Here is a 55,803-nt window from a genome sequence, read left to right as displayed (position 1 = left end):
TCTACAACATGACCGAAAACGATGCCCGCCATCAGGGCCGGTTCGAGGATACGATCGGCATCTATCCCGAGTTCATCGACGGCTATGGCATCCTGATCCTGCCAACTACGGGGCGGTACATGCAAATCCCTTATCGCTCGATGCTGCCCAAGGGCATCAAAGGCCTGCTGGTTGCAGGACGGTCGCATGGCGCGGACCGGGTGGCACATGCCGCAACCCGAAACATGGCTTGTTGCGCGGTCTTAGGTCAGGGCGCGGGCATCGCCGCTGCGGTCTCACTGAAAAGCAATCAGGAGCTGGACCAGCTGAATCTGGCACCGGTTCGCGCTGAATTGCAACGCCAGGGGGTGAGGATTCACTGATGGACAGTATCCCAACGATTGATATCGCGCCTTTGACTGCCCCGGGAACCGCAGCCTATGACGCGACGGTCCGTTACATCCTTGCGGCCTGTCAGGGGATCGGCTTTTTGTCGATCACCGGGACAGGCGTATCCCGGCAGACCGTGGATCAGGTACGCCAGATCACCCGACAGATTTTTGCCGTCGATGACGCGCAAAAATGGGATCAGGCCATCACCCGCGCCAACTATCGCGGCTATATACCCATGGGGTTTTTCACACCCAATGATGGCTCGGGCAAAGCCGACAAATACGAGGGGTACAAACTGCATCACGAGGTCGCAGCAGACGACCCGGTGCGTGAGGATTGCGCGTTATACGGGCCAAACCTCTGGCCCGACGGTGTACCCGGTGCGAAAGAGGTCATTCTGGGTTACTGGCGGCAACTGGATCGCGTCACCGATCTGTTGCTGGGCGCGTTAGAGGCGGGACTGGATCTGAAAGCCGACGCGCTGCGCAGTGCATTCCGGGTCCCGATGACCAACATGACCCTGCTGCATTACCCGCCACAGGCCGAGGATGAGGCAGGCTATGGTATCCATCCGCACAAGGATACCGACGCCTTGACCATCATTGCCCCCGATCCGGTGGGCGGGCTTGAGGTGCAGACCCGCAGCGGTGGCTGGATCTCGCCCGATTGCCCGCCCAGTGGTTTCGTGGTGAATATCGGTGACATGCTGGAGCTGTGGTCGGGCGGGCGGTTGAAATCCACGCCCCATCGGGTTGTGAACCGGTCGGGGCGGGAACGGTACTCTTTTCCCTATTTCGCGGTGCCCCGTCACGACGTCGTCGTCGCGCCTTTGCTGCCGCCCCTGCCCGGCTTTGACCGTCCGGCGGTTCATTGCGGTCACTGGTCGGCCGAGATTTGGCGCACCAACTGGCCCGACGAAACCGCCACCGAAGACACCCCGGAATTGGGGACGTTGCGCGGCTGACCCCTGTAAACGCAAGCGCCATGAACCGCTTGCATCATGGGCTTTGATGCGCCAAGAACACCTGCAAGGGCCTGAACAAGGGGATCGCCATGGCTTTGCCGGTTAAGGATCAGCTGAGATACTGGAGCATCGCCGCTGCGGTTTTCGCGTTGATCCTGTGGGCCCTTGGCGATGTCTTGTTGCCTTTTGTCATCGGTGGGGCCATTGCCTATTTTCTGGATCCGGTCGCTGACCGGCTGGAGCGGCTGGGCCTGTCGCGTATGGCCGCTACGGCGGTCATCACGGTCGTCGGTGTTCTGGGGTTTGTACTGGCAATTCTGATGGTGGTCCCTGCGCTGATCACCCAGTTGTTGGATCTTGTCGATGTACTGCCTGATCTGTTCAAACAGTTGCGCAGTTTCATAGAAAAACAGTTCCCGTCCTTGCTTGACCGGGAATCGAGCACGCACGCGATGCTGGTGTCCTTTGGCGAAACGCTGAAATCCAAGACCGGGGACGTTATGCAGACGGTGCTGTCCTCGCTGGGTTCCGCGATCAACATCGTTGTTCTGTTGGTCATTGTGCCGGTTGTGGCCGTCTACTTGCTGTTGGACTGGGATCGCATGACCGCCCGCATCGGAGAGCTGCTGCCACGTGACCACGCCCCCATCATCAGGCGGCTGGCGGGTGAGATCGACGCGGTTCTGGCCTCGTTCGTGCGCGGCATGGGAACGGTCTGCTTGATCCTTGGCACCTATTACGCGGTTGCACTAATGCTTGCTGGTCTGCAATTCGGTCTGATTGTGGGCTTTATCGCGGGCTTGGTCACGTTCATACCCTATCTGGGCGCCCTTATCGGAGGCTCGCTGGCCATTGGGCTTGCGCTGTTTCAGTTCTGGGGCGACTGGGCTCATATCGGGCTTATCGCGGGTATCTTTGCCATTGGGCAGGTCACCGAGGGCAATTTCCTGACACCCAAGCTGGTCGGCAGCTCTGTCGGGCTGCACCCGGTTTGGCTCCTGCTGGCCCTGTCGGTCTTTGGCGCGCTGTTCGGCTTCGTCGGCATGCTAATCGCTGTCCCGGTCGCCGCAGCATTGGGCGTGCTGGCCCGCTTTGCCACATCGCTATACCTCGACAGCAGATTGTACACTGGTCTTGAAGGTCTGGATCAGGAAACCGAGTAAATGGCCCGACAACTCAGCTTTGATCTGCCCGCCAAAACTGCGCTCGGGCGAGAGGATTTCTTTGTGTCACCGGCAAATGCGCTGGCGGTGGCAATGATCTCGGCCACGTCCTGGCCTGGCAACAAACTGGTGCTGAGCGGACCTGCCGGTGCGGGCAAAACCCATCTGGCCCATGTCTGGGCCGCTGAAACCGGCGGGCGTATCCTTCAGGCCAGCGACCTGCGATATGACGATGTGCCAGACCTGGCGCGTATGCCGATTGCGGTCGAAGACGTGCCTTTGATTGCCGGTGATCTCGAGCAGCAAAAAACGCTGTTCCACCTGCATAATCTAGTACTGGCCGAAGGGCACCCCCTGCTGATGACCGGCCGTCTTGCGCCCAAATTCTGGGCGTTGCCGCTGGCCGATCTGCAAAGCCGGGTCGAAGGCGCGCATCACGTCGCTCTGGACCCGCCCGACGACGCATTGCTGGGCGCGGTTCTTGCCAAGTTGTTTGTTGACAGGCAGCTCAACCCCGGCCCCGATGTCATCGCCTATCTTGTCAAGCATATGGACCGGCGGTTTGAAAGCGCAGCCGACGTAGTATCCCAACTGGACCAATTGGCCCTGGCGGAAAAACGCGACATCACACGCGCTCTGGCCATTCGCGTACTGAACACGGCCCCGGATGAGGTCGAGACCAATGATTGACCCGCTGACGTCAATTTCGCATCCTCAAAAAGAACAATCTGGAAGGCACATGGATCAGACCGTCGAAACCGATATCCCGGACTGGGGAACAATCGGAAAGCCTCTGTTTGACAAACCGGACGCACGGGCGCTGTCGCGCGTCGGGGTTGTCGATGTCGGGTCGAACTCGGTCCGGATGGTTATTTTCGACGGGGCGGCCCGATCACCGGCTTATTTCTACAATGAAAAGGTCATGTGCGAACTGGGGGCGGGCCTGTCCGAAACCGGACGGCTGAACCCGCGTGGCCGCGAACGCGCCCTGGCGGCATTGCGGCGCTTCCAGCACCTGGCAATGGATCTGGACTTGCCCGGTTTGCATGTTGTGGCCACCGCCGCTGTGCGAGAAGCCTCGGATGGGCCCGAGTTCTGCGATCAGGTGCAGGCTGAAACCGGTTTGCAGGTGGCCATCATTGACGGTGACGAAGAAGCCCGCCTGTCGGCACAGGGTGTCCTGTTGGGATGGCCCGGAGCTTATGGGCTGATCTGCGATATCGGCGGGTCGTCGATGGAATTGGCCGAAATCGGCGGTGGTCAGGTCGGCCGCCGAGTGACCTCGCCACTTGGGCCGCTGAAACTGCGCGACATCAAAGGCGGGCGGCGCGCGCGAAAAGCGCATATCAAGGAAACGATGGAGGATCTGCGCAATCAGATGGGCCAGCAGCGAGACCGTTTGTTTCTGGTCGGCGGCAGCTGGCGCGCCTTTGCGCGGCTGGACATGCTGCGGCGGGGCTATCCGCTGAACGTTCTGCATGAATACCGCATGACCACCAAACAGGTGCGCGAGACGATCAAATACATCGAAAAACACGATGGTGAAAAGCTGCGTGCTCAGGCGGGCGTGTCGAGCTCGCGCATGGCGCTTATCCCGTATGCGATGGACGTTCTGGCGCGGCTGATCCGCACGTTCAAACCCAAAGATATCGCCATCTCAAGCTATGGGATTCGCGAGGGGTTGCTATATGAGCAGATGCCGCAGGAAGTGCGCGATCGCGACCCGCTGATCGAAGCCAGCCGGTTCTCGGAAGCCAAGGACGCGCGCCTGCCCGGATTTGGCAGCAATCTCTATGATTTTGTCATCCCGCTGTTCAGATCGGCACCGCCCAGCAGAGTGCGCCTGATCAAGGCGGCCTGCCTGCTGCACGATGTAAGCTGGCGCGCGCATCCCGACTATCGGGCCGAGGTGTGTTTCGACAACGTCACGCGCGCCAATCTGGGTGGTTTGAAGCATTCCGAGCGTGTCTTCATCGGATTGGCACTGCAACACCGCTATCGCAACAAACGGGAAGGCAATCGGTTCTCTCGGCTTTACGAATTGCTGGATGAAAAAAGCCAGAAACAGGCCGAGATTTTGGGCAAGGCCATGCGGTTTGGCGCGATGCTGTGGATGCACAACGATGCCAATATGGGGCAGCTCAAGTTTTTCCCCAAAAAGCGAGAGCTGGAACTGTATCTGCCCGAGGCCGCAGCCCCCCTGTTCAGCGAAGTGGCAGAAGCCCGGTTAAGCGCCTTGGCAGCAGCGCTGAAATCTCAGACTCGCGTGATTGTCAAAGGCTGACTCTTGAGCGGGTCAGATATCTGTAGGTCCTTCGGGCACCTCGATATCCCGCTTTTCAGGCTCAGATGGCTCTTGGGTCGGTTTTCTGCGGATAATGATATCGCCATTGGGCAGGATCTCGGGTGGTTCATAAACGCTCCAGTCCTTGACCTCAGCCGCCAGTTCAGCAAGCGCCGGGCCCATCTGCTGCAAGAATGACTGCATCGCCGGGCCAAACTCTTCTGCCAGACCCAGCAAGTTTTCCAATGCCGGTTCCATTTCCTTGCGCAGACCTTCGAAAAACAGTTCGGCCCCCTGTTCCATCAGGGATTTTTCATTGTCTTCCTGCGCCATTGCAGGCGCGGCAAGGAACACTGAGATCGTACTGATCAGCAAGATGCGTTTCATACCTGACATATAAGGCCCGTGTGGCAGGCTGGAAAGGTCACAGTTCAATATCAAGCGTGACCGGAAAATGATCGGAGGCCGTCAAAAGCGCCTGCCGCAATTCCGGTTCAGCCCAACAGGCGGCATCCTGAAACGGGTGCCAGATACGCCAGGACGGGCGATATGCTTGCAGGTCCGTTGTAATCATTATGTAATCCAGTAATGCGTCCAGAAATTTACCTTCTTCCGGGCGGGCAAAGCGCGCAGTAGCAGGCACCGGTCCGGGCCGAAACCTGTAGGCTGTGACGGCGTTCGGGTCGAACAATCCGGCTTGCAGCAACACCTCGACCGACGAGCGGCCAAAGAGGTGCTCAAACTCATCCAGCCCGGGGCCATCGTTCAGATCGCCCAGCAAAATGACGGGCTGTTTTTGCGCGACATGCCATTCGACCCGCCGTGCAAGCCAGATCGCTTGCGCCAGCTGCTTGCGGCGATTGGCAATCGAGATCCGGATCGCCTCGTCCCGCGATTCGGCACCGTGCGGCGCCTTGGATTTCAGATGTGCCCCGATCAGGCGAATTTTGTGCCCCGCTTGCGTCGTCACCGCCAGTTCCATCGGCGGTTTGGAGAACCGCACGACATCCTCGGTCGCATCAATGTCGAGGTCGATTTTAAACACGCCATCGAACCGGGGGGCCGCAGTATCTGCGATATCTCCCTTGGGGTCATGGCGAACACTCAGCACCGTTCTGTCATAGAGCAATGCCAGTTCCTGATGTGTGTCGTTTGCATAGCCCATCACCGCATCAGACGTGCGCAAGTCGAACGCTTCGGCAAAGGCTTGCAGGGCCCGAACCGTGTTCTGGCGTCTGCCCGTGTTGGGCGCCTCGACGATTACAATCGCATCAGCGTCAATGGCAGTCAGAACCTTGGCAATCGCTTCGATCTGCTGCGCTTTGGTGACGTCGTGCCTGCCGGACCAGCTGTCATCGACGATCAGCCTGTCTTTCTGGTCAAACAGATTGGCGAACCATTCGATATTATAGGTCGCCAGCCGCATCTGATCAGGCCCGCGCGCCGTTGATTTCATCCCAGGCGCGATTGATGTCGATCATCTTTTTCTCGGCCAGCCGGATCGCCTCTTCGGGGACACCCCGGGCCATCATGGCGTCGGGGTGCGTTTCCCGAACCAGCTGCCGCCAGACATTGCGAATGTCGGGCAGCGGCATGTCATGTGGAACGCCCAGAACCGTGTAAGGATCGTTTGGCGCATCCGGAACAAAGCGCGCCCGCAGTGCTTTGAACTGCGCGTCGGTTTGCCCGAAAATCTGGCTGACATCTTCGAGAAACGCGTTTTCGTTCGGATGATAGAAACCATCCGCCATCGCGATGTGAAAAAGACCTTCCATCAGGTCACACAGGGTTGTACTGTCTTCGGAAAACATGCGGGCAATTTTGCGGGCGTAGTCCTGATATCCCGCCACGTCCGTACGGGCCATGTTGAAGACGCGGGCTGCACCTTCCTCATCTTCGCGCGCGATCTGAAACACGTCGCGAAAGGCGGTGACCTCATCACGGGTCACCTGACCGTCTGCCTTGGCCATTTTGGCACCCAGTGCGATGACCGCAATCGTAAAGGCGACGGACCGTTCCGGTGGCGAGCGTAGTTTTTCAAAAACTGCGGTCAGGCTTTCGCCCTGGGCAAGCGCGCTGAGCGCATCGGATATGCGGGTCCAGATCGACATGACCGCACCCTAGCGTCACAATTCGGGACTGTCAGGTGCAACAGGTCATTCAGCACCAAGAATTTTCTGCATCAGCACAAGGTCCAGCCGCTGGCCGAACTTAAATCCGACTTCGGGCATCACCCCGACTTTCGAATAGCCAAGTGCGGCATGAAACGCCTCAGCCCCCGGATTGGCCGAGGATATGCCCGCGACCAGAACATGAACGCCTTGGGCTTGCGCGACTTCCTCCAGCTCTGACATCAACGCACGTCCCAGCCCTTTGCCCCACGCATCCGGTGACAGCTGGATCGTATGTTCGCAGGTTTGCGCATAACCGGGCCCGGTGCGGAAAGGGCCATATGTGGCAAAGCCGATAACGTGGCTGTCGTGCTCGGCAACCAGAAAACCGGGCGAGCGTGCCTTGATATCTTCGGCAATCTGGGCGGCGCTGCGTTCGTCCGTCGTGAAAGTGACCAAAGTGTCCCGGATGATCGCATTGGTGATCCGGGCAATGGCTGGAGCATCTGACGCTGTGGCCGGGCGAATGTTCATTCCAGCACCCGCAGCCCATGAGGTGTCTCAATTTCTGCCTGCAAAGCCGCGGGGCCGGTATCGAACACAACAAGATCCAGCTCACCCAGTCGACGGGCCAGTGTCAGGGCATCGGGGTGATAGACAACCAGACGCCGCAACCGGCACGCGCTGTCCTGCAACATGTTTGCCGGGTGCAGGTCGCCCTGCCATTCGATAAGGGCGGGAAACAGATTGTCGAACGGCAAACGCCCCGTTGGCGGAACCGCCATGCGCCATTGCAACGCGCCGCGGGTCAGGTCGATGGGCTCTCCGGTGCCATCGGGAAAGATCGACAGTGTGGCCTCGATATCCTCGACCCGGCATATCCAGTTCGTCAAACGCGGGCCGCCCTGAAAATTGTCCAGATCGAACCATCGCGGCCTGCCCGGAGGCTGCGCCTGCGGATCGATGGCAATCGCTTCCAGATAGAGCCCGTCTCTGAGCCCCAGCAGCCTGTTATGTGTCCCGAATTTTTCGTGTTTCCCACCGGGTTGCAGTGCAACACCAAGCGCCTGTTCGATATGCGCAGACGCTTCTTCAAGCGTTTCGCCCGCGACGGCCAGATGATCGAGTAACATGTGCACCCTCCTGCGAAAACGACCGGACCCAAAGGGATCCGGCCGCATGTTTTCGCCATTGGCGCAGGATCACAAGAGCTTTCGTTGAAAGACTTGCCTTGTGTCAGGGCCGCGCTTCGCGGATCAGGCGCAGAATGTCCTGAGCGGCCTCGGGAATGTTGGTGCCCGGACCAAAGATGGCCTTAACCCCGTGGTCATACAGGAACTGGTAATCCTGCTGCGGGATCACCCCGCCACAGATCACAATGATATCGTCGGCCCCTGCTTTCTTCAGCTCTTCCACCAGCTGCGGTGCCAGCGTTTTATGCCCCGCCGCCTGCGAGGAAATGCCGACCACGTGAACGTCATTGTCCACCGCGTCCTGCGCGGCCTCGGCGGGCGTCTGGAACAGCGGGCCAACGTCCACATCAAAACCGATATCAGCAAAGGCCGTGGCGATGACCTTGGCACCGCGATCATGCCCGTCCTGCCCCATCTTGACCACCAGCAGACGCGGGCGGCGGCCCTCGGCCTCAGCAAAGTCTTCAATGGATTTCTGGATCGCGGCAAAGCCTTCGTCGCCCTCATAAGCAGCGCCATAGACACCGGCCAGGGTTTTCACCTCGGCGCGGTGGCGGCCGAATTCTTTCTCCATTGCCATGCTGATCTCTCCTACGGATGCACGGGCGCGGGCGGCTTCGACCGCAGCGGCCAGCAGGTTTCCGCCCTCCTGGGCGGTCTTGGTCAGGGCGTCCAGCGCGGCTTGGCACGCGGCTTCATCACGGGTCGCGCGAATGCGTTCCAGCCGCGCCACCTGCGCCTCGCGAACGGCGACGTTGTCGACATCCAGAATGTCGATCGGGTCTTCCTGTTCCTTGCGGTATTTGTTGACGCCGACGATCACTTCGTCGCCCCGGTCAATCATGGCCTGACGGCGGGCTGCGCTTTCCTCGATGCGCAGCTTGGGCATACCCGAGGCAACGGCCTTGGTCATGCCACCCATCTCCTCGACCTCTTGCATCAGGGCCCAGGCTTTTTCGACCAGTTCATTGGTCAGGCTTTCGACATAGTAAGAACCGGCCAGCGGATCGACCACATCAGTCACACCGGTTTCTTCCTGAAGCACAAGCTGCGTGTTTCGCGCGATGCGGGCCGAGAAATCGGTGGGCAGCGCAATTGCCTCGTCCAGAGCATTGGTATGCAGGGACTGGGTGCCCCCAAGAACTGCACTCATCGCTTCATAGGCGGTGCGGATAACATTGTTGTAAGGGTCCTGTTCCTGAAGCGAAACGCCGGAAGTCTGGCAATGGGTGCGCAGCATTTTCGACCGTTCGGACTTTGCCCCGAACTCGGTCATTACCCGGTGCCATAGCGTGCGAGCGGCGCGCAGTTTGGCGATCTCCATGAAGAAATTCATGCCGATGGCAAAGAAGAACGACAAACGGCCCGCGAACTTGTCCACGTCCATCCCGGCCTCAGTCGCGGCACGGACGTATTCACGCCCATCGGCCAGCGTATAGGCCAGCTCCTGTACCAGGTTCGCCCCGGCCTCTTGCATGTGATAGCCCGAGATCGAGATCGAGTTGAACTTGGGCATCTCGTTCGACGTGTATTCGATGATGTCCGAGATGATCTTCATCGACGGTTCAGGCGGGTAGATATAGGTGTTGCGCACCATGAATTCTTTCAGAATGTCGTTCTGAATGGTGCCGGACAGGACAGATCTGTCGTGACCCTGTTCTTCACCCGCAACAATGAAACTGGCCAGGATCGGAACAACCGCGCCGTTCATGGTCATCGAGACCGAGACCTTGTCGAGCGGGATGCCATCGAACAGTATTTTCATATCTTCGACACTGTCGATGGCAACACCTGCCTTACCGACATCGCCCACAACGCGCGGGTGATCACTGTCATAGCCGCGATGTGTCGCCAGATCGAAGGCAACCGAAACGCCCTGCTGGCCTGCTGCCAGATTGCGTCGGTAGAACGCGTTCGATTCCTCGGCGGTCGAAAAGCCCGCATACTGGCGGATCGTCCATGGACGCCCGGCATACATAGTGGCCTTGACACCGCGGGTAAACGGGCCAAACCCCGGCAAAGACCCCATATGCGGCAGATCGGCGGTGTCTTCCTGGGTGTAAAGCGGTTTGACCGCGATACCTTCCAGCGTTTCCTTGGTCAGGTCGCCCAACGGACGTCCGCGCAGCTCTTTCTCGGCAAGCGCTTTCCAGTCCTTTGTGTCGGTCATTTCGATTTCCTCTCGTCAATACGGATGGCGGTCGCTGAAAGCGTCCGCGCCAAGGTCCTGCACTTGGCCTGTTCTTTCAGGCACAAGCGCGAAAATGTGGTCACCCGGCACAAATCGCCGGTCGCAATCGCGGGCACAGGGGCTATATTCGAAAGAACAGGAGGCCACATGACACGCACGCTTGCCTTTGTTTTCTCGGCACTAATCCCTCTGGCCGCCTTGGCGGCAGACGGAACCGCGCCGTCTGATGACAGCTTTGTCCGCCCGGTGGGTGAAAGTGAACTCAGCGAGTTTTTATGGGTAAAACGCCCCATCGTAGTTTTCGCTGACACGCCCGCCGATCCGCGGTTCCAGCAGCAGATCGATATGCTTGTCGCAGAAGAAGCAGCCATGCGCGACCGTGATGTCATCGTGCTGACAGACACGGACCCGTCTGCCCGGTCTCCGATCCGGACCAAGTTGCGCCCGCGTGGATTCCAGATGGTGTTCGTCGACAAGGACGGCGTGGTCAAGTTGCGCAAACCCAGCCCGTGGAGCGTGCGTGAGATTGGAAGGTCTATTGACAAGACCCCCCTGCGCGAACGCGAGATTCGCGAACGGCGCGAAGGGGGCTGAACGCTTTCGCCATGTCCAAAGGCCCCGGTGCGATGCGCCGGGAACTTTGGATTGTATGTCGAAAGCGCCAACATGGTCACTCGAACTCGATGATCACGTCGTCCACAGCAAGGCTGTCACCGGGACCTGCATTGACCTTGGCGACCACGCCCCTCTTTTCAGCGCGCAGGATGTTTTCCATCTTCATCGCCTCAATTGTGCATAGTGCCTGACCTTCTTGCACTTCCTGCCCCACTTCGACGTCAATCTTCACGACAAGGCCGGGCATCGGACAGAGCAGCAATTTCGAGGTATCTGGTGGCAGTTTTTCCGGCATCAGCTTGGCCAGTTCCGCCTGCCGTGGGCGGCGCACATGTACTTTCAAGTCCGCGCCGCGGTTGCGAACGCGGAAACCGCCCGAGACCTTGCCGATTTTCAGAACCAGCGGGCTGCCATCCACGTCCAGAACCGCAAGTTGATCGCCCGGCGTCCAGTCCGACGCGACACGCAGGGACGATCCGTCGTCAAACTTGACCGTTGACCCCTCTTTGTCGGCATTGACCTGCACGGCGAAATCCTGCCCCTGCAATGTCACAACCCAGCGCTTGCCTACTTTGCGTTCGTGATTGTCCATCCGGCCCGACACGCGGGTGCGCCGGATTTCGGCGACGCGGTGCATCGCGGCGCAGGATGCAGCAATCCGGCGCAGATCCACTTCGGGCAACGTTACGCCCTCGAACCCGTCTGGATATTCTTCAGCGATAAAGGCCGTTGTCATGTCACCGCTTACAAACTTCGGATGATCCATCACTGCCGACAGGAACGGCAGGTTGTGACCGATGCCTTCCACTTCGAAACTGTCCAACGCCACGCGCATCGCCTCGATTGCTTTTTCGCGGGTCGGCGCCCAAGTGCAGAGCTTGGCGATCATCGGGTCGTAATACATGCTGATCTCGCCGCCCTCGTAGACGCCGGTATCGTTGCGCACGGCGGTTTCACCATCGGGTGCTTCACCCTGCCATTTGCCGTTGACCAGCAACGGACCAGCCGAAGTTTCCTGCGGCGGGCGATACCGGGTCAGCCGACCGATCGACGGCAGGAAGTTGCGATACGGGTCTTCCGCATACAGACGGTTTTCAATCGCCCAGCCGGTCAGGGTCACGTCATCCTGCGTTATCGATAGCTTTTCACCCGCTGCGACACGGATCATCTGCTCGACCAGATCGACGCCGGTGATCAGTTCCGTAACAGGATGTTCCACTTGCAGGCGCGTATTCATTTCGAGGAAGTAGAAGTTCTTGTTTCCGTCCACGATGAACTCGACCGTACCTGCACTTGCGTAGTTCACGGCCTTGGCCAGAGCGACAGCCTGTTCACCCATCGCCTTGCGGGTTTCAGGATCAAGGAAGGGTGACGGTGCCTCTTCCACCACTTTCTGGTTCCGGCGCTGGATCGAGCATTCACGCTCGCCCAGGTAGATGCCATTTCCGTGACTGTCGCACAGAACCTGAATTTCGATATGGCGCGGTTGGGTTACGAATTTTTCGATGAAGATCCGGTCATCTCCGAACGAGTTTGCGGCTTCGTTCTTGGACGACTGAAAGCCTTCGCGCGCCTCTTCATCGCTCCACGCGATGCGCATACCCTTGCCACCACCACCGGCGCTGGCCTTGATCATGACCGGATAACCGATGTCGTTCGAGATCTTGACCGCCTCGTCCGCGTCCTCGATCAGCCCCATGTAACCCGGAACGGTCGAAACTCCGGCCTCCTGTGCGATCTTCTTCGAAGTAATCTTGTCGCCCATGCTTTCGATTGCACCGACAGGGGGCCCAACAAAGGCAACACCTTCGGCCTCGAGCGCTTCGGCGAACTTCGAGTTCTCCGACAGGAAGCCATAGCCGGGATGAACCGCCTGCGCACCGCTTTGACGGATGGCATCCATGACCTTGTCGATCACAATGTAGGACTGGTTCGCCGGGGGCGGACCGATATGCACGGCTTGGTCGGCCATCGACACATGCAGCGCGTTCTTGTCCGCGTCCGAATAAATGGCAACGGTGCCGATACCCATCTTGCGGGCGGTCTTGATGACCCGGCAGGCGATCTCGCCCCGGTTGGCGATCAGGATCTTATTGAACATGAAACGTCCTTTGGCTTGGTGTTCCGGAAACGCAAAACGCCGCCGCAGGGTACGATCCCCACGACGGCGTGATGCGCAATGATGGCTGAGGCGCCAGGCGCCCCGAAGGATATGCGTTAGTTACAGTTGTTCTGTGTCTTGCAGTACAGCACGTTGCCCGCTGCGCCGACGGCCGCGCCAAACAGCGGGTCGGCATTGAGGACCGCGGCCCCCACAGCCCCGGCACCACCGCCGAGGAGTGCCTGTTCGCCCGTGGTGTCACCGCACGCGGCCAGACCCGCACAGGTCGCCGCAACAAGGATGAGTTTCGAGAATCGCATTGTGTCTGCCCTTTTAGGTTTCTTGGTTCGTTTGGGATCAGATGCGCGAAATGGGGCCTGTTATTCAATATCAATGCAATTGCAGGCAGGTTTTGTGCAGGTTTTCGCTTCTCTTTGGCCGTGGAAGCCAAAAAGAAAAACGCGGACAGGTCTATGTGGGGAACACAAGCCTGCCCGCGCAAGGAAGGGGTACGGAATAGTAGGTGCATGTGCGGCGCAGGCAAAGTAGAGCCGCACGGCCCATTCAGTTTGCACGGCACAATCTGTTGAGCAAACACAGTATTGTTTCCCTGGGACAACTCGGCTGGTTTCTGCCCAAGCCACAACATGGCGCGCAACATCGTGCCGACAGCATTCAAGTGAATTACCAGCACGAAAGCCCCGTTCACCGTCACAGTTTCGTTACAAAATGGGTCGCTTCCGATGCTTTCTGCGGTTGCAGCATCACGAATCGCCGCCACTCCACCGGCGAAGGAATTACGGCGCAACAGCGCGTTAGATGACAGGTTCAAGACGCTGTGATTCAAGAAGTCGAAAAAGGCACATTTTATTGAGAAATCAGATGGTTCTATTCTCTTTCTCGTGATTTCCAAAGATTTCTGCTGCGTGAAACGGTCCTTGGGCACACTCGCACTCAAAGGAACACCCACATGACTATGACTAGAAAAAAGGCACTCCTGCTCGCTGCCTCTGCGCTCAGTGTGACCGGCACGTTTGCTGTTGCCCAGGACGCCCAGACCCAGGCCGAACTCGACGCTTTGCGCGCCCGGGTCGAGGCGCTGGAAGCCGACAAAAGCGGCCCCGCCAACGGAGATTTCCGCATCGGCAACACCGTTTTGGACGTTTACGGATACGTGAAGGCCGATTTCTTCTATGACTTCGACTACGATCAGGGGGATACGGCGTTCGTGAATGTTATCGGTGAACCCTCGGCCGCAACCGACGGCACCTTCGGGGCAACCGTTCGCCAATCTCGGATCGGATTGCGTACCACCACCCCAAGCGGGATCGGTGACATTGGCGGACAGCTTGAGCTTGACCTGTTCGGTTCCGGCGGCACGGCTGAATTGCGCATTCGCCATGCCAACATCACCATCGGCGATCAGTTCCTGATTGGTCAGTACTGGACCAACTTCCAACCATTGGACACCTACCCGACCACTGTCGAATTCAACGGCCCCGTGGGTATCGCATTCGCTCGTGTCCCACAGCTGAGATACACCGGACAGCTTGGCAGCAATGCACAGTTTGCGGTCTCGATCGAAGAGAACGTCAGCGGGTCGAATTCCGATGATCCCGTCCTGACGGCCTCGGCGGAATATAACGACGGTACGTACATTGCCCGTGGTGCCGTTTTGTACGGTAAAGCCAATTCCGGCAATGTCGAAGTGGATCAAACCGGCTTTACGCTTTCCGGCGGCATTCGCCCCTGGCAAGGCGGGTTGTTCCAAGTCAACTACGTCACAGGTGAGGCGCTTGGCCCGTACCTGATCGGTCTCGGCGATGCCATCGTCGGTGGGCAGGCCAACGATGTGGATGGCTACACCGTGGAATTCAGGCAGGACATCGGTGCAAAATGGAATGTCGGCATTGCTTACGGTCGTGAAGACTATGATCTGCCGACCTCGACCGGCACGCTGTCCTTCACCGAACTGGAAACCATCCATGTCAACGCGTTCTACAAGGCGACAGACAGTCTGACGCTCAGCGCCGAATACATCTATGGCGAGAGGAACGACGCGCCCACCGGCAGAACCTTTGATGGCAGCCGCGTTCAGCTTGCGGCCCAGTTGAACTTCTGAGACCACACATACATCCTGCCCGGTTTCGGGCAGGATCTTCCCGAAACCGGCAGGGATTGGATTATGTGCGGCTGCGAGTGTCACAATCAGTCCATCCCGTCGATGATGTCCGGGAAGGATGCGCGCGCAGCGTTTACGTCGATAACGAGCAAGGCATCATAACTGGCCGGATCAAAGGGATCTTCTGCCGCGATGACTTCGCGCCCGAACAGCCAGCTCAAACGCCCCGCATCCAGATTGCCCCGTTCGAACGGCTGGTCACCGAAATGGGCCCAAAGAGCCTCCATGAACGCAATATCAGCGCGCCTGTCCGCAGGTTTACGATCCCGAAACCGCTCGCGCTGCGTTAACGGTGTAACGCCCTTTGGGTTGGCGCGACGGATGGTGAACTGAAAGTCGGTGCCTGAAAGGCGACCGGGAAAACCACGATGCTTCAGCATGAAAGGCCCCCCTGTGTCATACTTGCAGACAAAAGCAATTCGAGCCCGAAAAAGGATGGGGTCATGATGCGCACCTCCAAAGCCGCACAGTTGGTCTGAGATGCTTTGTACTCATGGCGTCTTGCGGTCATGGTCAAAGCCCCTCCCAGATACACCGGGACTGCTCCAGCCGGTAGGCCTCAAAAAACTGGGTCGCATCAGGGGCGGCATCGCCAAACTCTACCGGGCGATCGGACAAAGAGATCACGACCCGCGCCGGATGCAATTCATGCTGAGCGACATATGGAATGGCCAGAATCTGGCACAGGTGCTCCATATCCTTCGACGCCACATCATACCCAATCCGCCCTACTGACGCGCCTATTCTGGGCGCGATAAAGCGAAAGCGCAGCCAAAGCTCGCCAGGGTTGTTGTCCAGCAGGACATCGCTCAGTTGCACTGGCTGGCCCGACGGAACCGGCAACAACGTATCGGAGTCTGCAAAAGCAGGATGGCTGAAGGCGAGAGCAACCAGACAAATGGCGCGACCCCGGACCCACCAGCGGCGAGCTCCTCCTTCCGGGGTCGCGCGCGCAGTACGATTAGTCTGCGCGGTTCTATGTCTGACGGGTCGGATCATTCAACTATTTGCCGGTTTTTGTCAATTCCGCCTCAATTTGAGGGGGTTTCAGCCTCGGAACCGCTGTGACGGTCAAAGATTGAGCGGGGCGGGCCATCCCGCCCCTAGATGGATCACAGCGGGATATTGTCGTGCTTTTTCCACGGGTTCTTCAGCTGTTTGCCGCGCAAGCTGGCAAATGCCCGGGATACACGACGGCGGGTCGAATGCGGCATGATCACCTCATCGATGAAGCCGCGCTCGGCTGCCACGAAGGGATTTGCAAATCGGTCTTCGTAATCCTTGGTATGCGATGCGATCTTGTCGGCATCCCCCAGATCGGCGCGATGAATGATCTCGGTCGCCCCTTTGGCCCCCATGACCGCAATTTCGGCGGTGGGCCAGGCATAGTTGAAATCACCGCGCAAATGCTTGGAGGCCATAACGTCGTAAGCACCGCCATAAGCCTTTCGGGTAATCACCGTCACCTTCGGCACAGTTGCCTCACCATAGGCAAAGAGCAACTTGGCCCCATGCTTGATGACACCGCCATATTCCTGGCTTGTTCCCGGCAGGAAGCCAGGAACGTCGACCAGTGTCAGGATCGGGATTTCGAAGCAGTCACAGAAGCGCACAAAGCGCGCAGCCTTGCGCGACGAGTCGATATCCAGACACCCGGCCAGCACCATCGGCTGGTTTGCGACGACGCCTACGGTCTGACCTTCCAGCCGGATGAACCCGGTAATGATGTTCTTGGCAAAATCTTCCTGAATTTCATAGAAATCGCCCTCGTCCGCCACTTTGGCGATGAGTTCCTTCATGTCGTAGGGCGTGTTCGGATTCTCTGGCACAAGAGTGTCCAGCGAAGCCTCGATCCGGCCGGGTTCGTCAAAGAACGGGCGCACGGGCGGCTTTTCGCGGTTGTTGAGGGGCAGGAAGTCCACCAGGCGCCGCACCTCGGCCAAAGCTTCGACGTCGTTTTCGAACGCGCCATCAGCGACTGAGGATTTCTTGGTATGGGTCGAGGCCCCCCCCAGTTCCTCGGCAGTCACCACTTCGTTGGTTACGGTCTTCACCACATCCGGGCCGGTCACGAACATGTAAGAGGTGTCTTTGACCATGAAGATAAAGTCGGTCATCGCCGGGCTGTACACCGCACCACCCGCGCAGGGCCCCATGATTACGCTGATCTGCGGCACCACACCCGATGCCATGATGTTGCGCTGGAACACTTCGGCATAACCCGCCAGCGAAGCCACACCTTCCTGGATGCGCGCGCCGCCCGAATCGTTGATTCCGATCACCGGGGCACCGTTCTGGACCGCCATGTCCATAATCTTGCAGATCTTCTGAGCATGGGTTTCCGACAGCGATCCGCCAAAGACGGTAAAATCCTGGCTGAACACATAAACCATGCGCCCGTTGATCGTGCCCCAACCGGTGACAACACCGTCACCCGCAGGCTTTTGTTTTTCCATCCCGAAATCGGTGCAGCGGTGGCTGACAAACATGTCAAACTCTTCAAAGCTGCCCTCGTCCAACAGCAGTTCGATCCGTTCACGCGCGGTCAGTTTGCCGCGTGCGTGCTGGGCATCGATCCGTTTCTGCCCACCGCCCAGACGCGCGTTATCGCGGCGGCCTTCCAGTTCGGAAAGAATGTCTTTCATGACGACTATCCCCTTATAAATTTGACGGGACCCTACCTGTTTGGGCCGCTCATCCAAAGCTATTTTCGGCAAATTTGCAAAATTTCAGCAACAGTAATTTGGATAATTGCAAAACTGCGAATTCTCGCAGGCAATTTTGCGAATGGCTGGCATTCCGTAAATCCACGGCTATACATGTGAACCATGCAGTTCAGCTCTGACGCGGTCCACCGCACACCACCCACATTGGCGACGCTTGTTTTACTCTCGGGCCTGTCCGCCCTGAGCATGAACCTGTTTCTGCCCAGCCTGCCAAACATGGCCGAGTATTTCGAAACCGATTACAAGGTCATGCAGCTGTCGATTGCGCTTTATCTGCTGATCAATGCCATTCTGCAAATTCTTATAGGTCCAATTGCGGATCAGGCAGGACGCAGACCAGTTTTACTGTGGGGCCTTGGCCTGTTCCTGATGGCGACCCTTGGGTGCATCTTCGCCCCCAATGCCACGGTTTTTCTGGCGTTCAGGATGTGTCAGGCGGTAGTGGTCGTCGGTATGGTTCTCAGCCGCGCAGCGGTGCGGGATATGTACGATCAGGACCAAGCTGCCTCAATGATCGGTTATGTAACGATGGGCATGGCCGTGGTTCCGATGATTGGCCCTGCCATCGGCGGCTTACTGGAAGTGAGCTTTGGTTGGAAAGCGAATTTCTGGCTGCCCTTTGCCGTAGGTCTGCTGACTATGGCACTGACCTATTCGGACTTTGGGGAAACATCGGCAAAAAGTGGCAAAACGCTTGTCCAGCAATTCAAGGAATACCCCGAACTTCTGACCTCGCCACGGTTCTGGGGATATTCACTGGCTTGTGCCTTCTCATCGGGTTCGTTTTTCGCCTATCTCGGCGGCGCACCTTTCATCGGCACCGAATTGTTCGGGTTGAGCGCGGCACAGGTTGGCATTTATTTTGGCGCACCTGCGGTTGGGTATTTTGTTGGCAATTTCATGAGCGGGCGTTTTTCAGTGCGGTTCGGTGTGAACCGCATGGTGCTATGGGGAAGCCTGCTCAATGCGTTTGGCGTCGCTGTGTCGGCATTGCTGTTTCTGGCCGACCGTGGAACCGCACTCAGTTTCTTTGGGTTCATGACATTTGTGGGCGTCGGCAATGGCATGGTCATCCCCAACGCAACCTCGGGCGCGCTATCAGTGCGCCCTCGACTGGCTGCAACCGCCTCGGGCCTGAGTGGCGCCATTATGTTAGGTGGCGGCGCCGGGCTGAGCGCGCTGGCAGGTGCCCTGCTGACACGTGAAACCGGCGCGATGCCGCTGCTTTGGCTGATGCTGGCAACAGGCGTTCTGGCAATCGTCGCAATTTCAACTGTCGTACGAAGAGAACGGCAATTGGGGCTGTAATCGCTTGCCCCAATGACTTTGCAAAGTTAACCTCGGAAATTGGAAAACTTGCAAAGGCACCCAATGGCCACCCAAAAGCTCTATGCCGGCGCGAAACTGCGCGAAATGCGAACGCGCCTGACCCTGACGCAGCGTGAATTTGCCGCCAAACTGGGCGTTTCACTGCCCTATCTGAACCAGATGGAAAACAACAACCGGCCGATCTCGACCACGGTTGTGCTGGCTCTGGCGCAGGAGTTCGGAATGGATGTTACCGAACTCAGCACCGGCGACAGCGAACGTCTTGTTTCAGACATGCGCGAGGCGCTGGCCGATCCAGTTTTTGCCGACATACAGCCCCCTCTGGCCGATCTGCGCCTGACCGCATCCAACGCCCCCGCCCTGGCGCGCGCGTTTATCGAATTGCACAAAACCTACCGGCAGACACATGAACGCCTTGCCTCGCTGGACGAGGCTTTGGGGCGCGAAGATGCGCGTATTCAGGCCAGCCCTTGGGAAGAAGTGCGCGATTTCTTCCATTATTGCGACAACTACATCGACGCCGTGGACAGGGCAGCGGAACTGTTTGCCAACCGCGCCGACGGCCCCGGCGGTATCCGGCAAGCCGCCCTGAGCAGCCTTTCAGAACGCGGAATTCAGGTGGTTTTTTCAGATATGGGCCCCTTGCGCGCTTATGATGTCGACAGCAAAATTTTGCGCCTGTCCTCCCGTGCAGCGCCGCAGACGCAGGTGTTCCAGCTTCTGTTACAGGTCGCGCTGATCAGTCAGGACCAGTTGCTGGAGGCGACGCTGGATTTCGCCAAGTTCCAAAGTGACGAAGCCCGCGCCATCGCCAAGATCGGTCTTGCCAACTATTTCGCTGGGGCCTCTCTGATGCCTTATACCGCGTTTTTGACTGCTGCTCAGGAAGAGCGTCACGATCTGGAGCTGCTCAGCAACCGGTTCGGGGCGTCGGTCGAGCAGGTTGCACATCGGCTGTCGACACTACAGCGTCCCGGCGCCAAGGGCATCCCGTTCTTCTTCGTCCGGGTTGATCAGGCGGGGACGATCACCAAGCGACACTCGGCCACACGCCTTCAATTTGCACGCTTTGGTGGGGCTTGCCCGCTTTGGAACGTGCATCGGGCCTTTGAAACGCCCGGGCATTTCCTGCGGCAGCTGGCGGAAACACCAGATGGCGTTCGCTATATCTCGCTGGCACGGGATGTTTCAAAATCGGGCGGCTCTTTCGGTGCGCCCGTCAGACGGTACGCCATTGCGTTGGGGTGCGAGGTCCGCCATGCCCCGGCGCTTGTTTATGCTGATAACCTCGACATCAACAATGCCAGCGCTTACGAGCCCATTGGAATTTCCTGCCGCATCTGCGAGCGGCAAACCTGTCACCAGCGTTCGGTTCCGCCGCTGGAACGCCGTCTGAGCATCGACACCCATATTCGCGGCACCCTGCCCTATGAAGTGACCTGATCTTAGTCTGGCGACTAAGCCCTATCAGCGTCACGTCTCTGGGCACGACGGGGGCATAGCCCCCGCCAATGAATTTAAGTCTTGGACAGGATCGCCCAGATCTCATCCTTCAGCGCCGCGCGTTTTTTGCGCAGGTCAACCTCGGCCAGTTCCTCCATGGGTTCGACATTGGTCTCGGCGCGGTGCACTTCGCGGTTGACCTCATGATATTCATCGGCCAGCCGGGCGAAATGCGCATCCGACTGCTTGAGCTGGCTCATCAGTTCAACTTTGTCCGGAAACTCTTCGGCCAGTTCATGCGGGGTGTGAGACATCTCTGTTCGCTCCTTCATATGTCGTTGCAAACCAGTGATAGAAGCGTGACCGGGCTTTCGCTTTGACCGGGATCAACTACCCGCAACAATCCCGCGAATTTCAATAAAGCGCCACGCGCATCCTGCCGTGCAGAGGGCAAGTTGTGCTGAAACGTGGCTCAACCTTATCTGGACAAGAACGCTGAACCTTTTCCTAACATGCCCCCGGCAAGCGCTGAATAGCGTATTCAACCGGGAGCAGTTAAGTATCATTATCGCTGCGCGGTTGCCCAGCCGGGGTGGATCCACGGGCGATCATTGGCCTTGGGTAACGGGTCTTTGCCCAGCAGAGAATCCGATACTTTCTCGCCCACCATGATCGAGGGCGCGTTGAGATTGCCGTTGGTGATCTGCGGGAAAATCGAACTGTCCGCGACGCGCAGCCCGTCCACGCCGATGACGCGACCCTCGGGATCGACCACCGCACCTTTGTCATCCGCACGCCCCATCCGGCAGGTGCCACAGGGGTGATAGGCGCTTTCAGCATGTTCCGCGATAAAGGCGTTCAGCTCTTCATCGGTTTGCACAGCGGCACCCGGCTGAATTTCCTTGCCCGCATAGGGTTTGAAAGCGTTTTGTCCAAAGATTTCGCGGGTCAGCCGGATACAGGTGCGGAAGTCTTCCCAATCCTCTTCATGGCTCATGTAGTTGAACTTGATCACCGGCGCGTCTGCGGCTTGCGCAGATCGCAATGTGACCGCCCCGCGTGACGGGGACCGCATCGGGCCGACATGCGCCTGGAACCCGTGCCCCTCTGCCGCCGCCTGTCCGTCATAGCGAACTGCGATCGGCAGGAAGTGGTACTGAATGTCAGGATACTCCACACCCGGCTTAGACCGGATGAATGCCGCGCTTTCAAACTGGTTCGATGCGCCCAAACCTGTCTTGGTAAACAGCCATTGCGCCCCGATCAGACCCTTGCTGAACAGGTTCCAGTGCTTGTAGAGCGTAATCGGCTGTAGCGAAGCCTGTTGAATATACAGCTCCAGATGATCCTGAAGGTTCGCACCCACCCCCGGACGATCCGCAACGACGTTGATCCCATGTTCCGCCAGATGTGCGCCCGGGCCGATACCAGACAGCATAAGCAGTTTGGGCGAGTTGATCGAGGACGCAGCCAGAACGACCTCGCGCCGGGCCTTGATGATCTCTTTCTTGCCGCCACGGATCAATTCCACACCAGTGGCGCGACCGCTTTCCATAACAACCCGAGACGCAAGACCCCGCACGATATCACAATTGTCGCGTTTGAGCGCGGGCTTCAGATAGGCATTTGCCGCCGACCAGCGCCGCCCTTTCCAGACGGTCTGCTCCATCGGGCCAAAGCCTTCCTGCTTTTCTCCGTTATAGTCGCCGGTGACCTCGTATCCCGCCTGCTGGCCTGCATCGACAAAGGCCTGAAACAGTGGGTTTGCGCGGGGACCGCGCGACACGTGCAATGGGCCGTCAGTGCCGCGCCAGGCCGGATCGCCCCCATGGCCGCCGTCATGCCATGTCTCCATGCGTTTGTAATAGGGCAGCACATCCGCATAGGACCAACCGTCAGCCCCCATCTCGGCCCAGGTGTCGAAATCGCGTGCGTGACCGCGCACATAGACCATGCCGTTGATCGACGACGACCCGCCGATCACCTTGCCGCGCGGGCAGGCCAGACGGCGGTTGTTCAGATGCGGTTCGGGCTCGGACTGATATCCCCAGTCATAGCGCGACATGTTCATCGGATAGCTGAGCGCGGCAGGCATCTGGATAAACGGCCCCATGTCGGTGCCACCGTGCTCGATCACAAGGACCGAGGCCCCACCTTCGCTCAGACGATATGCCATTGCGCAGCCTGCGGACCCTGCGCCAACGATGACAAAATCTGCTTCCATATTCACAACTCCTCGCCCGCCGGGTATGACGCCTCCGGCGGGAGTATTTTTAAAAAGATGAAGAGGTTACTCGCCGCGTGGGAACCGGGCGTTTTCCTCGACGATGTTCAGATCCATATGATTGCGCATGTAGCGTTCGGACGCCTTTTGCAGCGGCTGATAATCCCATGGGTAATATCCGCCTTGCCGCAGTGCCTCGTACACGACCCAGCGTCGCGCCTGACTGGCACGGACATCCGCGTCGAAGCGCTCCAAATCCCAGCGGGTCTCGGACTTTGCGCGCAGGGTTTGCAGCGTGCCCGCATGTTCGGGGCTGTCTGCCAGATTGGTCAGTTCATGCGGGTCTGCCTCGAGATCAAACAATTGATCCGGGTCCAGCGCGCATCGATTGTATTTCCACTTGCCATAGCGCAGCGACACCAGCGGCGCATACGATGCCTCGGCCGCGTATTCCATGGCCACAGGTGCGGTTCGTTCCGCGCCTTGCGCCAGCGGCACCAGGTTTTCACCGTCCGTCCATGGGGCGATCTCGGCCATGTCAACACCTGCCAGAGCCCCGAGTGTGGGTGTGACATCGATGGTGGAAACTGGCGTATCGATCCGCCCGGCAGGCAAGTCCGGGGATGAAATCATCAAAGGAACGCGCGCCGAGCCTTCGTAGAAGTTCATTTTGAACCAAAGGCCACGTTCGCCCAGCATGTCACCGTGATCCGAGACGAACAGGATGATCGCCTCTTGCCGTGTCGTTTCGAGCACTTCGAGGATTTCACCGATCTTGTCGTCCAGATAGGAAATATTGGCGAAATAGGCGCGGCGCGACTTTCGGATATCTTCTTGGGTGATGTCGAAGCTACGCCAGTCGTTGGCATCGAAGATCCGCTTGGCGTGAGGATCCTGGTTGTCATAGCCGATATCAGCGATTTCGGGCAGCAGATGCGCGCAATCCTCGTAAAGGTCCCAGTATTTGCGACGGGCGACATAGGGATCATGCGGATGGGTGAAGCTGACCGTCACGCACCATGGGCGGTCATCCTTGCCGCGCGCAAGGTCATACAGTTTGGCCTTGGCGTTATAGGCGACCTCGTCATCATACTCCATCTGGTTGGAAATCTCGGCAACACCCGCGCCGGTCACCGATCCCATGTTGTGATACCACCAGTCGATCCGCTCGCCCGGTTTGCGGTAATCCGGTGTCCAGCCAAAATCGGCCGGGTAGATATCAGTTGTCAGGCGATCCTCAAACCCGTGCATCTGGTCCGGGCCGACAAAGTGCATTTTGCCTGACAGACAGGTGTAATAGCCGGCCCTGCGCAAATGGTGTGCGTAAGTTGGGATATCGCTGCGGAACTCAGCCGCGTTGTCGTAGACGCCGGTGCGTGAGGGTAATTGACCGGACATGAAGCTGGCCCGCCCCGGCGCGCAAAGCGGCGACGCAGTATAAGCGTTGGCAAAGCGGGTCGACCGTTCGGCCAGTTTCTTCAGGTTCGGAGCATGAAGCCAGTCAGCGGGACCGTCGGGAAAGAGGGTTCCGTTCAGCTGATCCACCATCAGGATCAGAATGTTTGGTTTTGTCATTTTTCAGCCTCGAGCAGAGTATCGAGCACGCGCATAGCGTGGTTCACGGCCAGTTGCGGTTCTTCCGGGGCGCTGAGTGCTGCGCGAATATAGAGCCCGTCAATCAGGGCAATCATATTCTCGGCAGCCTCAACCGGATCCAGCATCCTTGGACGCAGGGCATGAACCAGATTCGATCTGATGCGCGCCTGATAGATCTGCCACAATCGCAGCGCGTCACTGTTGGTCTGCGCCAACACATAAAACGTCATCCAGGCGGCAGTCACGTCAGGTGTGAAACACGAAGGGGCAAAACAGGCGTGGATAATCGCCTCTGCCCGATTGCCCGGTTTGGCCGCTTTCAACTGGGCCCTGGCTTCGTCGCTGAAGTCGGCGAGGATCTGACGCATTGCGGCCAGAAATATCTGATCCTTTCCGCCAAAATAATGGTGTGCCAATGCGCTGGACATGCCCGCGCGTTTGGCAATCTGGCTTACGGTTACATCCAGGGATTTCTTGACACCCAGTTCAGCAATCGTCGCTCGAACAATCGCGTCCTTGCGGATCGGCTCCATTCCAACTTTTGGCATCGCTTTCCCCATACAGGTGTCATGCGACCAAGCTAGGATGTTTTTATTGACTCGTCAATCAATGTAAACACTGAGATGTCTTGTTACAGCTTCGGCGCAATACTGGGAGGCGTCAAGTCCCGCCGGTTCAACATGAACTCGCGCCATGAGATGAAGCTTACAGCGCCCAGTATCAGGGTTCCGCCAGCCACAACCCAAAGGTCGACGCTTTCGTGGAAGATTGCTGCACCCACAAGCGTGGCCCAGATCAACTGCAGGAAAGTGACGGGTTGTGTGACGGCCACAGGCGCGGCCTGCAACGCCAATGTCATGAAGTAATGACCTGCGGTCGCAAAGCTGGCCACCAGAAACAGAACCCCGAGTTCTTGCATACTGGGCCGGGTCCAGACGGCAACCGCAAAGGGGATCAAGGCTATGGTTACCCAGATGGACAGATGCGCCACAACAACCGAAGGTGGAACGTCGCGGACAAGAAGCTTGGCCAGCAAATAGGACCCGCTTAGCATCAGGGCCGTTCCGAGCATGGCAAGGTGACCTTGTGAGACTTCGCGAAACCCGGGGCGCAGGATGACCAGCACGCCCACCAAAGCGACCAGAATCGCGGCGACCCTGCGAAAAGCCAACTTCTCACCCAGAAACAGGGCTGCACCCAAGGTGACATAAACCGGCGTCATGTAGTTCATCGCAGTGACTTCGGCCAAGGGAATTTGTGTCATGGCGAAGAACCAAAGCATGACAGCAATCGCGTGTACTACACCGCGCAAACCGAACAGCGTCAGCAGGCGGGGTGTCAGCCGGGTCGCCATGATCGACCGCAAGGCCGGTAACAGAAACACCAATCCCAGCGCATAACGCAGGAATGCGGCCTGGACCGGATTCATCGTCGTGCCCAGAGATTTGACCAATGCGGTCATCACAACAAAGGACAGCCCGGCGGCAAACATCCAGAACATAGCGGCAAGCGGGCGCGACGAAACGGCAAGCGATGTCATGGCTTAGGTTGAACACCGAAACCCTGCCGGGAACAACCCTTCACATGACAACAAGTTTCAGTGCGATACCCAGCATTACGACACCGATCACTGCATCCAGCACCTGCCAGGCGCGCGGGCGCGCAAACACCGGAGACAGAACACCTGCGCCGTATCCAAGTGAAAAGAAGAAGGCAAAGCTGGACGTGACCGCCCCGATGGCAAATCCGACCCGGTCATCATACTGTGCCGAGATGGAACCGATCAGAACCACTGTATCCAGATAGACATGCGGGTTCAGCCAGGTGAAGGCGAGAACGGTAAGCATTGCGGTTTTAAGGCTGGTTCGCGGGCCGTTGCCCGTTTCCATTACCGCGCCACCCCGCAGGGCAGACCCGAAACTGCGCAGCCCATACCACGTCAGAAAAGCGGCCCCGCCAAATCGCAGTACAGGTTCAAACCAGGGGGCTGAATGCGCCAGAGTCCCGAACCCTGTGACGCCTGCAACAATCAAAACCGCGTCAGACATTGAGCAGGTCAGGCACAGAAGAAACACATGTTCACGCCGCAACCCCTGTCGGAGAATAAAGGCGTTCTGTGCCCCGATGGCGAGGATCAGACTGAAACCCAGCGCGAAACCGGCGATCATGGACGTGGGCATGGGACCTCCTGCTATTGCAAGACGTTGACTAAGATCGTCGGTGCGATCTATCAAATTAAAGATGTTATCCCGAGTTAAGCCTGACTAATGTTGCTGGATCCTCTTCACCTGTCCGCTTTGTCTGCCATTCTGCGTCATGGCAGCTTTGATGCGGCTGCGGCAGAGCTGGCGGTGACGCCCTCGGCGATATCCCAGCGGATCAGGGCGCTTGAGGATCGGATTGGAGCCACCCTGATACATCGGAGCACCCCTTGCACCGGAACGCCCGCCGGGCTGCGCATCGCCCGTTACGCGGAAGATGTCGGACTGCTTGAGGCACAGCTGGTTCGAGAGCTTACGCTGGAGCAGGAATCAAGGTCCGCCCGCGTCCGCATTGCCGTACCGGCAGACAGTCTGGCCACCTGGTTTGTTGATGCGATGGCGCAGGTGCCTGACATGCTGTTCGATCTGGTGATCGACGATCAGGATCACTCCGCAGACTGGCTGCGGCGGGGCGAGGTAAGCGCCGCCGTCACCGTTGGCGGCCAGACAGTGACCGGGTGCGACGCGATCCCATTGGGCGTGTTGCGGTACCTGCCAACGGCCAGCCCGGAATTCATCAACACCTGGTTTCGGGACAAAGTGACCGAGGCAGAACTGGGCAAGGCACCCTGCCTGGTTTTCAACCAAAAGGACGGGCTGCAAAGGGCATGGATTGTTCAGCACACTGGCAAACGCCTTTCCCCCCCGTCTCATTTCCTGCCTTCTTCACACGGATTTGTGGACGCGGCGATTGCCGGGCTTGGGTGGGGCATGAACCCCGCGGCTCTGGTGCGGGAGGTTCTGAAACAAGGGCTGTTGCGCCCCATCGTGCCCGATGCACCGCTGGATGTCGCGCTGAGCTGGCAGGTTGGGCGTGTTCTTGCGCCCGCACTCAAACCTCTGACCCAGGCTGTCAAACGTGCATCAGAACGGATTTTGCTTCCGCCTCAAAGCAGCTAAACAGACACGACATTTTCGGAGGGACCGATGTTCTCACGTGACGCTCTTGGCTATGACCCGATTCCCCTGCCGGACCGATGCGACATCAGCGATGCAGACATGCTGGGCGCGGCGCAGGCATTTTACGAAAAGATGCGTCAGCGTCACACTGTCCGGGACTTCAGCCCCCGCCCCGTTGGCCGTGAGGTAATCGAATCCAGCCTGCGCACCGCGGGCACCGCCCCGTCGGGCGCCAATCACCAACCCTGGCATTTTGCTGCCATCTCGGATCCTGCCCTGAAACACCGCATCCGGGAAGAAGCCGAAGAAGAAGAACGCCAGTTCTACGCAGGTGGCGCCGGGGATGAATGGATCAAGGCACTGGAGCCTATCGGAACCAACGCTGTAAAAGAACATCTGACAATCGCCCCTTGGCTGATCGTGGTATTTGCCCAGCGCTGGGGGCAATTCGAGGATGGAACGCGGTACAAGAACTACTACGTCCCGGAGAGTGTAAACATTGCCACCGGCTTTCTGATTGCCGCGCTGCATCACGCGGGCCTTAGCACTCTGACCCACACCCCGAATCCGATGCGGTTTCTGAACGACGCGCTGGACCGGCCCGCGTCCGAAAAACCAACCATGATCATCGCGGTGGGGCATCCGTCAGAAGGAGCGACTGTGCCTGCTGTGGCAAAACTCAAGAAACCCCTGGAAGAGATTTCATCCTTCTTCTGAGGCCGTCGCAACGGTGGCCGAAAACTCAATTCGTGGGCTGTACTGGCTATTTCTGTTCCGGTTGCATCATGCGGTAGCAGTTTACACAGGACGCCAGACTGGCGACGACGATGAATGCGACGGCCATTGCGACCTCGTGCATATGGGCGACAGCGGCAAGGCCCGCAGACAACAACACCGCGGTTAAACGCGCGAACGCCTTGACCGCCGCCGATCCCCGCACCCGCTGCTCTTTGGGTGCCACATCCAGAAAATAGAGTTTACGCGCACTGCTGATCCCGGTCACCGCAACGGTGACAATGAACAGCGCAATTGCATGCAAGTGAACCTGATGGTCGATGCCCAAATAGTGGAACACCAAAAGGACACAGCCTGTTGCGGCGACCATCAATGTCCCGACCACCATGACAGCACGATGGGATTTCATGTTGATGGTTTGCCACAGAGGGCCCGAAACAAGATACCCCGAAGCGGAAGAAACGATCATCGCGGTCAATCCCTGTGTCGAGCTGTGATGCGCTTCGGCTGCGATGAGCGCGAAGAACGGAACAGACAGCGACACAGCAACCAAGGGCAGACGCATGATCATATACCGCCGGAACCACTGGTATTCGAACATGTCCAGAATACCCTTGATATTCGCCTTAATCGAAATGCCCCTTTCGGACTTCTGCGGCGTCGTCGGTGCACCCTCACGCACGGTTTCCGTCATCGCCAGCATGAACAGACCCGACAGAAGGAAGAATAAAACCGAAACGCCAATCATGACTGAATGGCGCGAAAAGGGTGGATTATCCTTGGTGATCTGATGCACCAGCAACGCAAGGCCAATGGCACATAGCCCCCCGGCACCAAGTTGCAGGTATTGCATGACCATGCGCGAACGCGCCTGAACGTGGTCCCCGAGCAGATCCGTAAGCATCAGGGTCTGCACTTCGCTGACAAGCCCGATCACCAGAAATACAGACAGGAAAACCGCCGCGATCAATGGGACAGCCCCGGTTGCGGCCGCAGCGATTGCCAGAACCAGACAGGCGCCAATGACCGCTTCGGTCAGCGCAATTGCACGTTTCTTCTTGCTTCTTGCCGCAACGGGTTGCGCTAAAAAGAAGTCCGCAATTAAACAACCGACCATCCGCACCGACACCAGCGCCCCCGCCACAAACATCGGCAACTCGAAGGAAACGGCTAAAAACGGCAAAACAACCGACGGGCTGCCGAGCGTCCACGCGACCTGAGACAGGATACTTTGCCCGGCCAGGACGGGCACGTTGCGCTTGGTCTGATCGGAAGTTTCGGATGTCATTCGTACTGTGTCTTCGTGTTTTAGTATTTCCCGCACTTTCAGCCTAAGCGCATCGACTGTTTCAGCCAATAATTCAATAAAACCATCAAAAACCAAAAAACCCGGCCGTTGCGACCGGGTTTCAATGAGCTGGTATGGGTCAGCTTAAAGCTGCGCCATGACCTCATCGGTGGCTTCGAAGTTGGTCGTGACACGCTGCACATCGTCATCGTCTTCCAGCGCATCGACCAGCTTCATCAACTTTTGCATGTCCTCAAGGCCCAGTTCCGTCGTTGTGGTCGGTTTCCAGACCAACTTGGTGGATTCCGATTCTCCAAGCGCGGTTTCCAATGCAGAGGAGACATCGTTCAGATCAGTATCCGCGCACCAGATGATGTGACCGTCTTCCGAGCTTTCGACGTCTTCGGCTCCGGCCTCGATGGCGGCCTCAAAAATCGTGTCGGCATCACCAGCATCTGCCGGGTAAATGACCTCACCCTTGCGGTCAAACATGAACCCAACCGAGCCGGTCTCGCCCAGATTGCCACCGTTCTTCGAGAACGTGGAACGAACGGTCGATGCGGTCCGGTTGCGGTTGTCGGTCATGGTTTCGACAATTACCGCAACACCATTGGGCCCATAGCCCTCATAGCGGATTTCTTCGTAATCGTCGCCTTCACCCGCTTGGGATTTCTTGATCGCGCGGTCGATCACGTCCTTGGGGACCGAGTTCGACTTGGCTTCTTTCACCGCCAGACGCAGGCGCGGGTTCTTGTCGGGATCGGGGTCGCCCATCTTGGCGGCCACGGTGATCTCTTTCGACAGTTTGGAAAACAGTTTGGACCGCGCGGCGTCCTGACGCCCCTTGCGGTGCTGGATGTTGGCCCATTTGGAGTGGCCTGCCATAGTGCGTCCTCGTCATCATGTTTGCGTGTTCGGCGCTCATATAGACGTTTGCGGGGGGCAGGATCAAGAGAGCGGCTTGCGACGACCTCACCGCCTTGTATGGTGACGGCATGACGACAGATCAGATCATACTTTTTGCCCTTTTCATCACTGTCTTCGGAATGCTGCTTTGGGGTCGGTTTCGATACGATCTTGTGGCTTTTGCCGCGCTTATGATCGGCGTCGTTCTGGGTGTTGTGCCGGTGGGTGGCGCCTTTGCGGGCTTTGGCCACCCGGCGACAATTATCGTCGCGCTGGTGCTTGTGGTCTCTGCCGGTTTGGTCAGGTCGGGTGCGGTCTTTCTGATCACCCGCACTCTGGTTGATGCGTCACGGGGGCTGGGCGCGCATATCGCCCTGATGGGCGGGATCAGTGCGATTCTGTCGGCCTTCATGAACAATGTCGCGGCGCTTGCCCTGCTGATGCCCGTGGATATTCAGACCGCGCGCAAAGCGGGTCGGCCCCCGGGTCTGTCCCTGATGCCCCTGAGCTTTGCCACCATTCTGGGGGGCATGGTCACCCTGATCGGCACCCCGCCGAATATCATCATCGCCTCGATCCGGCAGGAAACACTGGGTGAGCCGTTTCACATGTTCGATTTTGCCCCTGTTGGTGGAATAGCAGCGATTGCCGGTCTGGCATTTGTCGCGCTGATCGGATGGCGATTGATCCCCAATCGCGGCGTGCAACAAGAAACATCCGAGGTACTGGCCGAATACATTGCCGAACTGACGATCCCGCCGGGCTCTGCCCATATCGGCAAACGGGTCAGCGAGCTTTATGAAACGGCCGAAAAATCCGACGTGGCTATCATCGGCCTGATCCGGGATGGGAAACGGCGATATGGTCGGTCAACCCATGCCACATTGAACGATGGCGACGCGTTGGTGCTGGAAGCACGCCCCGAAGCACTGGACGAATTCCGTTCTGCGCTGAAACTGGATTTCTCGGACACACGACGGCAAGAGCTGCTGACTGCCGAGGGCGAAGGTCTGGAAGTAATCGAAGTGGTCGTTCCCGAAAGCGCGCGCATAAGCGGCCGTACTGCGCAGGGTATCGGGTTGGCCTGGCGCCAAAGTACCGTCCTGATGGGCATCTCGCGTCAGGGTCGTCAGATCACCGAACAGGTTCGCAAGACCGAGGTTCAACCGGGAGACATCCTGCTGCTGCTTTGCCCTCGTGATCGCAGCGCTGATGTGACCGATTGGCTGGGGTGTCTGCCACTGGCCGAACGCGGATTGAACGTGACGGCAAACGACAAGGCCTGGCTGGCCATCGGTCTGTTTGCCGCTGCCGTCTTTGCGGCCAGTGTTGGGTTGATTTACCTTCCAGTCGCATTGGGGCTTGTCGTCATTGCCTATGTGCTTACCAAAGTCATGCCAATCACGGAGATCTATAACCACATCGAATGGCCCGTTGTCGTGCTGCTGGGTTCGATGATCCCACTGGGCAGCGCTTTGGAAACATCCGGCGGCACCGAGCTGATTGCCAATGCGCTGATCCAGCTGACTAACGGTCTGCCTGCATGGGCGATCCTGACGGTACTGATGGTCGTGACGATGACCTTGTCGGATGTACTGAACAACACCGCCACCGCCATCGTCGCGGCACCGGTGGGCATCCAGATGGCCCAAACGCTCGGGGTGTCGCCCGACCCTTTCCTGATGACCGTTGCCGTTGCGGCTTCGGCTGCGTTCCTGACGCCTATCGGTCACAAGAACAACACGCTGGTTCTGGGCCCCGGCGGCTATCATTTTGGCGACTACTGGCGCATGGGCCTGCCGCTGGAGGCTCTGATCATCGCGGTTTCCGTCCCCGCCATCCTTGTCTTTTGGCCGCTGTGACGGGTAAAGGCTGATCATGAAACGCTTTTTGATCCTGCAACTGCGCCCGGAAACGGATGCCTCCGACGCAGAATATGCTTCGATCCTGAACCGCAGCGGGTTATCGCCCGAACGCACACACCGCATCCGTCTGGATTGCGAAGACCTGCCGGAAGGGCTGAAAGTCGCCGACTATGCGGGGGTTATTGTAGGCGGCGGACCGGGATGCGTCAGTGATGACCCCGCAACCAAATCCCCGCTGGATGCCCGGATCGAGGCTGCGATCATGGGGTTGATGCCGCAGATCATCGAACAGGATCACCCGTTCATGGGCTGCTGCTATGGCCTTGGTATTCTGGCCGTACATCTGGATGGCAACGTCAGTAAAGCCCGGTACAGCGAACCTGTGGGGCCGTCCAGGTGCCAACTGACCCCCGAAGGACAACAAGACCCGCTTACCGCAGAATTGGACGCCACCTTTGATGCTTTTGTTGGTCACAAAGAAGCGGTTCAAACCCTGCCCGAGGGCTGCGTTCACCTTGTTGCGTCCGACCCCTGCCCGTTCCAGATGATCCGCTGGGGCCAGAACGTCTATGCCACTCAGTTCCACCCGGAAGCCGATGCCAAAGACTTTGAACAACGCATCAACATCTACAAGAACCATGGCTACTTCCCGCCCGAAGACGCGCAGAAACTGATCGACCATTGCCATTCGGCAGAGGTTACGCAACCCGGTGAAATCCTGCGCCGTTTCGTCCAGCGATACGAGTGACCCAACGGCGCGGTTGCCTGCGCCTTGCCCCCTCGCATAGGCTGATCTGACGCAACTTTGGGAGGGGTTGTCCTTGGATTTGCTTTTGAATGTCGGCTTGCCGGTGTCGCTTGCCATTATCATGTTGTCTCTGGGCATCGGGCTGGAGGTGGCAGACTTCCGTCGTATCCTGAGCCGGCGACGCGCCTTTGCCATCGGGGCGGTAAGCCAGATTGTTCTCTTGCCAGTCGCAGCCTTTGTGACGGTCACAATCTTTGCATTGCCCCCCGAGATCGCGGTTGGTTTCATGCTGCTCAGTTTTTGCCCGGGCGGCGTAACCAGCAACATCCTCTCCAAGCTCGCCAAAGCCGATGTCGCGCTTTCAGTCAGCCTGACCGCGGTGATCAGCCTTTTGTCGATGGTGACCGTGCCAATACTGGCCGCGTGGTCGATCAGGCACTTCATGGGCGACGAAGCCCCCGAGGTTTCGATCACCGGGCTGGCTGTTGCATTGTTTCTGATAACAACGCTGCCTGTGGCAATCGGGGTCGGAATTCGCTACTTTGCAACGGAGTTTGCAAACCGCGTAGAGCCGGGATTGTCAACGCTCGCGACCGTTTTGTTCGTGCTGATCGTTGCCGCGGCACTGGCCGGGAACTGGCAATTGTTCGTCGACAATCTTGGCATCATGGGCGCAGGCTTGATTTCTTTGAATATCACCCTGCTGTTCATCGGGCTGGGGCTTGCGCGGATATCAAACCTGTCCTGGAATGAGTGCAAGACGATCTCGATCGAAACCGGTATTCAAAACTCCACGCTGGGCATTACACTGGCGGCGCTGATCACGAATACCGAAAGCGGGTTCAGCCCGCTGGCCCTGCCCTCGGCGGTTTATGGCATTACGATGTACGCCGTGGTTCTGCCGTTTCTTGTCTGGTTCCGCAGGCGCTGAAAGGACCGTTATGACAAACAACACTGCTGATGCGATCGTAATCGGTGCTGGTCTGGCCGGATTGGCCGCCGCAGCCGAACTGGGCGACCGAGGCAAAAAGGTAATCATACTCGATCAGGAACCCGAAACCTTTCTGGGCGGTCAGGCGTTCTGGAGCCTTGGTGGACTGTTCATGGTCGACACCCCCGAACAGCGCCGCATGGGTATACGCGACAGCCACGATCTGGCGTTGCGCGACTGGATGGGCAGCGCACAGTTTGACCGTGACGAAGACGCATGGCCCCGCAAATGGGCCGAAGCCTATATCGAGTTTGCGGCTGGCGAGATGCGTCAGTGGCTGCACGAAATGGGCCTGCGCTGGTTTCCGGTCGTTGGCTGGGCCGAACGTGGCGGGTCTTATGCGACGGGGCATGGCAACTCGGTCCCGCGCTTTCACATCACATGGGGCACCGGCCCCGGCGTTCTTGAACATTTTATCCGACGTGTCCGCGACCATGTCAGCGCCGGATTGATCCAGATGAAGTTCCGCCACCAGGTCAGCCATATCATCATGCAGAACGGAACCGCTAAAGGTGTTTCCGGAGAAATTCTGGCCGATGACACCTCGCAGCGCGGTGGCAAAACCAACCGCGATGAGGTTGGCGAGTTCGAAGTTTATGCCCCGTCGATCATCGTCACCTCCGGCGGTATTGGCGGCAATTTTGACATGGTGCGTCAAAATTGGCCCCGGGACCGTTTGGGTGAGCCACCAAAAGATATGGTTGCAGGGGTGCCCTTTCACGTCGATGGCCGCATGATCGCAATCAGCGAAAAAGCGGGCGGCCATGTCATCAACGGTGATCGGATGTGGCACTACACCGAAGGCGTGCGCAACTGGGACCCGATCTGGCCCGCCCACGGCATTCGTATCCTGCCCGGCCCAAGTTCAATGTGGTTTGACGCCAGGGGCAACCGCCTGGCACCGCCGTGCCTGCCGGGGTTCGACACATTGGGGACACTGCGTGAGATTCTGAAAACCGGGTATGAATACAGCTGGTTTGTTCTGACCCAGAAGGTGATCAAAAAGGAATTTGCGCTGTCCGGGTCGGAACAAAACCCCGACTTCACTTCGGGCAGCTGGAAAGAGGTTATCCGCCAACGCATTCTGTCAGGTTCCAGCGCAACTGCTCCGGTTGAGGCGTTCAAGGAAAAGGGTGAGGACTTTGTTGTTGCAAAAACGCTGACTGAACTGGTCAACGGCATGAACCATCTGGGCGACACTCCGATAGACGAGGCTCAAATGCGTGCCCAGATCGAAGCCCGGGATTCTCAGGTCGACAACCCCTTTTCGAAAGATGCGCAGATGATGGCGATCCTTGCCGCGCGCAATTATCGCGGAGATAAACTGATCCGCACAGCCAAACCGCATAAGTTTCTGGATCCGGCCAACGGCCCGCTGATTGCCGTCAAGCTGCATATTCTGACACGCAAATCTCTGGGTGGGTTGCAGACCAATCTGGACAGTCAGATGATTGGATCAGACGGCAATGTCGTACCGGGCCTGTTCGCTGCTGGCGAAGTCGCCGGATTCGGCGGTGGCGGCTATCACGGCTACAACGCGCTGGAAGGCACATTCCTGGGCGGCTGCATCTTTTCCGGTCGCAATGCCGGGCGTTCAAGGGCCGTCGCCTGACGCACTTTCCCTGTTACTTGCGCACCAGTTTGATCACCGGCTGGCCCTGCGCATCTAGCAGAGCCAGAGCGTTGCCCTGCATCGCGAATGTCGTAACGTTTTGCAAGGCTTGCAGGAATTGCCGCTCAACCGCGTCCAGCGGGGGCGGGCACGCCATGAGTGTTGCCGCCATGTTGTCTGGAAACGCAATGCGATTACCGGAAATCTCGGCCTGACCACTGAACCGGTTGCAGCCGCTGCTTCCTGAAAAAACCCCATCCTGACCAAAGACAAGCTCGGGGCGTTTCTCGGATTCGACAGGCGCACCATTCAGGCCCGAGGCGGCCCATTGGGTGTTGTCCAGCGTTGCCGCCCCCTGCCCCTGGACCTGAACCAACAGAAGATCAGCGGCATTTTCTGCCCCATTCGTCAGAACGGGGTAAACGGTATCTGTGGTGAACAGCAGGTTTTGCCCCTGCATCACAGATGCCCGAACGCTATAGCGATGAGCATCCATGATCAGTGCATCGTCATAGGTCAATTTGAACTGTGCGGGCACCCCGCTCAGCGCATACCGTTGCGCGGCAAGCGTGACAGCGGGAGCATCGGCCAGCGAGATATCCTGAAGCTCGACATAAAGGGTTGCGTCCGGTGGCAGTGCAATGCGCTCTCGGTATGTGGCGGTCCCTTCAACTGCACCGGCAATGGCGACACCGCTTAACGCTGCCCAAGTTGCTGCACCCACCCATATTGCGCGACTTAATTGCTGCATAGGTCAATTCCTTTTGCAAACCCTCTTTGCAAAAGATCGTGTGCCCTTGGGTCTTTGCAAGATGTGCTTCGACAAAGTGGCAATTCTGCGCCGAAATCACAAAGGCCAGATCAATGGAATAAGCAGGGATGCCAGCAATCCGACCGTCAGATTTAGCGGAACACCCACCTTCATGAAATCGGTGAACCTGTAGCCGCCAGGGCCGTAGACCATCATGTTGGTCTGGTATCCGATCGGTGTTGCAAAGGACGCCGAAGCCGCCACCATAACGGCAACCACCAACGGGCGCGGGTCCATTCCGACGGCCTGGGCCAGCCCGATAGCTATAGGCGTGACCACAACCGCGACCGCATTGTTGGAGACCAGTTCGGTCAGCACCGAGGTCAGCAGGTAGATCGCCCAGATGATCAGGAAGGGCGGCAGAGCGCTTAGTCCCGGCGCCACGGCCTCGACAATCAGTGAAACCGCGCCAGAGCTGTCCAGTGACGCACCGATGGCGAGCATTGCGAAGATCAGCGCCAACAGGCGACCTTCGACAAAGGAGAACGCCTCGTCCGCGTCGATGCAGCGGGTCAGAAGAACCACGGCTACGGCCACAATCGACAACAGCAGGATCGGCGCGACACCCAGCGCTGCAAGGACGACGATCCCGACCAGCGCGCCAATTGCAATTGGCGCATGGCTGCGACGGAAGGCGCGTGCAGAAGGCTGGCTGACATCCACCATATCCATGTCCGCCGCAAGGCGCTGGATATCTGCCGGGGCGCCCTCCAGCAGTAGTGTATCCCCTACCCGCACCACCAGATCATCCAACTGGCGACCGATATTCTGATTGCGACGGTGAACGGCCAGCACATAGACACCATACCGACGCCGAAGTCGCATCATTCCAAGGGTCCGACCCACCAAACGGCATCCGGGTGTGATCAGCACCTCGACCGTCTTGGTCTCGACAGCAGAAACCTGATCCACACGCTTCAGCTCTTTGTTGCTCTGTAGGCTCAGAAGTTCGGTCATCTCGGTGCGCAGAACTACGCGGTCACCGACCTGCAATTCAACGCCCTTCAGATTGCGCCGCAGCGATTCATCGCCCCGGACCACATCGATCAGACGCACGCCGGGACGTTTGAACAACTGAACGCCGGTCACTTCACGCCCGATCAGGTTGCTGTCGGGCGGAATGACCGCTTCGGTGAAAAACTTCATTCTGGACCGGTCGCTGAGCAGCGAGGCCATGCTGTCCCGCTCGGGCAGTAATCTGGGGGCGATGAAGCGCAGATAGACCATGCCGTAGATCACCAGTGCAATCCCCAGCGGCGTGACCTCGAATATCGAAAAGGCTTTCATCCCCTGCGCGCGGGCCACACCATCCACCAGCAGGTTGGTGGACGTTCCGATCAATGTCAGTGTCCCGCCAAGAATGGCGGCATAGCTGAGCGGAATTAGCAGCTTTGACGCGGGAACGTTCAGGGTGCGGGCGATCTGAACAAAGACCGGGATCATGACCACAACAACGGGCGTGTTAGACACAAAAGCCGAGGCCAGAACGACAAACCCCATCAGCAATCCGATGGCAATGCGCGGGTTGACCTGCGCCTGCCTTTGCGCGGTCGACGTGAAGGCGTCCAAGGCCCCGGTCCGCACCAAGGCCCCCATGATGATGAACATCGCCCCAATCGTCCAGGGCGCGGGATTGGACAAGACCGCCAGCGCGCTTTGATAGGGCAATATCCCTGTGACCAGCATCAGTGAGACACCGCCGATGGCCACGACCTCGGTCGGATAAACCTCGCGCAGGAACATGACGAACATGCTCGCAACAATCAGCAGCGCCAGAATTGCGCTGCCCGTCTCTGTCAGTGAAAGGAAATTCATTCGTGGTATTCTGTCCGAACCCTGGCCCAAGCGCCTGATGACATGCAGTTTCACGCATTGCGCGTGGCAGGGCAAGCCCGACGTTCGTTAATCAGGCCCGGCTTGTTCCAAACGCCCACCAACGCGCACCATGCGAACAGATTTGGCCTGACCGTCGCGATCATCCGTTTCGACGAACACTCCGCTCAGCGTGGCCTCGCCATTGGCAGGGGTAAACCGGGTCTTGGGCATCCCGGTTATGAACCGGCGCATCGGTTCCTGCTTGTCCATACCAATGACCGAGTCATAGTCGCCGCACATGCCCGCATCCGTCAGATAGCCTGTGCCGCCCGGCAGAATCTGCGAATCCGCTGTCGGTACATGGGTATGTGTGCCCACCACAAGGCTGGCGCGCTTGTCGCAATAGTGACCCATGGCCATCTTCTCGGACGTCGCCTCACAATGCATATCGACAATGATGGCTTGTGCCTGCCCGCCCCTGGGGTGCGATTTCAGGATGGGCTCTATGGCCGAGAACGGGTCGTCGAATGGCCGTTTCATAAAGACCTGCCCCAACACCTGCACCACCAGAACCTTGCGCCCTCCGGGTGCGTTGAACAGCCGGTGCCCCCGCCCCGGCGCGCCCTTGGCATAGTTCACCGGGCGCACGATGCGCTGTTCTTTCTCTATATATTGCAGCATGTCTTTCTGGTCGAACGCATGGTCGCCCAATGTCAGGCAATCTGCACCGGCATCCAGCAGCAGCTTGGCGTGATCGCCGCTCAACCCCATGCCGTTCGACGCGTTTTCGCCATTGACCACAACGAAATCCAGCCGCCATTCGTCGCGCAGGCGCGGCAAATGTTGCTGAACGGCCGCGCGCCCCGCGCGCCCCATGACATCACCAAGAAACAAAATCCTCATGATCCGGGTCGTAGGGGCTGTGCTGGGCAATAACAAGGCGGAACCGTGAAATTTAAGTTGAGCCCGAACTTGAAATTGCTTGCAGGCGTGGCAAAGTCTTAGCCATGCGCTTATATCAAAAGGATATGTTGTGAAGTTATTGGCAATATTGACATTCGGCCTTGTGGTCGCTTCGGGCGTTATGGCGCAAGGCACAAAGACATCCATGCCCAATCCCGCGGCAACCTTTTGCGTCGAGAATGATGGAGTTTACCAACTTCGGAAGAACGAAGACGGAAGCGTCTTTGGTGTCTGCATCCTGAAGGACGGCACGGAAGTGGATGCCTGGGACTATCTACGCGGCCACTTTCAGCAATGAGGCTTAGAACGTCAGCACCCGGCTTTCCGTGATAACTATGTCCAACGGCTGATCGGTTGGCTCCAGCGGCAGATCCTGCGCCTCTTGCGCGTCAAAAGCGAAACCGATTGCCAGTGTCGCGCGCTTGCCTCGCAATCCTTCCAGCGTGCGATCATAAAATCCACCGCCATATCCCAGACGCCCGCCGTTGGCATCAAAAGCCACCAGCGGCACGATCAGGATCTCGGGGTCGAAATAATCATCGACCTCGGGCACTCTGGCACCGAATGGGCCGTCTTTCAGCGGTCCTTCCGGCGTCCAGCGCGAAAATTTCAGCGGTTTTCCAGCGGCTTGGATCACTGGAACACCAACAGGCCCATAAGCCGAAGCTTCAGCCATGGCGGATACCGGGTCGATCTCGGTCCGGATCGGCATGTAGCCTGACAAGGGCACACCGCGATAACCCGCCAGAACCTCGGACAAACGTCCGGCTGCACCGGGAACACGCGTGTCGAACGCGACCTTGCGGCGCGCAAATGCCGCTTTGCGTGCAGCTGCTTTGATTTCAGTCAGATCGGTCACAATAGCACCACACTGGCAAGCCCAAGAAAGATGAAGAACCCCATGACATCGGTTGTGGTTGTCACAAAGGTTCCTGACGCCAGAGCCGGGTCAATTCCCAGACGATCCAGCACCACCGGTACTACCGTACCTGCAAAGCCCGCGATGATCATGTTCACGACCAAGGCTGACCCAATCACGACACCCAGCCAAGGTGAACCGAACCACAGCATCCCCACGGTCCCCAGTACAATGGCAAAACAGAGCCCGTTCAACATGCCCACCAGCAGTTCCCGCCTGATAACGCGCATCACGTTTGAATTGGTCAGGTCGCGCGTCGCCAGTGCGCGCACTGCAACGGTCAGCGACTGAGTACCCGCATTGCCCCCCATGGATGCAACAATCGGCATCAGGATGGCCAGCGCGACAAGCTGGTCAATTGCCGCCGCAAATTGCGAGATTACCAACGAAGCACATATCGCTGTGCACAGGTTTACCGCCAGCCACGGCAACCGTCGCCGACTGGTCGCCGCGACACTGTCGGACAGAGAGCTTTCGTCGCTCACACCGGCAAGGCGCAGGATGTCTTCTTCGTGCTCTTCATCCAGAACGACCATCGCGTCATCGATGGTGATCACACCAACCAGACGCCCATCGGCATCCACTACAGGGGCCGAGATCAGGTGATACTGGTTGAAGGCGTAAGCCACGTCCTCCTCGTCCTGATCAACGGGGATGATGTGAAACTCCTCTTCCGCCAGATCGCGCAACGGCACCTCACGACGGGACGCCATCAGCTTGCCCAATGTCACCTGCGCTGTTGGTTTCAGGCGCGGATCGACCAGAACAACATGATAGAACTGCTCGGGCAGATCGTCATTGGCACGCATGAAGTCGATGGCCTGACCGACGGTCCAATGCTCGGGCGCCATGACGACCTCGCGCTGCATCAAACGACCAGCCGAATTCTCGGGGTAAGCAAGCGCCTGTTGCGCCGCTAGCCGCTCGGAATCTTCGAGCGCGCCCAGAATGGCTTCCTGCTGCGGTTCCTCAAGATCTTCCAGAAGGTCAACGACGTCGTCGCTTTCCATCTCGCGCACGGCTTCCGCCAGAACCTCGGGGGTCAGGACGGCGATGATTTCCTCGCGGACCGCTTCGTCCAGTTCAGACAGGATGTCACCGTCAAATTCCTTGTCATAAAGCCGGATCAGCCGCGCCCGGTCATAAGGATTGATCTGCTCCAGAAGGTCAGCGATATCAGCCGCGTGCAGTGGCTCCATCAGCTCAATCAGCTTGTCGCGATCATCCACATCGACGGCGTATAGGATCGCCGCCACTGTCCGGCGATCCAGTGCATACGCGTCTTCGTCGTGGGGCAGATCGTGTTCGGCTTGATCACTGCCTGTCGTCATGCGCTGCCCCCTTCTTTCGGCGATTGGCCCCTAAATAGAAGAAGCAGCTACCAGAAAACAATGACAATGCGCCGATTTACCCACTTCTTTCGTCTGCCTATGCTACAGCGCGGTCCCAAACAGGTGGAGAACAGGGCAAATGGCGCAAAAGACGCTTTTGAAAGGGCGCGTTCTGAGTTTCACAGGCTCACCCTTTGACGGAGAGCCAACCGAAGCGACCCGATTGGACGAAGCTGTCGTGATTGACAAAGGGCGCGTTGCCGATGTCGGCGCGTCTGATGCGCTGATGCGGCGTCACCCTGATGCCGTCATCAAGGACCATGGCAATCACCTGATCATTGCAGGTTTCGTTGACCCGCATGTGCACTACCCACAGACGGCCATGATTGCCAGTTGGGGTAAGCGGTTGATCGACTGGCTGAACACCTACACCTTCCCGGAAGAGATGAAGTTTGGTGATCCTGAATACGCCTCTGAAATCGCCAACCGTTATCTGGATCTGACTGCCGCCCATGGCACCACGACGATGTGCAGTTTTTGCACCATCCACCCCGAAAGCGTGGATGCCTTTTTCACTGCCGCGCTGCAACGGGGACAGCGCGTGGTCGCGGGCAAGACCTGCATGGATCGCAATGCGCCTGAAGGTCTGCGTGACACAGCCCAGACCGCCTATGACCAATCTGCCGCGCTGCTTGAGAAATGGCACCGTGTCGACCGCCTGTCCTATGCCATCACGCCCCGGTTTTCACCGACGTCCACCCCTGAACAGCTTGAGGCCATGGGCGCGCTTTGGGCGGAGCATCCCCATTGCCTGATGCAAACACACCTGAGCGAGCAGACAGACGAAATCGAGTGGGTCCGCTCCCTGTTTCCCGATGCGCGGGACTATCTGGACACTTACGAAAAGTTCGGGCTGCTGGGGCAGAACGGACTTTATGGGCATGTCATCCATCTGGAAGACCGGGAACGCGATCGTCTGCGCGAGGTTGATGCGTCGCTGATCCACTGCCCCACCTCGAACACCTTCATAGGGTCGGGTCTGTTCGACATGAACGGCTTGATCCACGATGGCCACCGGATCGGTTTGGCAACGGATACCGGTGGCGGATCAAGTTTTTCAATGCTTCGCACCATGGCTGCCGCATATGAAATCGGTCAGTTGCGTGGGCGCCCCCTGCATCCGGCGCAATTGCTGTGGCTGGGTACAGTCGGGTCGGCGCGCAGCCTGCGGATGGATGATTGCATCGGCAACATTGCTCCGGGAATGGAGGCGGATCTGGTCGTGATTGATCTCGCCTCGACCCCGGCCATCGCCCAGCGCGAAGCTTGTGCAAACGATGTTTGGGAGGCAATCTTCCCGACCATCATGATGGGTGATGATCGGGCTGTGGCCGAGGTCTGGATTGGTGGGCGGCAGGCCGCCTAGGCCTGCAACCCCTTGGCAAGACTGTTTTGACGCTCAATCACGCGGGGCAGGTCAATCGTCGTGATATGCCCATCCCGCACGATCTGGCGGCCTTCGACAAACAGGTGCTTTACTTGCATCGGACCGGCCAGAAGCAGAGCTGCCGGGTCCCAGCTGCCTGCGCATTCGATACTGCGCATATCCCAGACAGCGACATCCGCGCGTTTTCCCGGCATAAGCCGCCCGCAGTCGGGACGCCCCAGCACATCGGCCCCGCCACGTGTTGCAATCTCCAATGCTTCGCGGGCCGACATCGCATCCGCCCCATTGACCACCCGTTGCAACAGCAGCGCCTGCCGGGCCTCAAGCATCAGATTACCGTTGTCATTACTGGCCGAGCCATCAGCGCCGAGGCCTACCTTTACCCCCGCATCGCGCATCGTCCGCACCGGCGCGATGCCTGATCCCAGACGGCAGTTCGAACATGGGCAATGAGCGACACCAGTTTTCGTACGTGAAAACAGATCAATCTCGGCCCCGTCCAACTTGACGCAATGAGCGTGCCAGACATCCGGGCCAGTCCAACCCAGATCTTCGGCGTATTGACCGGGCCGACAACCGAACTGAGCCTGTGAATAGGCGATATCTTCATCGTTTTCAGCCAGATGTGTATGCAACATCACGCCTTTGTCCCGTGCCAGAAGGGCTGCATCTCGCATCAGGTCCCGGCTGACGGAAAACGGTGAACACGGGGCAAGACCTACGCGGCACATCGACCCTTCTGACGGATCGTGAAAAGCATCCACGACGCGGATCATGTCGTCCAGAATGGCAGTTTCTTCTTCCACCAGACTGTCCGGAGGCAGGCCGCCATCGCTTTCACCAATGCTCATCGCGCCACGTGTCGGGTGAAATCGCATCCCCAACTCGGATGCGGCAGCAATCGTGTCCTCCAGACGCGAACTATTGGGGTAGAGGTACAGGTGATCGGAACTGAGCGTACAGCCTGACAGCGCCAGCTCTGCCAAACCGATCTGGGCCGAGGTGAACATCTCGTCCGGTCCGAACTTCTCCCAAATCGAATAAAGTGTTTGAAGCCACCCGAACAGCAATGCGTCCTGCCCGCCCGGCACCGCGCGGGTCAACGTTTGGTAAAGATGGTGATGGGTGTTCACTAACCCGGGTGTCACCAGACAGCCCGAAACATCGTGAACCTCGCCTTGTGTCTGCAATCCGTGCCCGATCCCCGCGATCTGGCCGTCGCGGATCAGAATGTCCGCCGCGGGGAGTTCCTGCCGGGACTCGTCCATCGTCAGGATCAGATCAGCGTTTTTGAGTAGGATTTCTGTCATGTCGCGCTCCTGCATCTGCCCGTCTCTTGCAAGGAGTGCGAAGGTCGGCGGAAAACGGGCTTAAGAACCGACCGGGTATTATGTACCCGCCATCGGTATCTGCGACAACTGGTTTCAGAACCGACGCAGGATATTAAGTGCCTCTGCATGTATTTCTGCGTTGGCTGCGGCCAATGCCCGACCGCCCTCATGCGCCGGGCCGCCTTGCCAATCGGTCACAATTCCGCCTGCCGCCTGAATAACCGCGATAGGCGCCTGAATGTCATACGCGTTCAGCCCTGCTTCGATCACCAGATCTGCCTGCCCAGCGGCCAACAAGGCATAAGCGTAGCAGTCCATTCCATATCGGGTCAGTTGCACCTGCTCCGATACGGCCTGAAACCCGGCCCGGTCATCCGGGGTGCCGACTTCAGGAAAAGTGGTGAACAGCGTCGCTTGCGCCAGAGACTTCGTCCCCCGTGTTTGCAGCTTACTGGTCCCAAGTGGCCCTGTAAGGTGCGCACCAGCTGTCGATCCGACAAAGCGTTCGCCAATGTAGGGCTGATCAATCACCCCCATGACCGGCCCGTCTGCTGTGCTGAGCGCGATCAGAACGCCCCAGGTTGGTGTGCCACTGATAAACCCGCGCGTGCCGTCGATGGGGTCCAGAACCCAGGTTCGGCCACTGCTGCCCTTGTGCGCACCGTATTCTTCACCCAATACGCCATCTTCAGGGCGCAATCGGGACAGCACCTCTCGCATGGCTTTTTCAGCGGCCCGATCCGCCACGGTGACGGGGTCAAACCCTACGGTCAGCTTGTTCGCAGTTTCCAGGTTGGTCTGACGAAAAAAAGGAAGAATGGCCGCGCGTGCCGCTTCGGCCATTTCTTCTGCAATTTCAATGTCGCTTAAACTCGCCGGATGCATGGCGCTCTGGTGCGTGCATTACCTGACAAAGTCAAGCCGGTCTGATCAGGCGACGTCGCTGAGGACACGTGCAAGTTCAAACAGGCGGCGGCGCTGGTTTTCCGGAATTGCGTAGTAAGAGCGAACTAGATCCAGGGCTTCTTTATCGCCCATCAGATCGGCTGGAACAGATTTCTTTTCCGCGCTGCTTTTCTGGGCCTCTTCCAGACCTTCAAAGAAGAAGCTGACCGGTACGTCCAATGCCTCGGCAATGTCCCACAGGCGGGACGCGCTGATTCGGTTGGCTCCGGTCTCATATTTCTGGATTTGCTGAAACTTGATACCAACTTGCTGCGCCAATTGTTGCTGGGTCATCCCAATCAGCCAGCGGCGATGCCGAACGCGCTTGCCCACATGGACATCGACGTGATGAGTCATTGGTATTCTCCTCTACTACACACACATTTGTACGGGATCGTGCGACGTCCGAGATCGCAATACCAATAGGGGCTTCCTTAACCGCCCCCAAATCCGGACTGTGCCGTCCCCCGTTACCAGCACTGCTTGCCAATATTGCCGGTTTTGAATTTTTTTTCAAGCTGGTTGAGTCGATCCCCCCTCACAAGGGCTGTGGTTGTATGCGTCAAATGCCCTGCCCGCTGTTCGCGTGGCCCGGCTGGACATGCGACAGATTTTCAGGCGTTTCATGACGCCGCGCATAAGGAATTGACATCTCGCACAGCTCACGTGCCTATGCCCCAAGCACGTGAGGAACCAAATGAAGGCCTATTGTATTAGATCTGACGGGGCAGTTGCCCAGCTGTGCGATGTACCGAAACCCGAGCCGGGTGAGGGTCAGGTACGGGTTGCGATCAAAGCCTGCGGGTTGAATTTCGCTGATCTGCTGATGCAGAAAGGCACGTATCAGGATACACCGCCTGCGCCGTTTACTTTGGGTATGGAAATCGCCGGTGTCGTGGATACCATCGGTCCAGGTGTGTCCACCCTGAAACCGGGCGATCGGATCGCCGTCTATTCCGGTCAGGGCGGTCTGGCAGAATATGGCGTTTTCGACGCCGATCGCGCGATCCCGCTGCCGGACACGACCCGTTTCGAAGACGCCGCTGCGATCCAGATTGCCTATGGCACCAGCCACATGGCGCTTGACCACCGCGCCCGACTGCAACCCGGCGAGACGCTTCTGGTTACCGGCGCAGCGGGCGGTGTCGGGCTGACCGCAGTTGAAATCGGCAAGCTCATGGGCGCCACCGTCATCGCACAGGCCCGCGGCCCCGAAAAGCTGGCCGTTGCCCGCGCCGCAGGGGCCGATCACCTGATTGATGCCGCAGAGGACCTGAGGGAGCGGGTTAGATCGCTTGGCGGCGCGGATGTCGTTTATGACGCAATCGGCGGCGATGTGTTCAAGGCGGCCTTCCGCGCCACCAATCCCGAAGGCCGTCTGCTGCCCATCGGGTTTGCCGGCGGGGAAGTTCCGCAAATCCCCGCCAATCATCTGCTGGTCAAGAACCTGACCGTGATCGGCTTTTACATTGGCGGGTATCTGAAATTCAGGCCAGAAGCCGTGCGCGAAAGTTTTGACACACTTTTCCGCTGGCACACCGAGGGCCGCATCAATCCACACATCAGCCACGTCTTGCCTCTTGATGAGGTCGCGCAGGGCATGCGGTTGCTGAAAGAGCGTAAATCGACAGGCAAAATCGTGATCACCCCCTGACCGCAATCAGCCCACCACGGCACGCAGCTGTGCCCCCCCAAGCAGGCGGAAGTTCTGACGCACTAACTGCGCCAGCGCTTCGACAACCGCGTCTCGCCCCGGTTCGCCACCATACAGGTTGATCATATGCGCAGGCAGGTCCGGTAGCGCACCCCCGCCTTCGATCTGTTCAAGATGTGCGGCTTCGGTACCTTCCAGTGCTGCATACACTGCCAGATCAGCACTGACCGTGGCCTCGATTGTGCGGTCGTTTTCAGTTTCCACCGACAGCTCCCAGGGGATACCGGCTGCATCCAGCGCCGATATCACCTGTGGTCGAAACAAACAGCGACGTCCAAGTGCCAAAGGCAGCGGACGCTTGCGCCAGGCCGATCCACCCGGAGCACCTATCCAGCGCAAGGGCAGCTCTGCAATGGTTTCCGCACCGTCCACCGACGACGGTTCCGTGGTCAGGATCACGTCACATTCGCCACGTTTGTACATCTCTTTCAATTGCAATGAATAAGACGACACCAACTGAACTCGGACTCGCGGGAAATCCGCGTTGAACCGTTGCAGGACCCGTGGGATGGCCGGGTAAACTATGTCGTGAGGAACCCCCAATACCACCTCACCTTCAAAGGCCTGATCGGTCAGTTTCGAGATGACCTCATCATTCAACGCGATCATACGGCGCGCATAAGCCAGCAATTGTTCACCTGACGCGGTCAGGGCAATCGTTCTGCCACTGCGGTCCAACAGCTGAAGGCCAAGCAGCTCTTCCAGCCGTTTCAACTGCATCGAGACCGCAGATTGCGTCAGATGCAGGAAACCTGCAGCGCGCGTCACCCCACCCTGATCCGCCACAGCAACAAATGAACGCAGGGTTGTGATGTCCAGATTCCGCATCTTCACAATTCCTTATGGGTTCCATCAAAAATATTCGTTTTTAAAATATGTCATACTCTCCCATATCAATCAAGGAAATTGATGAAGACATGAAAAATCATCGAAAAAAGACGAAAGGACAATAAATATGACCCAAATTGCCATTCATCGCCCTTGCAAGCCCCAAAAGCAATCGCTCGGCACTATCATCAGGCGTGCTGTTTCCCTGAAGCGTCAACGCCGCCAACTGGCACGGCTTGATGACCGCGCCCTTCAGGACATCGGAGTCTCCAGATCAGAGGCTGATGCCGAAGCCAGCCGTTTCGTCTGGGACGCGCCGGAATTCTGGCAGAAGTGATGCAAAATCAAATAGTAACTTCATGAGTGGCGGTCGGCTGATGCGGACCGTCACTTTTGTTGCGTAAATTAGTTGGTTTTCCGCGGTAAATACTTGAAACACAGCCCTGAGTTGCCGATATTTGCCTAGAACGCTTCCCGCACAGCCGGGGGGCTGAATAATTATGTAAAGGGAGACCCTTTGATGGCACAATTCGACACGATCCGGACGGCGGCCGGCGCGCGCGCTGCCGAGATTGATGAGGGCCTGCGCGCCCATATGAACAAAGTCTATGGCACTATGTCCGTAGGCATGCTCATCACATTCGCAGCAGCCTGGGCCATCGCAGGCCTGGCAACCACAAGCGATCCGTCAGCCGCAGCAGCACAGTTGAATGCCGACACCTATCTGACATCGCTGGGCTATAGCATTTACGCGTCGCCCCTGCGCTGGGTCATCATGTTTGCACCTCTGCTGTTTGTCTTCGGCTTCAGCGCCGGGATCAACCGTATGTCGGCGGCTGCCGCACAGCTGGTGTTCTACGTTTTTGCGGCGGTGATGGGCGTTTCGATCAGCTGGATCTTCCTTGTTTTCACCGGTGAGTCGGTCATTCAGGTCTTCCTGATCACCGCAATCGCGTTTGCGGGCCTGTCCCTGTATGGTTACACAACCAAGAAAGACTTGTCCGCCATGGGCACTTTCCTGATGATGGGCCTGATCGGCCTGATTGTCGCGATGGTTGTGAACATCTTTCTGGCGTCTTCGGCGGTTGCCTTTGCAATCTCGGCCATCGGCGTTCTGATCTTCGCGGGCCTGACCGCCTATGACACCCAGAATATCAAGAACACATACCTGCAAATGGCCCATAGTGGCGATCAGGAATGGCTGGGCAAGGCCGCTATCATGGGCGCGTTGAACCTGTACCTGGACTTCATCAACCTGTTCATGTTCCTGCTGCAATTCTTGGGTAACCGCGAGTAACTGCAAACCAACGTAAGGGAAAGGCCGGTCATCAGACCGGCCTTTTTTCGTTTAGAACCAACTGATGATCGCGCTTGCCCGGTACATGAATCCTGGCGGACAAGGCGACGACGTCCGCGTACCCCGCAAAGAAAAAGCCCCCGCTAGATCAGCGAGGGCTTGATACATCAGAAGGTGTAAGACTTAGCTGCAATTCAACGGTACAGCAAAGCCCGAACTACGCTCGGACGTGCCTTTGCGGAACACATCACCGGCAGGCAGACACCCGGTGAAACGCTCAGCCTCTTGCGCGAAACCAACGCCGACCGAGTTGTCGACCTTTACGCTGTTCGTCGGTGTGCGAAGGACACCATACAAGGTTCCGTTGACGCTGACGGTGCTCAGGAACAGATTCGTATCGCTGCCCTGTAGCTGCACCGCATTGTCCGGCGTCCGCCCGCCATTGTCGATAGCAACGGCTGCCACCTTGGAGGGGTCCACTTCATCAGCCAAGAGAGTAACGGTCTGAAGTTCTGCCAGCTCGGCCGGGACATTCGTTTCAGGCGGCAGAAATGCGACGGCTCCGGGAACGTCGGAAATCGTGCGGGGTTCGCCATCGATTCCGGTAAACCCGACACCTTCACGGTTGAACGGGTCTTCACAAGCCGCCAAAGTCAGAACGGCTATTGTGGATAACAAGATTTTTTTCATGGCGGTCAACATTTTGTGGCGGTTTGCTCAAGCGTACTTGCAGGTCGGCACAAAAAGCAAGCCACAGCCAATGCGATTGCATCGGTGGCTGATGCGCTCCTGCAACGGCCCCAGATGGGCATGTTGACGTAATTGGCGACCAAGCACCGGAATTCAGCACAAAAAAAGGCTCTGCCAAGCAGAGCCTTTTTGGAAAGTCCAAATGGAACGGAAAGATTACTTGATCTTGCCTTCCTTGTACTCGACATGCTTCCGAACGACCGGATCGTATTTACGAATGGTCATTTTCTCGGTCATGGTGCGTGCGTTCTTTTTGGTCACGTAGAAGTGGCCCGTGCCCGCGGTCGAGTTCAGACGGATCTTGATTGTCGTCGGCTTCGCCATGGTTATCTCCTGCGTCCGGAAAGGCAGGGGCCTTTCGGTTGAATTCCTATGAGCGTGCGCTTTTACGCGCTACGCTGTGCATGTCAAGGCCAATCGGACGATCCCAGCCCAGGAATCGGGCACAGATTTAACCCGGTAACGTTGGCGCACCCATATAGCTGTGAATCTGGTCTCTTTCACTGTCCGAAAGACCCAGCGCAGTGGACAATTGCCGCAAATATGCGGCCTCGCGATCGTTGTCCAACCGTATTGCCGCCAGAGACGTCGCATAAATCTGCGTTCTGAGAGGTGCTCCAGAATCAGCTGCCAGACCCATGACGTCGACAGGTGCGTTCAGTTGTTCCTGCACGAATGCGCGTTCCTCGTCACTGATGTCATCGCCCAACTCTCCGAGGATCGTTTCTTTCTCGTGCTCGTCCAGCTCGCCGTCTGCCTTGGCCGCCTGGATCATTGCCCGCAACATGAGCTTGGCCTGAGCTTCCATCGCAGCCCCGGCTGGTGTTTCGCCAAACACGGTCTCCATCATGTCGGTGGTCTGCTGACTGCCCGTTCTGGCCGCCCCCTGCATCGCATTCAAAAGCCCGCCAAGACCGGCGGCACCGGCGGAACTGCCACCCAGCCCCATCTTACCCATCATGTCCTGAAGGCCTGTCGCACCTCCGGGAAGGCCGAACTGTTCGGCCATCTTGCCGAGCTGATCCATACCAAGGCCGCCGCCTGCGCCTTGCATCATGTCCTGCAAGCCAGCCATTCCGCCCATTTTCTGGTATTTCTCCATCCCCTTCGCAGCCGCGAAACCAACTGCAACGGACGCAAGTGTCTTCATAAAGCTCATGACAATCCTCCCGGTTTTTCAAAATACGCCCCAGTTCTATCAAAGGATTGCAAAGGCGAATACCACGTTCAACCCCCACGGGATTCCGGACTGAATTTCCAAGCCGATGAGGACCAAAAGACAGTGAGTAAGTTTGTACATATCACGATATCGTGATAGGTTTGCCGCAACTGATACGTCCAAGAGGCCAACTTCAGGCTCGACGACCAAGGCAGTGTGAACAGGTAATGCCCGCGCGGAGCAGTGTTGTTTTACGCAGCTTTTCTTGGGGGGCTATCATGACAGAATGGGTTATTCAGGGCGAAGAACTGGCCAATTGTAATTGCAATTTCGGCTGTCCCTGCCAATTCAGCGTTCTTCCATCACACGGAAATTGCGAGGCTGTTGTCGTTTTCGACATCGAAAGCGGGCATTATGGCGATACTGATCTGGCCGGTTTGCGGGCAGCAGGTGTTTATCACTGGCCGGGACCGATCCACGAAGGCAATGGTCAGATGCAACTGATCATTGACGAAAGTGCTACAGCCGAACAGCGCGCAGCATTGCAGGCCATCATGACCGGCGAAGACACCGATGAAATGGCGACCATGTGGTACGTTTACAGTGCGATGGCCCCGACGAAATATGATACGCTTTTTGTCCCAATCGAATTGAACTGGAACCGCGATGATCGTAGCGGCTACGCCAATGTTCCGGGGGTCTTCGACGTCGAGGTCAGCCCGATTCCACATATCGTATCGGGCGCTGCGCACAGGGCATCGATCCAGCTGCCGAACGGCTTTGAGTACCGCCACGCCGAGGCCGCCTCGGGGTCGGCTAAAACCACGGGTGGCGAAATCAGCCTTACCTTTGACGCCACGCACGCCCATCTCGCGCATCTGAACCTCTCGGGTCACGGTGTTCTGGGCGCGTAGCCGGAGACTTTCTCATGACCAGACAGAGTGCGGCAGCCCCTGCCGGGGCGATTGAGCGGCTGTTGAGGCAGGACAATGCAATCGTGTTGGGCAGCGTCCTTCTGATCATTCTTGCAGCCGCCTGGTACACAGTTGCCGGCGTCGGGATGAGTATGTCTGCGGTCGAAATGACCCGCATGGCAGGCCCGGTTGGAGAGCCCATGCAGATGGGTTCCGCAACCGTCTGGAGCTTCGGTTACACCCTGCTCATCTTCCTGATGTGGTGGATCATGATGATTGCCATGATGACCCCAAGTGCCGCGCCAGCCGTGCTTTTGTTTGCAGCGACAAAGCGCATGGGCCCTGAGAAAGACCGCGCCGCAACGTTCAGCCTGTGTTTCCTGTTGGGCTATCTGGTGACCTGGGCTGCGTTCAGCCTGACTGCAACGGCATTGCAGTGGGGGTTGGAACATATCGGGCTGTCGAGCGGGCCGATGATGACAATCCGCTCTGGCCCCTTCGCGGGATGTGTTCTGCTGGCTGCCGGATTCTATCAGTTTTCAAGTTTGAAGAATGCGTGCCTTCGTCACTGCCAGAGCCCTGCAAGGTTTCTGGCCGGTCACAACCGGCCCGGACCCTTCGGCGCACTCAGAACCGGAGCCCTGCACGGCACGTATTGCCTGGGCTGTTGCTGGGCTCTGATGTTGCTGCTTTTCGTCGGTGGAATCATGAACCTCTACTGGATCGTTGGCATTGCCGCCTATGTTGCGCTGGAAAAGCTTCTGCCGACAGCCCGGTGGCTGGTGCCGGTGTCAGGTGTGGCGCTTATCGGCGCAGGTCTTTGGCACATCGCGGCACCGCTGATCTCCGGCATCTGACGCAAGACGGCCCCCGGGGCGGCTGACTGAAAGGCCCTGTGATTTCTCGTTAAAAAGGAGGTACCAATGCCTGTTTTCATTACCTACGCAACTTACTCGCAAGCTGGTGTCAAAGGCATGTTGCAAAAGCCCGAGAACCGAACCGGCCCAGTGAAAGCATTGCTGGAGAAAGTCGGCGGTCGACTGCTGTCCTTCTACATGACAACCGGCAGCAATGACGTGGTCGTGATCAGCGAAGCGCCAGACGGAACAGATGCTGTGGCGGTCGGCATGGCGGTCGCGGCATCGGGTGCGGTCACGAACATAGAAACGGTTCGAGCCTGGACTGCGGACGAGTTCGTTTCGGTCACTGAGAAAGCCGCAAGATTGGCGGGGACCTACACGCCGCCCGGAGGATAAGTAGATACGCGCGGAGGGCCTGTAAGCCGGATCTTGTTCCGGGGTTGCCCCCTTCGATGACCATTCCTCTAGGCCGTGCATTGCTGCACGGCTCAAGCTGCCAACCCGGTCCCTCTCGGCCAAGACGCGCTTAGCGGCGGTATCGGCTTGCGCCGACCGGCCCGCGCGGGGACCCTATTTGGCATTGCTCCCGGTGGGGCTTGCCGTGCCGCCACTGTTGCCAGCGGCGCGGTGGGCTCTTACCCCACCGTTTCACCCTTACCCGGGGCCGAGGCCCTGGGCGGTCTGATTTCTGTGGCGCTTTCCGTCGGGTTGCCCCGCCCGGGCGTTACCCGGCACCGTTGTCTTGTGGAGTCCGGACTTTCCTCTCGGGCATACGCCCCAGCGGCCATCCGGCCCTCCGCGCCTGGGCTGGGTAGGCTTTGCGGTCTGCGGCGTCAAGAGCTGACAGGTCCGAGAAGGGGCCAGCCCCTTCTTGGCCTGCGGCCAATTCAACCCCGGGATATTTTTGGCCAGATGAAGAGCGGATCAGGTTGTTGTGTCCGACGGGGTGACCGCATTCATATCCGCCATGTCCAGCGGACCTTTCGCCCAGGGGCGAAATCGCAATCGGACAGCGGCCAGCAGTTTTGCATCGTCCACGGGGGCGGTGAAACCTGCCATCCGAGCAGAGGCGCGAAATGCTTCTGCATCGGGTGACATCGGATCAACTCCTGTGCCGCGCGGTTTGGCCAGCGCTTGCTTTTCGAGCCTGTTCCAGTCGAAGCGCGGCCCAGGATCGCATTTACGGCCGGGCGCCATATCGGAATGCCCAATGACCCCGGACGACGCAATGGACCAGCGGGTCATGATCAGGGGCAACAACTGTTCCAGCACCGCCATTTGCGGCTGCGAGAACGGATGTTTGCCGGTGTTATCCAGTTCAATCCCAACCGAGCGCGAGTTGATGTCGTCCTTGCCGTCCCATTCCCCTGCGCCGGCATGCCAGGCGCGATCTTCTTCACGCACCATTTGCCACAGGGTGCCATCACCCCCGATCAGGTAATGAGCCGAAACTTCGGAAGCCGGGTCGCATAGGCGATCCAGAGCCGCCTGCGCACCGTCCATGGCCGTATAGTGGATCACGATCAAGGATGGCACCATCCCGCCCCGGCGCTTGCCGAAATTCGGAGACGGATGCCAGATCGGCGTTAAGGCGTCAGTTGTTAACGGCACTGCGGAACGGGCTGGGGTCCCAGCCACAGGCATAGCCGTCGCCATCCGGGTCCAGACCCTTGCGGTCACGTTGCGGACCGCCGTTGGACAGGAATTCGATCTGAGCCTGATCCGGTGACGGGAATTGCGCGCAGTTCCGCTGTGCCTTGGCTTGCAGGTTGAAACCGGAACGGCTGTAGAGTTGCGTGCCCACCGGATTGGAGGTGCTCAGCGCATATTGTACGATATTCGGTTGGCCGCTCGCCGTGCGCGCAGGCACGGCGGTTGGAGCGACGACTTCGTAGGTCTGGCGGTTTTGCTCAATCCGGGCGGCATCGGATTGGATGCTGCGCCTCTCGGACACGGCTGCGAAGTCCTGCTCGTCAGAGATTGCGCTGCTGTTGGAGCCGGAAGACGGCGACGCGGGGACCGCGGATTGCCCGGACGTGCTGGCCAACGCTGCGGCAGTCTGGTTGGCGATGTCCGCATTCTCACCCGTTGCAAAGGTCGATGCTCCCGACGTGCCCAGTGGTTGCTGGGAAACATCGACCGGAGCCAGCAGAGGATTGATCGCCCCGCCCTGACCCGCCAATTGAGCCTCGCGCTGCGCCTGATATTCAGGCGTGTTGAAACCCGTGCTGGTCAACGGCGCGACATTGGTGCAGGCCGCAGCCAGTGTCAGGGCCGGGACCAAAAGCAAAACACGCATTGTTTGGCTCCGTCTTCAGTAATTCACTTGCCCGAAGGCTTACCACCATTTGCCGGGCTTGGCCACAAAACCGGCTGCGGTTTCCAGCGCATAAGCGGTGTTGAGCAAGTCACCTTCTTCCCACGGGCGCCCGATCAGCTGCAACCCCAAGGGAAGACCTTGTGCATCCAGCCCTGCGGGGACCGAGATACCGGGCAAGCCAGCGAGGTTCACGGTAACCGTAAAGACGTCGTTCAAATACATTTGAACAGGGTCCGCCTCGGTCATTTCCCCCAGACCGAAAGCCGCCGAAGGGGTTGCCGGTGTCAGAATGGCATCGATGCCTGCGGCGAACACGTCTTCGAAGTCTTTCTTGATCAGGGTCCGGACCCGGCGCGCGCGATTGTAATAGGCGTCATAGAAACCTGCGGACAGCACATATGTGCCGACCATCACGCGGCGCTGCACCTCGGGGCCAAAACCTTCGGCGCGGGTCTTTTCGTACATCTCGGTGATGCCATCGCCCTGCGCGAGCTGTGCACGGCGACCATAGCGAACACCGTCATAGCGGGCGAGGTTCGAAGATGCCTCGGCCGGAGCAATCACGTAATAGGCGGGCAGCGCGTATTTGGTGTGCGGAA

Annotated in this window: 57 protein-coding genes and 1 other RNA gene (2 of these 58 only partly in view); 23 read left to right on the top strand and 35 right to left on the bottom strand. The window is 58.3% G+C overall.

What is annotated here, in order from left to right:
- The 5 genes from ACR3E2_RS01155 to ACR3E2_RS01135 all read left to right on the top strand — a co-directional run.
- Positions 1 to 362, top strand: partial view of an FAD-dependent oxidoreductase gene (locus ACR3E2_RS01155; protein WP_480481936.1) — the 3' portion only. The gene continues 1,003 nt to the left of window position 1, outside the view; the window shows 362 of its 1,365 coding nt (coding positions 1,004-1,365); its start codon lies off the left edge, out of view; its stop codon occupies positions 360 to 362.
- Positions 362 to 1,336 carry an isopenicillin N synthase family dioxygenase gene (locus tag ACR3E2_RS01150; protein WP_480481938.1) on the top strand — a complete coding sequence of 325 codons (975 nt, stop codon included), beginning with the start codon at positions 362 to 364 and terminating at the stop codon, positions 1,334 to 1,336. The genes ACR3E2_RS01155 and ACR3E2_RS01150 overlap by 1 nt, the downstream gene beginning before the upstream one ends.
- Positions 1,337 to 1,425: 89 nt before the next feature.
- A complete protein-coding gene (locus ACR3E2_RS01145) occupies positions 1,426 to 2,499 on the top strand; it encodes an AI-2E family transporter (RefSeq protein WP_480481940.1) in 1,074 nt (357 codons plus the stop codon).
- A complete protein-coding gene (locus ACR3E2_RS01140) occupies positions 2,500 to 3,189 on the top strand; it encodes an HdaA/DnaA family protein (RefSeq protein WP_480481942.1) in 690 nt (229 codons plus the stop codon).
- A gap of 49 nt (positions 3,190 to 3,238) precedes the next feature.
- The gene (locus ACR3E2_RS01135; protein ID WP_480481944.1) at positions 3,239 to 4,783 is read left to right on the top strand and encodes a Ppx/GppA family phosphatase; all 1,545 of its coding nucleotides are present in this window, start codon (positions 3,239 to 3,241) and stop codon (positions 4,781 to 4,783) included.
- 12 nt (positions 4,784 to 4,795) lie between these two features.
- On the opposite strand, the gene ACR3E2_RS01130 is transcribed toward ACR3E2_RS01135, so the two are convergent.
- From ACR3E2_RS01130 to scpA, 6 genes are all read right to left on the bottom strand, one after another.
- Positions 4,796 to 5,170 carry a hypothetical protein gene (locus ACR3E2_RS01130; RefSeq protein ID WP_480481945.1) on the bottom strand — a complete coding sequence of 125 codons (375 nt, stop codon included), beginning with the start codon at positions 5,168 to 5,170 and terminating at the stop codon, positions 4,796 to 4,798.
- Positions 5,171 to 5,207: 37 nt separating this feature from the next.
- Entirely contained in the window at positions 5,208 to 6,209 is a 1,002-nt protein-coding gene (locus ACR3E2_RS01125; RefSeq protein WP_480482343.1) for an endonuclease/exonuclease/phosphatase family protein, read from the bottom strand.
- Positions 6,210 to 6,213: 4 nt separating this feature from the next.
- A complete protein-coding gene (locus ACR3E2_RS01120; RefSeq protein WP_267365678.1) occupies positions 6,214 to 6,894 on the bottom strand; it encodes a molecular chaperone DjiA in 681 nt (226 codons plus the stop codon).
- 45 nt (positions 6,895 to 6,939) lie between these two features.
- Complete coding sequence (locus ACR3E2_RS01115) at positions 6,940 to 7,428, bottom strand: N-acetyltransferase family protein (protein WP_480481948.1); 489 nt, start codon at positions 7,426 to 7,428, stop codon at positions 6,940 to 6,942.
- Positions 7,425 to 8,027, bottom strand: coding sequence for a VOC family protein (locus ACR3E2_RS01110; RefSeq protein ID WP_480481949.1), 603 nt, complete (start codon positions 8,025 to 8,027; stop codon positions 7,425 to 7,427). Before ACR3E2_RS01110 ends, ACR3E2_RS01115 begins: the two co-directional genes overlap by 4 nt.
- A gap of 103 nt (positions 8,028 to 8,130) precedes the next feature.
- Positions 8,131 to 10,257, bottom strand: coding sequence for a methylmalonyl-CoA mutase (gene scpA, locus ACR3E2_RS01105; RefSeq protein ID WP_480481951.1), 2,127 nt, complete (start codon positions 10,255 to 10,257; stop codon positions 8,131 to 8,133).
- Positions 10,258 to 10,425: 168 nt separating this feature from the next.
- Between scpA and ACR3E2_RS01100 the strand changes: the two genes are divergently transcribed.
- Positions 10,426 to 10,872: a DUF4174 domain-containing protein gene (locus ACR3E2_RS01100; RefSeq protein WP_267365674.1), complete on the top strand. Its 447-nt coding sequence runs from the start codon at positions 10,426 to 10,428 to the stop codon at positions 10,870 to 10,872.
- Between the two features lie 76 nt (positions 10,873 to 10,948).
- Here the strand turns inward: ACR3E2_RS01100 and ACR3E2_RS01095 are convergent, their stop codons facing one another.
- Both ACR3E2_RS01095 and ACR3E2_RS01090 read right to left on the bottom strand, forming a co-directional pair.
- Positions 10,949 to 12,994: an ATP-binding protein gene (locus ACR3E2_RS01095; RefSeq protein ID WP_480481954.1), complete on the bottom strand. Its 2,046-nt coding sequence runs from the start codon at positions 12,992 to 12,994 to the stop codon at positions 10,949 to 10,951.
- A 116-nt stretch (positions 12,995 to 13,110) separates the two neighbouring features.
- On the bottom strand, positions 13,111 to 13,314 hold the full coding sequence (locus ACR3E2_RS01090; RefSeq protein ID WP_209504584.1) for a hypothetical protein: 204 nt from the start codon (positions 13,312 to 13,314) through the stop codon (positions 13,111 to 13,113).
- 650 nt (positions 13,315 to 13,964) lie between these two features.
- On the opposite strand from ACR3E2_RS01090, the gene ACR3E2_RS01085 reads away from it, so the two are divergent.
- The gene (locus ACR3E2_RS01085) at positions 13,965 to 15,116 is read left to right on the top strand and encodes a DcaP family trimeric outer membrane transporter (protein ID WP_480481956.1); all 1,152 of its coding nucleotides are present in this window, start codon (positions 13,965 to 13,967) and stop codon (positions 15,114 to 15,116) included.
- An 86-nt stretch (positions 15,117 to 15,202) separates the two neighbouring features.
- On the opposite strand, the gene ACR3E2_RS01080 is transcribed toward ACR3E2_RS01085, so the two are convergent.
- The 3 genes from ACR3E2_RS01080 to ACR3E2_RS01070 form a co-directional block, all read right to left on the bottom strand.
- Complete coding sequence (locus tag ACR3E2_RS01080; protein WP_480481958.1) at positions 15,203 to 15,556, bottom strand: hypothetical protein; 354 nt, start codon at positions 15,554 to 15,556, stop codon at positions 15,203 to 15,205.
- A 133-nt stretch (positions 15,557 to 15,689) separates the two neighbouring features.
- Entirely contained in the window at positions 15,690 to 16,175 is a 486-nt protein-coding gene (locus tag ACR3E2_RS01075) for a DUF6497 family protein (protein ID WP_480492651.1), read from the bottom strand.
- Between the two features lie 113 nt (positions 16,176 to 16,288).
- Positions 16,289 to 17,821 (bottom strand): acyl-CoA carboxylase subunit beta, encoded by a 1,533-nt coding sequence (locus ACR3E2_RS01070; RefSeq protein ID WP_209597857.1) that lies wholly within the window; start codon positions 17,819 to 17,821, stop codon positions 16,289 to 16,291.
- Positions 17,822 to 18,004: 183 nt separating this feature from the next.
- Here ACR3E2_RS01070 and ACR3E2_RS01065 point away from each other — a divergent pair, with 183 nt between their 5' ends.
- A complete protein-coding gene (locus ACR3E2_RS01065) occupies positions 18,005 to 19,210 on the top strand; it encodes a multidrug effflux MFS transporter (protein ID WP_480481960.1) in 1,206 nt (401 codons plus the stop codon).
- Between the two features lie 63 nt (positions 19,211 to 19,273).
- Positions 19,274 to 20,674, top strand: coding sequence for a helix-turn-helix domain-containing protein (locus ACR3E2_RS01060; RefSeq protein ID WP_209504590.1), 1,401 nt, complete (start codon positions 19,274 to 19,276; stop codon positions 20,672 to 20,674).
- Between the two features lie 74 nt (positions 20,675 to 20,748).
- Here the strand turns inward: ACR3E2_RS01060 and ACR3E2_RS01055 are convergent, their stop codons facing one another.
- From ACR3E2_RS01055 to ACR3E2_RS01030, 6 genes are all read right to left on the bottom strand, one after another.
- The gene (locus ACR3E2_RS01055; protein ID WP_480481962.1) at positions 20,749 to 20,988 is read right to left on the bottom strand and encodes an HP1242/YdcH family protein; all 240 of its coding nucleotides are present in this window, start codon (positions 20,986 to 20,988) and stop codon (positions 20,749 to 20,751) included.
- 251 nt (positions 20,989 to 21,239) lie between these two features.
- Positions 21,240 to 22,898: a choline dehydrogenase gene (betA, locus tag ACR3E2_RS01050; protein WP_480481964.1), complete on the bottom strand. Its 1,659-nt coding sequence runs from the start codon at positions 22,896 to 22,898 to the stop codon at positions 21,240 to 21,242.
- Between the two features lie 66 nt (positions 22,899 to 22,964).
- On the bottom strand, positions 22,965 to 24,473 hold the full coding sequence (gene betC, locus ACR3E2_RS01045; protein ID WP_480481966.1) for a choline-sulfatase: 1,509 nt from the start codon (positions 24,471 to 24,473) through the stop codon (positions 22,965 to 22,967).
- Entirely contained in the window at positions 24,470 to 25,042 is a 573-nt protein-coding gene (gene betI / locus ACR3E2_RS01040; protein ID WP_480475817.1) for a choline-binding transcriptional repressor BetI, read from the bottom strand. Before betI ends, betC begins: the two co-directional genes overlap by 4 nt.
- 83 nt (positions 25,043 to 25,125) lie before the next feature.
- Complete coding sequence (locus ACR3E2_RS01035) at positions 25,126 to 26,034, bottom strand: DMT family transporter (RefSeq protein ID WP_480481968.1); 909 nt, start codon at positions 26,032 to 26,034, stop codon at positions 25,126 to 25,128.
- A gap of 40 nt (positions 26,035 to 26,074) precedes the next feature.
- Positions 26,075 to 26,674 (bottom strand): LysE/ArgO family amino acid transporter, encoded by a 600-nt coding sequence (locus ACR3E2_RS01030; protein ID WP_480475813.1) that lies wholly within the window; start codon positions 26,672 to 26,674, stop codon positions 26,075 to 26,077.
- A gap of 87 nt (positions 26,675 to 26,761) precedes the next feature.
- On the opposite strand from ACR3E2_RS01030, the gene ACR3E2_RS01025 reads away from it, so the two are divergent.
- Both ACR3E2_RS01025 and ACR3E2_RS01020 read left to right on the top strand, forming a co-directional pair.
- Positions 26,762 to 27,655, top strand: coding sequence for a LysR family transcriptional regulator ArgP (locus ACR3E2_RS01025; RefSeq protein ID WP_480481970.1), 894 nt, complete (start codon positions 26,762 to 26,764; stop codon positions 27,653 to 27,655).
- 27 nt (positions 27,656 to 27,682) lie between these two features.
- A complete protein-coding gene (locus ACR3E2_RS01020) occupies positions 27,683 to 28,372 on the top strand; it encodes a nitroreductase family protein (protein WP_480481972.1) in 690 nt (229 codons plus the stop codon).
- Positions 28,373 to 28,418: 46 nt separating this feature from the next.
- Here the strand turns inward: ACR3E2_RS01020 and ACR3E2_RS01015 are convergent, their stop codons facing one another.
- Positions 28,419 to 29,678 carry a permease gene (locus ACR3E2_RS01015; RefSeq protein ID WP_480481974.1) on the bottom strand — a complete coding sequence of 420 codons (1,260 nt, stop codon included), beginning with the start codon at positions 29,676 to 29,678 and terminating at the stop codon, positions 28,419 to 28,421.
- A 144-nt stretch (positions 29,679 to 29,822) separates the two neighbouring features.
- Positions 29,823 to 30,563 carry a YebC/PmpR family DNA-binding transcriptional regulator gene (locus ACR3E2_RS01010; RefSeq protein WP_480481976.1) on the bottom strand — a complete coding sequence of 247 codons (741 nt, stop codon included), beginning with the start codon at positions 30,561 to 30,563 and terminating at the stop codon, positions 29,823 to 29,825.
- Between the two features lie 110 nt (positions 30,564 to 30,673).
- On the opposite strand from ACR3E2_RS01010, the gene ACR3E2_RS01005 reads away from it, so the two are divergent.
- The 4 genes from ACR3E2_RS01005 (at position 30,674) to ACR3E2_RS00990 (ending at position 35,800) form a co-directional block, all read left to right on the top strand.
- Positions 30,674 to 32,446, top strand: a complete 1,773-nt coding sequence (locus ACR3E2_RS01005) for an SLC13 family permease (protein ID WP_480481978.1) — start codon at positions 30,674 to 30,676, stop codon at positions 32,444 to 32,446.
- A 16-nt stretch (positions 32,447 to 32,462) separates the two neighbouring features.
- Positions 32,463 to 33,197: a glutamine amidotransferase gene (locus ACR3E2_RS01000; RefSeq protein WP_480481980.1), complete on the top strand. Its 735-nt coding sequence runs from the start codon at positions 32,463 to 32,465 to the stop codon at positions 33,195 to 33,197.
- A gap of 73 nt (positions 33,198 to 33,270) precedes the next feature.
- A complete protein-coding gene (locus ACR3E2_RS00995; RefSeq protein WP_480481982.1) occupies positions 33,271 to 34,128 on the top strand; it encodes a bile acid:sodium symporter family protein in 858 nt (285 codons plus the stop codon).
- A gap of 10 nt (positions 34,129 to 34,138) precedes the next feature.
- The gene (locus ACR3E2_RS00990; protein ID WP_480481984.1) at positions 34,139 to 35,800 is read left to right on the top strand and encodes an FAD-binding dehydrogenase; all 1,662 of its coding nucleotides are present in this window, start codon (positions 34,139 to 34,141) and stop codon (positions 35,798 to 35,800) included.
- A gap of 13 nt (positions 35,801 to 35,813) precedes the next feature.
- Here ACR3E2_RS00990 and ACR3E2_RS00985 read toward each other — a convergent pair whose 3' ends face one another.
- The 3 genes from ACR3E2_RS00985 to ACR3E2_RS00975 all read right to left on the bottom strand — a co-directional run bounded on the left by ACR3E2_RS00985 (position 35,814) and on the right by ACR3E2_RS00975 (position 39,329).
- A complete protein-coding gene (locus ACR3E2_RS00985; RefSeq protein ID WP_480481986.1) occupies positions 35,814 to 36,551 on the bottom strand; it encodes a YbaY family lipoprotein in 738 nt (245 codons plus the stop codon).
- A 96-nt stretch (positions 36,552 to 36,647) separates the two neighbouring features.
- Positions 36,648 to 38,426, bottom strand: coding sequence for an SLC13 family permease (locus ACR3E2_RS00980; protein ID WP_480481988.1), 1,779 nt, complete (start codon positions 38,424 to 38,426; stop codon positions 36,648 to 36,650).
- Positions 38,427 to 38,513: 87 nt separating this feature from the next.
- Positions 38,514 to 39,329, bottom strand: coding sequence for a TIGR00282 family metallophosphoesterase (locus ACR3E2_RS00975; protein WP_209504607.1), 816 nt, complete (start codon positions 39,327 to 39,329; stop codon positions 38,514 to 38,516).
- Between the two features lie 130 nt (positions 39,330 to 39,459).
- Between ACR3E2_RS00975 and ACR3E2_RS00970 the strand changes: the two genes are divergently transcribed.
- A complete protein-coding gene (locus ACR3E2_RS00970) occupies positions 39,460 to 39,687 on the top strand; it encodes a putative hemolysin (RefSeq protein WP_267365364.1) in 228 nt (75 codons plus the stop codon).
- A gap of 3 nt (positions 39,688 to 39,690) precedes the next feature.
- Here the strand turns inward: ACR3E2_RS00970 and ACR3E2_RS00965 are convergent, their stop codons facing one another.
- Positions 39,691 to 40,248, bottom strand: coding sequence for a 5-formyltetrahydrofolate cyclo-ligase (locus ACR3E2_RS00965; RefSeq protein WP_480481990.1), 558 nt, complete (start codon positions 40,246 to 40,248; stop codon positions 39,691 to 39,693).
- Entirely contained in the window at positions 40,245 to 41,639 is a 1,395-nt protein-coding gene (gene mgtE, locus ACR3E2_RS00960; RefSeq protein WP_267365362.1) for a magnesium transporter, read from the bottom strand. Before mgtE ends, ACR3E2_RS00965 begins: the two co-directional genes overlap by 4 nt.
- Before the next feature lie 139 nt (positions 41,640 to 41,778).
- Here mgtE and guaD point away from each other — a divergent pair, with 139 nt between their 5' ends.
- Positions 41,779 to 43,065 carry a guanine deaminase gene (gene guaD / locus ACR3E2_RS00955; RefSeq protein WP_480481992.1) on the top strand — a complete coding sequence of 429 codons (1,287 nt, stop codon included), beginning with the start codon at positions 41,779 to 41,781 and terminating at the stop codon, positions 43,063 to 43,065.
- On the opposite strand, the gene ACR3E2_RS00950 is transcribed toward guaD, so the two are convergent.
- The 3 genes from ACR3E2_RS00950 to ACR3E2_RS00940 form a co-directional block, all read right to left on the bottom strand.
- Entirely contained in the window at positions 43,062 to 44,396 is a 1,335-nt protein-coding gene (locus ACR3E2_RS00950; protein WP_480481994.1) for an 8-oxoguanine deaminase, read from the bottom strand. The genes guaD and ACR3E2_RS00950 overlap by 4 nt on opposite strands.
- 114 nt (positions 44,397 to 44,510) lie before the next feature.
- Entirely contained in the window at positions 44,511 to 45,302 is a 792-nt protein-coding gene (hisN, locus tag ACR3E2_RS00945; RefSeq protein ID WP_480481996.1) for a histidinol-phosphatase, read from the bottom strand.
- Positions 45,303 to 45,347: 45 nt separating this feature from the next.
- A complete protein-coding gene (locus tag ACR3E2_RS00940; RefSeq protein ID WP_267365354.1) occupies positions 45,348 to 45,719 on the bottom strand; it encodes a helix-turn-helix domain-containing protein in 372 nt (123 codons plus the stop codon).
- Positions 45,720 to 46,059: 340 nt separating this feature from the next.
- Here ACR3E2_RS00940 and ACR3E2_RS00935 point away from each other — a divergent pair, with 340 nt between their 5' ends.
- On the top strand, positions 46,060 to 47,016 hold the full coding sequence (locus ACR3E2_RS00935) for an NADPH:quinone oxidoreductase family protein (RefSeq protein ID WP_480481998.1): 957 nt from the start codon (positions 46,060 to 46,062) through the stop codon (positions 47,014 to 47,016).
- Positions 47,017 to 47,022: 6 nt separating this feature from the next.
- Here the strand turns inward: ACR3E2_RS00935 and ACR3E2_RS00930 are convergent, their stop codons facing one another.
- Positions 47,023 to 47,904 carry a LysR family transcriptional regulator gene (locus ACR3E2_RS00930; RefSeq protein WP_480482000.1) on the bottom strand — a complete coding sequence of 294 codons (882 nt, stop codon included), beginning with the start codon at positions 47,902 to 47,904 and terminating at the stop codon, positions 47,023 to 47,025.
- A 127-nt stretch (positions 47,905 to 48,031) separates the two neighbouring features.
- Here ACR3E2_RS00930 and ACR3E2_RS00925 point away from each other — a divergent pair, with 127 nt between their 5' ends.
- Both ACR3E2_RS00925 and ACR3E2_RS00920 read left to right on the top strand, forming a co-directional pair.
- On the top strand, positions 48,032 to 48,241 hold the full coding sequence (locus tag ACR3E2_RS00925; RefSeq protein ID WP_267367668.1) for a DUF1127 domain-containing protein: 210 nt from the start codon (positions 48,032 to 48,034) through the stop codon (positions 48,239 to 48,241).
- Between the two features lie 183 nt (positions 48,242 to 48,424).
- On the top strand, positions 48,425 to 49,201 hold the full coding sequence (locus ACR3E2_RS00920; RefSeq protein WP_209504618.1) for a Bax inhibitor-1/YccA family protein: 777 nt from the start codon (positions 48,425 to 48,427) through the stop codon (positions 49,199 to 49,201).
- Between the two features lie 183 nt (positions 49,202 to 49,384).
- Here the strand turns inward: ACR3E2_RS00920 and ACR3E2_RS00915 are convergent, their stop codons facing one another.
- The 3 genes from ACR3E2_RS00915 to ACR3E2_RS00905 form a co-directional block, all read right to left on the bottom strand.
- Positions 49,385 to 49,891, bottom strand: a complete 507-nt coding sequence (locus ACR3E2_RS00915) for a hypothetical protein (protein WP_480482002.1) — start codon at positions 49,889 to 49,891, stop codon at positions 49,385 to 49,387.
- A gap of 216 nt (positions 49,892 to 50,107) precedes the next feature.
- Positions 50,108 to 50,275 (bottom strand): 50S ribosomal protein L33, encoded by a 168-nt coding sequence (gene rpmG, locus ACR3E2_RS00910; protein WP_037309480.1) that lies wholly within the window; start codon positions 50,273 to 50,275, stop codon positions 50,108 to 50,110.
- A gap of 127 nt (positions 50,276 to 50,402) precedes the next feature.
- Positions 50,403 to 51,110 (bottom strand): DUF533 domain-containing protein, encoded by a 708-nt coding sequence (locus tag ACR3E2_RS00905; protein WP_480482004.1) that lies wholly within the window; start codon positions 51,108 to 51,110, stop codon positions 50,403 to 50,405.
- Positions 51,111 to 51,388: 278 nt separating this feature from the next.
- On the opposite strand from ACR3E2_RS00905, the gene ACR3E2_RS00900 reads away from it, so the two are divergent.
- The 3 genes from ACR3E2_RS00900 to ACR3E2_RS00890 all read left to right on the top strand — a co-directional run bounded on the left by ACR3E2_RS00900 (position 51,389) and on the right by ACR3E2_RS00890 (position 53,280).
- Positions 51,389 to 52,024, top strand: a complete 636-nt coding sequence (locus ACR3E2_RS00900; RefSeq protein ID WP_480482006.1) for a DUF1326 domain-containing protein — start codon at positions 51,389 to 51,391, stop codon at positions 52,022 to 52,024.
- A gap of 14 nt (positions 52,025 to 52,038) precedes the next feature.
- Positions 52,039 to 52,881, top strand: a complete 843-nt coding sequence (locus tag ACR3E2_RS00895; RefSeq protein WP_480482008.1) for a DUF2182 domain-containing protein — start codon at positions 52,039 to 52,041, stop codon at positions 52,879 to 52,881.
- Positions 52,882 to 52,947: 66 nt separating this feature from the next.
- Complete coding sequence (locus ACR3E2_RS00890; protein WP_209504623.1) at positions 52,948 to 53,280, top strand: GYD domain-containing protein; 333 nt, start codon at positions 52,948 to 52,950, stop codon at positions 53,278 to 53,280.
- 6 nt (positions 53,281 to 53,286) lie between these two features.
- Here ACR3E2_RS00890 and rnpB read toward each other — a convergent pair.
- From rnpB to gatA, 4 genes are all read right to left on the bottom strand, one after another.
- Positions 53,287 to 53,684, bottom strand: an RNA gene (gene rnpB / locus ACR3E2_RS00885) — RNase P RNA component class A.
- Between the two features lie 124 nt (positions 53,685 to 53,808).
- Positions 53,809 to 54,528 (bottom strand): N-acetylmuramoyl-L-alanine amidase, encoded by a 720-nt coding sequence (locus ACR3E2_RS00880; protein ID WP_480492639.1) that lies wholly within the window; start codon positions 54,526 to 54,528, stop codon positions 53,809 to 53,811.
- On the bottom strand, positions 54,479 to 55,183 hold the full coding sequence (locus ACR3E2_RS00875; RefSeq protein WP_480482010.1) for a hypothetical protein: 705 nt from the start codon (positions 55,181 to 55,183) through the stop codon (positions 54,479 to 54,481). Before ACR3E2_RS00875 ends, ACR3E2_RS00880 begins: the two co-directional genes overlap by 50 nt.
- A gap of 39 nt (positions 55,184 to 55,222) precedes the next feature.
- Positions 55,223 to 55,803, bottom strand: partial view of an Asp-tRNA(Asn)/Glu-tRNA(Gln) amidotransferase subunit GatA gene (gatA, locus tag ACR3E2_RS00870; RefSeq protein ID WP_480482012.1) — the 3' end only. It continues 907 nt past the right edge of the window; the window shows 581 of its 1,488 coding nt (coding positions 908-1,488); its start codon lies off the right edge, out of view; the stop codon is at positions 55,223 to 55,225.

This window comes from Ruegeria sp. AL7 (genome assembly GCF_056536105.1).
This window is presented reverse-complemented; position numbering and strand designations above follow the sequence as displayed.

Coding starts and splice junctions, on each gene's coding strand:
- ACR3E2_RS01150 (WP_480481938.1), top strand. CDS start 362: ATGGACAGTATCCCAACGATTGATATCGCGCCTTTGACTGCCCCGGGA.
- ACR3E2_RS01145 (WP_480481940.1), top strand. CDS start 1,426: ATGGCTTTGCCGGTTAAGGATCAGCTGAGATACTGGAGCATCGCCGCT.
- ACR3E2_RS01140 (WP_480481942.1), top strand. CDS start 2,500: ATGGCCCGACAACTCAGCTTTGATCTGCCCGCCAAAACTGCGCTCGGG.
- ACR3E2_RS01135 (WP_480481944.1), top strand. CDS start 3,239: ATGGATCAGACCGTCGAAACCGATATCCCGGACTGGGGAACAATCGGA.
- ACR3E2_RS01130 (WP_480481945.1), bottom strand. CDS start 5,170: ATGAAACGCATCTTGCTGATCAGTACGATCTCAGTGTTCCTTGCCGCG.
- ACR3E2_RS01125 (WP_480482343.1), bottom strand. CDS start 6,209: ATGCGGCTGGCGACCTATAATATCGAATGGTTCGCCAATCTGTTTGAC.
- ACR3E2_RS01120 (WP_267365678.1), bottom strand. CDS start 6,894: ATGTCGATCTGGACCCGCATATCCGATGCGCTCAGCGCGCTTGCCCAG.
- ACR3E2_RS01115 (WP_480481948.1), bottom strand. CDS start 7,428: ATGAACATTCGCCCGGCCACAGCGTCAGATGCTCCAGCCATTGCCCGG.
- ACR3E2_RS01110 (WP_480481949.1), bottom strand. CDS start 8,027: ATGTTACTCGATCATCTGGCCGTCGCGGGCGAAACGCTTGAAGAAGCG.
- scpA (WP_480481951.1), bottom strand. CDS start 10,257: ATGACCGACACAAAGGACTGGAAAGCGCTTGCCGAGAAAGAGCTGCGC.
- ACR3E2_RS01100 (WP_267365674.1), top strand. CDS start 10,426: ATGACACGCACGCTTGCCTTTGTTTTCTCGGCACTAATCCCTCTGGCC.
- ACR3E2_RS01095 (WP_480481954.1), bottom strand. CDS start 12,994: ATGTTCAATAAGATCCTGATCGCCAACCGGGGCGAGATCGCCTGCCGG.
- ACR3E2_RS01090 (WP_209504584.1), bottom strand. CDS start 13,314: ATGCGATTCTCGAAACTCATCCTTGTTGCGGCGACCTGTGCGGGTCTG.
- ACR3E2_RS01085 (WP_480481956.1), top strand. CDS start 13,965: ATGACTATGACTAGAAAAAAGGCACTCCTGCTCGCTGCCTCTGCGCTC.
- ACR3E2_RS01080 (WP_480481958.1), bottom strand. CDS start 15,556: ATGCTGAAGCATCGTGGTTTTCCCGGTCGCCTTTCAGGCACCGACTTT.
- ACR3E2_RS01075 (WP_480492651.1), bottom strand. CDS start 16,175: ATGATCCGACCCGTCAGACATAGAACCGCGCAGACTAATCGTACTGCG.
- ACR3E2_RS01070 (WP_209597857.1), bottom strand. CDS start 17,821: ATGAAAGACATTCTTTCCGAACTGGAAGGCCGCCGCGATAACGCGCGT.
- ACR3E2_RS01065 (WP_480481960.1), top strand. CDS start 18,005: ATGCAGTTCAGCTCTGACGCGGTCCACCGCACACCACCCACATTGGCG.
- ACR3E2_RS01060 (WP_209504590.1), top strand. CDS start 19,274: ATGGCCACCCAAAAGCTCTATGCCGGCGCGAAACTGCGCGAAATGCGA.
- ACR3E2_RS01055 (WP_480481962.1), bottom strand. CDS start 20,988: ATGTCTCACACCCCGCATGAACTGGCCGAAGAGTTTCCGGACAAAGTT.
- betA (WP_480481964.1), bottom strand. CDS start 22,898: ATGGAAGCAGATTTTGTCATCGTTGGCGCAGGGTCCGCAGGCTGCGCA.
- betC (WP_480481966.1), bottom strand. CDS start 24,473: ATGACAAAACCAAACATTCTGATCCTGATGGTGGATCAGCTGAACGGA.
- betI (WP_480475817.1), bottom strand. CDS start 25,042: ATGCCAAAAGTTGGAATGGAGCCGATCCGCAAGGACGCGATTGTTCGA.
- ACR3E2_RS01035 (WP_480481968.1), bottom strand. CDS start 26,034: ATGACATCGCTTGCCGTTTCGTCGCGCCCGCTTGCCGCTATGTTCTGG.
- ACR3E2_RS01030 (WP_480475813.1), bottom strand. CDS start 26,674: ATGCCCACGTCCATGATCGCCGGTTTCGCGCTGGGTTTCAGTCTGATC.
- ACR3E2_RS01025 (WP_480481970.1), top strand. CDS start 26,762: ATGTTGCTGGATCCTCTTCACCTGTCCGCTTTGTCTGCCATTCTGCGT.
- ACR3E2_RS01020 (WP_480481972.1), top strand. CDS start 27,683: ATGTTCTCACGTGACGCTCTTGGCTATGACCCGATTCCCCTGCCGGAC.
- ACR3E2_RS01015 (WP_480481974.1), bottom strand. CDS start 29,678: ATGACATCCGAAACTTCCGATCAGACCAAGCGCAACGTGCCCGTCCTG.
- ACR3E2_RS01010 (WP_480481976.1), bottom strand. CDS start 30,563: ATGGCAGGCCACTCCAAATGGGCCAACATCCAGCACCGCAAGGGGCGT.
- ACR3E2_RS01005 (WP_480481978.1), top strand. CDS start 30,674: ATGACGACAGATCAGATCATACTTTTTGCCCTTTTCATCACTGTCTTC.
- ACR3E2_RS01000 (WP_480481980.1), top strand. CDS start 32,463: ATGAAACGCTTTTTGATCCTGCAACTGCGCCCGGAAACGGATGCCTCC.
- ACR3E2_RS00990 (WP_480481984.1), top strand. CDS start 34,139: ATGACAAACAACACTGCTGATGCGATCGTAATCGGTGCTGGTCTGGCC.
- ACR3E2_RS00985 (WP_480481986.1), bottom strand. CDS start 36,551: ATGCAGCAATTAAGTCGCGCAATATGGGTGGGTGCAGCAACTTGGGCA.
- ACR3E2_RS00980 (WP_480481988.1), bottom strand. CDS start 38,426: ATGAATTTCCTTTCACTGACAGAGACGGGCAGCGCAATTCTGGCGCTG.
- ACR3E2_RS00975 (WP_209504607.1), bottom strand. CDS start 39,329: ATGAGGATTTTGTTTCTTGGTGATGTCATGGGGCGCGCGGGGCGCGCG.
- mgtE (WP_267365362.1), bottom strand. CDS start 41,639: ATGACGACAGGCAGTGATCAAGCCGAACACGATCTGCCCCACGACGAA.
- guaD (WP_480481992.1), top strand. CDS start 41,779: ATGGCGCAAAAGACGCTTTTGAAAGGGCGCGTTCTGAGTTTCACAGGC.
- ACR3E2_RS00950 (WP_480481994.1), bottom strand. CDS start 44,396: ATGACAGAAATCCTACTCAAAAACGCTGATCTGATCCTGACGATGGAC.
- hisN (WP_480481996.1), bottom strand. CDS start 45,302: ATGCATCCGGCGAGTTTAAGCGACATTGAAATTGCAGAAGAAATGGCC.
- ACR3E2_RS00940 (WP_267365354.1), bottom strand. CDS start 45,719: ATGACTCATCACGTCGATGTCCATGTGGGCAAGCGCGTTCGGCATCGC.
- ACR3E2_RS00935 (WP_480481998.1), top strand. CDS start 46,060: ATGAAGGCCTATTGTATTAGATCTGACGGGGCAGTTGCCCAGCTGTGC.
- ACR3E2_RS00930 (WP_480482000.1), bottom strand. CDS start 47,904: ATGCGGAATCTGGACATCACAACCCTGCGTTCATTTGTTGCTGTGGCG.
- ACR3E2_RS00925 (WP_267367668.1), top strand. CDS start 48,032: ATGACCCAAATTGCCATTCATCGCCCTTGCAAGCCCCAAAAGCAATCG.
- ACR3E2_RS00920 (WP_209504618.1), top strand. CDS start 48,425: ATGGCACAATTCGACACGATCCGGACGGCGGCCGGCGCGCGCGCTGCC.
- ACR3E2_RS00915 (WP_480482002.1), bottom strand. CDS start 49,891: ATGAAAAAAATCTTGTTATCCACAATAGCCGTTCTGACTTTGGCGGCT.
- rpmG (WP_037309480.1), bottom strand. CDS start 50,275: ATGGCGAAGCCGACGACAATCAAGATCCGTCTGAACTCGACCGCGGGC.
- ACR3E2_RS00905 (WP_480482004.1), bottom strand. CDS start 51,110: ATGAGCTTTATGAAGACACTTGCGTCCGTTGCAGTTGGTTTCGCGGCT.
- ACR3E2_RS00900 (WP_480482006.1), top strand. CDS start 51,389: ATGACAGAATGGGTTATTCAGGGCGAAGAACTGGCCAATTGTAATTGC.
- ACR3E2_RS00895 (WP_480482008.1), top strand. CDS start 52,039: ATGACCAGACAGAGTGCGGCAGCCCCTGCCGGGGCGATTGAGCGGCTG.
- ACR3E2_RS00890 (WP_209504623.1), top strand. CDS start 52,948: ATGCCTGTTTTCATTACCTACGCAACTTACTCGCAAGCTGGTGTCAAA.
- ACR3E2_RS00880 (WP_480492639.1), bottom strand. CDS start 54,528: ATGCCTGTGGCTGGGACCCCAGCCCGTTCCGCAGTGCCGTTAACAACT.
- ACR3E2_RS00875 (WP_480482010.1), bottom strand. CDS start 55,183: ATGCGTGTTTTGCTTTTGGTCCCGGCCCTGACACTGGCTGCGGCCTGC.